Origin of the sequence: Streptomyces sp. NPDC020917 (genome assembly GCF_044333795.1) — a bacterium.
Lineage (GTDB): Bacteria > Actinomycetota > Actinomycetes > Streptomycetales > Streptomycetaceae > Actinacidiphila.
The window spans coordinates 57672-115342 of the sequence record NZ_JBIRRR010000024.1 but is presented as its reverse complement, the minus strand read 5'-3'; the positions used below and the strand labels follow the sequence as shown (position 1 = coordinate 115342).

Annotated in this window: 42 protein-coding genes and 1 pseudogene (2 of these 43 cut by a window edge); 27 read left to right on the top strand and 16 right to left on the bottom strand. The window is 73.2% G+C overall.

Translation table 11 applies throughout. The annotated features are described in order from the left end of the window. Positions 1–61: the start of a ribosomal protection-like ABC-F family protein gene (abc-f, locus tag ACH4TG_RS35425; protein WP_398246769.1), read on the bottom strand. Its footprint begins 1574 nt before the window's first position; only the first 61 of its 1635 coding nucleotides appear in the window; the start codon lies at positions 59–61; its stop codon lies off the left edge, out of view. A gap of 603 nt (positions 62–664) precedes the next feature. Here abc-f and ACH4TG_RS35420 point away from each other — a divergent pair. Both ACH4TG_RS35420 and ACH4TG_RS35415 read left to right on the top strand, forming a co-directional pair. After that, positions 665–2284, top strand: coding sequence for a DUF6351 family protein (locus ACH4TG_RS35420; protein WP_398246768.1), 1620 nt, complete (start codon positions 665–667; stop codon positions 2282–2284). Positions 2285–2503: 219 nt separating this feature from the next. After that, positions 2504–2698 carry a hypothetical protein gene (locus ACH4TG_RS35415; protein WP_398246767.1) on the top strand — a complete coding sequence of 65 codons (195 nt, stop codon included), beginning with the start codon at positions 2504–2506 and terminating at the stop codon, positions 2696–2698. A gap of 203 nt (positions 2699–2901) precedes the next feature. Here the strand turns inward: ACH4TG_RS35415 and ACH4TG_RS35410 are convergent, their stop codons facing one another. From ACH4TG_RS35410 to ACH4TG_RS35395, 4 genes are all read right to left on the bottom strand, one after another. Next, positions 2902–3330, bottom strand: a complete 429-nt coding sequence (locus ACH4TG_RS35410) for a hypothetical protein (RefSeq protein WP_398246766.1) — start codon at positions 3328–3330, stop codon at positions 2902–2904. A 93-nt stretch (positions 3331–3423) separates the two neighbouring features. Continuing rightward, positions 3424–4398: a magnesium transporter CorA family protein gene (locus ACH4TG_RS35405; protein WP_398246765.1), complete on the bottom strand. Its 975-nt coding sequence runs from the start codon at positions 4396–4398 to the stop codon at positions 3424–3426. Between the two features lie 199 nt (positions 4399–4597). Further along, positions 4598–5401, bottom strand: coding sequence for an SDR family oxidoreductase (locus ACH4TG_RS35400; RefSeq protein WP_398246764.1), 804 nt, complete (start codon positions 5399–5401; stop codon positions 4598–4600). 193 nt (positions 5402–5594) lie between these two features. Further along, positions 5595–6641, bottom strand: a complete 1047-nt coding sequence (locus ACH4TG_RS35395; RefSeq protein WP_398246763.1) for a LacI family DNA-binding transcriptional regulator — start codon at positions 6639–6641, stop codon at positions 5595–5597. A 148-nt stretch (positions 6642–6789) separates the two neighbouring features. Here ACH4TG_RS35395 and ACH4TG_RS35390 point away from each other — a divergent pair, with 148 nt between their 5' ends. Then, on the top strand, positions 6790–7878 hold the full coding sequence (locus ACH4TG_RS35390) for a Gfo/Idh/MocA family protein (RefSeq protein WP_398246762.1): 1089 nt from the start codon (positions 6790–6792) through the stop codon (positions 7876–7878). A gap of 52 nt (positions 7879–7930) precedes the next feature. Here ACH4TG_RS35390 and ACH4TG_RS35385 read toward each other — a convergent pair whose 3' ends face one another. Continuing rightward, positions 7931–8539: a TetR/AcrR family transcriptional regulator gene (locus tag ACH4TG_RS35385; protein WP_398246761.1), complete on the bottom strand. Its 609-nt coding sequence runs from the start codon at positions 8537–8539 to the stop codon at positions 7931–7933. Positions 8540–8715: 176 nt separating this feature from the next. Here ACH4TG_RS35385 and ACH4TG_RS35380 point away from each other — a divergent pair, with 176 nt between their 5' ends. After that, positions 8716–9435 (top strand): SDR family oxidoreductase, encoded by a 720-nt coding sequence (locus ACH4TG_RS35380; RefSeq protein WP_398246760.1) that lies wholly within the window; start codon positions 8716–8718, stop codon positions 9433–9435. Between the two features lie 81 nt (positions 9436–9516). Here the strand turns inward: ACH4TG_RS35380 and ACH4TG_RS35375 are convergent, their stop codons facing one another. The 3 genes from ACH4TG_RS35375 to ACH4TG_RS35365 form a co-directional block, all read right to left on the bottom strand. Further along, positions 9517–10266: a copper homeostasis protein CutC gene (locus ACH4TG_RS35375; RefSeq protein WP_398246815.1), complete on the bottom strand. Its 750-nt coding sequence runs from the start codon at positions 10264–10266 to the stop codon at positions 9517–9519. Between the two features lie 89 nt (positions 10267–10355). Further along, positions 10356–11879: a M81 family metallopeptidase gene (locus tag ACH4TG_RS35370; RefSeq protein ID WP_398246759.1), complete on the bottom strand. Its 1524-nt coding sequence runs from the start codon at positions 11877–11879 to the stop codon at positions 10356–10358. 52 nt (positions 11880–11931) lie between these two features. After that, complete coding sequence (locus ACH4TG_RS35365) at positions 11932–13185, bottom strand: ROK family protein (RefSeq protein WP_398246758.1); 1254 nt, start codon at positions 13183–13185, stop codon at positions 11932–11934. Between the two features lie 308 nt (positions 13186–13493). On the opposite strand from ACH4TG_RS35365, the gene ACH4TG_RS35360 reads away from it, so the two are divergent. The 5 genes from ACH4TG_RS35360 (at position 13494) to ACH4TG_RS35340 (ending at position 20239) form a co-directional block, all read left to right on the top strand. Beyond that, the gene (locus tag ACH4TG_RS35360; protein WP_398246757.1) at positions 13494–15305 is read left to right on the top strand and encodes a peptide ABC transporter substrate-binding protein; all 1812 of its coding nucleotides are present in this window, start codon (positions 13494–13496) and stop codon (positions 15303–15305) included. A 68-nt stretch (positions 15306–15373) separates the two neighbouring features. Continuing rightward, positions 15374–16333 carry an ABC transporter permease gene (locus tag ACH4TG_RS35355; RefSeq protein ID WP_398246756.1) on the top strand — a complete coding sequence of 320 codons (960 nt, stop codon included), beginning with the start codon at positions 15374–15376 and terminating at the stop codon, positions 16331–16333. Further along, positions 16330–17250, top strand: a complete 921-nt coding sequence (locus ACH4TG_RS35350; protein WP_398246755.1) for an ABC transporter permease — start codon at positions 16330–16332, stop codon at positions 17248–17250. The genes ACH4TG_RS35355 and ACH4TG_RS35350 overlap by 4 nt, the downstream gene beginning before the upstream one ends. Further along, positions 17247–19079, top strand: a complete 1833-nt coding sequence (locus tag ACH4TG_RS35345; protein WP_398246754.1) for a dipeptide ABC transporter ATP-binding protein — start codon at positions 17247–17249, stop codon at positions 19077–19079. Before ACH4TG_RS35350 ends, ACH4TG_RS35345 begins: the two co-directional genes overlap by 4 nt. Positions 19080–19327: 248 nt before the next feature. Next, complete coding sequence (locus ACH4TG_RS35340) at positions 19328–20239, top strand: ROK family protein (RefSeq protein ID WP_398246814.1); 912 nt, start codon at positions 19328–19330, stop codon at positions 20237–20239. A 111-nt stretch (positions 20240–20350) separates the two neighbouring features. Here the strand turns inward: ACH4TG_RS35340 and ACH4TG_RS35335 are convergent, their stop codons facing one another. After that, the gene (locus ACH4TG_RS35335) at positions 20351–22093 is read right to left on the bottom strand and encodes a stealth family protein (protein ID WP_398246753.1); all 1743 of its coding nucleotides are present in this window, start codon (positions 22091–22093) and stop codon (positions 20351–20353) included. Between the two features lie 384 nt (positions 22094–22477). On the opposite strand from ACH4TG_RS35335, the gene ACH4TG_RS35330 reads away from it, so the two are divergent. After that, positions 22478–22687 (top strand): hypothetical protein, encoded by a 210-nt coding sequence (locus tag ACH4TG_RS35330; protein ID WP_398246752.1) that lies wholly within the window; start codon positions 22478–22480, stop codon positions 22685–22687. A 7-nt stretch (positions 22688–22694) separates the two neighbouring features. Here the strand turns inward: ACH4TG_RS35330 and ACH4TG_RS35325 are convergent, their stop codons facing one another. Together ACH4TG_RS35325 and ACH4TG_RS35320 are read right to left on the bottom strand one after the other, a co-directional pair. Next, the gene (locus ACH4TG_RS35325) at positions 22695–24731 is read right to left on the bottom strand and encodes a helix-turn-helix domain-containing protein (RefSeq protein WP_398246751.1); all 2037 of its coding nucleotides are present in this window, start codon (positions 24729–24731) and stop codon (positions 22695–22697) included. A gap of 500 nt (positions 24732–25231) precedes the next feature. Beyond that, the gene (locus tag ACH4TG_RS35320) at positions 25232–27424 is read right to left on the bottom strand and encodes a PIG-L family deacetylase (RefSeq protein WP_398246750.1); all 2193 of its coding nucleotides are present in this window, start codon (positions 27422–27424) and stop codon (positions 25232–25234) included. 360 nt (positions 27425–27784) lie between these two features. Between ACH4TG_RS35320 and ACH4TG_RS35315 the strand changes: the two genes are divergently transcribed. Both ACH4TG_RS35315 and ACH4TG_RS35310 read left to right on the top strand, forming a co-directional pair. Further along, complete coding sequence (locus ACH4TG_RS35315; protein WP_398246749.1) at positions 27785–28798, top strand: hypothetical protein; 1014 nt, start codon at positions 27785–27787, stop codon at positions 28796–28798. Then, on the top strand, positions 28795–31602 hold the full coding sequence (locus ACH4TG_RS35310; protein ID WP_398246748.1) for a stealth conserved region 3 domain-containing protein: 2808 nt from the start codon (positions 28795–28797) through the stop codon (positions 31600–31602). Before ACH4TG_RS35315 ends, ACH4TG_RS35310 begins: the two co-directional genes overlap by 4 nt. Before the next feature lie 191 nt (positions 31603–31793). Here the strand turns inward: ACH4TG_RS35310 and ACH4TG_RS35305 are convergent, their stop codons facing one another. Beyond that, on the bottom strand, positions 31794–32309 hold the full coding sequence (locus tag ACH4TG_RS35305; protein WP_398246747.1) for an RrF2 family transcriptional regulator: 516 nt from the start codon (positions 32307–32309) through the stop codon (positions 31794–31796). A gap of 203 nt (positions 32310–32512) precedes the next feature. Between ACH4TG_RS35305 and ACH4TG_RS35300 the strand changes: the two genes are divergently transcribed. The 6 genes and pseudogenes from ACH4TG_RS35300 (at position 32513) to ACH4TG_RS35275 (ending at position 41228) form a co-directional block, all read left to right on the top strand. Continuing rightward, a complete protein-coding gene (locus tag ACH4TG_RS35300) occupies positions 32513–33253 on the top strand; it encodes an SDR family oxidoreductase (RefSeq protein WP_398246746.1) in 741 nt (246 codons plus the stop codon). A gap of 402 nt (positions 33254–33655) precedes the next feature. Further along, positions 33656–34567 carry a lamin tail domain-containing protein gene (locus ACH4TG_RS35295; RefSeq protein WP_398246745.1) on the top strand — a complete coding sequence of 304 codons (912 nt, stop codon included), beginning with the start codon at positions 33656–33658 and terminating at the stop codon, positions 34565–34567. A gap of 301 nt (positions 34568–34868) precedes the next feature. Further along, positions 34869–35309 carry a hypothetical protein gene (locus tag ACH4TG_RS35290; protein ID WP_398246744.1) on the top strand — a complete coding sequence of 147 codons (441 nt, stop codon included), beginning with the start codon at positions 34869–34871 and terminating at the stop codon, positions 35307–35309. Between the two features lie 523 nt (positions 35310–35832). After that, a complete protein-coding gene (locus ACH4TG_RS35285) occupies positions 35833–37830 on the top strand; it encodes a SpoIIE family protein phosphatase (protein ID WP_398246813.1) in 1998 nt (665 codons plus the stop codon). Between the two features lie 45 nt (positions 37831–37875). Then, positions 37876–38337 (top strand): annotated as a pseudogene (locus ACH4TG_RS35280) (2OG-Fe(II) oxygenase); the annotation flags it as partial. 230 nt (positions 38338–38567) lie between these two features. Further along, complete coding sequence (locus tag ACH4TG_RS35275) at positions 38568–41228, top strand: fibronectin type III domain-containing protein (protein ID WP_398246743.1); 2661 nt, start codon at positions 38568–38570, stop codon at positions 41226–41228. 148 nt (positions 41229–41376) lie between these two features. Here ACH4TG_RS35275 and ACH4TG_RS35270 read toward each other — a convergent pair whose 3' ends face one another. Then, positions 41377–43758: a glycosyl hydrolase family 95 catalytic domain-containing protein gene (locus ACH4TG_RS35270; RefSeq protein WP_398246742.1), complete on the bottom strand. Its 2382-nt coding sequence runs from the start codon at positions 43756–43758 to the stop codon at positions 41377–41379. A 486-nt stretch (positions 43759–44244) separates the two neighbouring features. Beyond that, on the bottom strand, positions 44245–44613 hold the full coding sequence (locus ACH4TG_RS35265) for a VOC family protein (RefSeq protein WP_398246741.1): 369 nt from the start codon (positions 44611–44613) through the stop codon (positions 44245–44247). Between the two features lie 291 nt (positions 44614–44904). Between ACH4TG_RS35265 and ACH4TG_RS35260 the strand changes: the two genes are divergently transcribed. Beyond that, entirely contained in the window at positions 44905–45690 is a 786-nt protein-coding gene (locus tag ACH4TG_RS35260; RefSeq protein WP_398246740.1) for a DeoR/GlpR family DNA-binding transcription regulator, read from the top strand. A 397-nt stretch (positions 45691–46087) separates the two neighbouring features. After that, positions 46088–48259: an NEW3 domain-containing protein gene (locus ACH4TG_RS35255; protein ID WP_398246739.1), complete on the top strand. Its 2172-nt coding sequence runs from the start codon at positions 46088–46090 to the stop codon at positions 48257–48259. A gap of 86 nt (positions 48260–48345) precedes the next feature. Here the strand turns inward: ACH4TG_RS35255 and ACH4TG_RS35250 are convergent, their stop codons facing one another. Then, positions 48346–48900: a DUF1697 domain-containing protein gene (locus tag ACH4TG_RS35250; RefSeq protein WP_398246738.1), complete on the bottom strand. Its 555-nt coding sequence runs from the start codon at positions 48898–48900 to the stop codon at positions 48346–48348. A 137-nt stretch (positions 48901–49037) separates the two neighbouring features. Between ACH4TG_RS35250 and ACH4TG_RS35245 the strand changes: the two genes are divergently transcribed. The 7 genes from ACH4TG_RS35245 to ACH4TG_RS35215 form a co-directional block, all read left to right on the top strand. Next, complete coding sequence (locus ACH4TG_RS35245) at positions 49038–50252, top strand: ATP-binding protein (RefSeq protein WP_398246737.1); 1215 nt, start codon at positions 49038–49040, stop codon at positions 50250–50252. 176 nt (positions 50253–50428) lie between these two features. Next, a complete protein-coding gene (locus tag ACH4TG_RS35240) occupies positions 50429–50830 on the top strand; it encodes a nucleotide pyrophosphohydrolase (RefSeq protein ID WP_398246736.1) in 402 nt (133 codons plus the stop codon). A gap of 146 nt (positions 50831–50976) precedes the next feature. Next, positions 50977–51597 (top strand): DUF6099 family protein, encoded by a 621-nt coding sequence (locus ACH4TG_RS35235; RefSeq protein ID WP_398246735.1) that lies wholly within the window; start codon positions 50977–50979, stop codon positions 51595–51597. A 137-nt stretch (positions 51598–51734) separates the two neighbouring features. Beyond that, positions 51735–52658, top strand: coding sequence for an LLM class F420-dependent oxidoreductase (locus ACH4TG_RS35230; RefSeq protein ID WP_398246734.1), 924 nt, complete (start codon positions 51735–51737; stop codon positions 52656–52658). Positions 52659–52665: 7 nt separating this feature from the next. After that, positions 52666–53568, top strand: coding sequence for a homocysteine S-methyltransferase (gene mmuM, locus ACH4TG_RS35225; RefSeq protein ID WP_398246733.1), 903 nt, complete (start codon positions 52666–52668; stop codon positions 53566–53568). A 77-nt stretch (positions 53569–53645) separates the two neighbouring features. Further along, positions 53646–55139: a 3' terminal RNA ribose 2'-O-methyltransferase Hen1 gene (locus tag ACH4TG_RS35220; RefSeq protein ID WP_398246732.1), complete on the top strand. Its 1494-nt coding sequence runs from the start codon at positions 53646–53648 to the stop codon at positions 55137–55139. Continuing rightward, positions 55136–57671: the 5' portion of a polynucleotide kinase-phosphatase gene (locus tag ACH4TG_RS35215; RefSeq protein ID WP_398246731.1), read on the top strand. It continues 17 nt past the right edge of the window; only the first 2536 of its 2553 coding nucleotides appear in the window; it begins with the start codon at positions 55136–55138; the stop codon falls past the right edge of the window. Before ACH4TG_RS35220 ends, ACH4TG_RS35215 begins: the two co-directional genes overlap by 4 nt.

Here is a 57671-nt window from a genome sequence, read left to right as displayed (position 1 = left end):
CCGGGGTGTCGTCGGGCCAGGAGAAGGACAGGTTCGAGCAGACGATGGCGACGTCGGACATGGAGGCGACCCCGAACGGGTTGCGGGCAGAGCGAGACCTCTGCCCTGGGCAGACGTGGGAAAAGGGGTACGACAAACCGGCCACGTCAGCGCCTGTGCGCGTCCCATGGCCGTCAGATCCGGGTCTCACCCGGAGATGTCGTCGTCACCCGCCACGTCTGCGACTCCTCGATAGACGATCTACGTCCCTGCCAGGGTAACAGCCCTCCTCCTGACGGCGGCGCGCGTCGTGCCGCGCTCGGCCGTCCCTGCCCTCCCCGGTGCGTGTTGACAGCCCGAAGATCAACGTGCCACGATCGTCACCAGTTAAGCCGGTGACGCACCGCGGCGGGGATCCACATCGCTCACACCCGTGGGCAGGTCCGGCCGGGTGCCGTCCCGTGCGGCACGCGTCGCCGTGCACCGCCACGCGCAGTGGCGGTCCGGGGCGGTCGGGCGTGGTCCGAGGAGTCCGCGGACGGCGTGCCGGGGGGATCGGGAGTCACCAGGCGGCCGGGCGCCGCGGCGCGCTCGGCAGCGCGCCGCGACCCGGGCGACCCGCTTCGCATCGTGCTGTTCACGCGTGCCGCCGCCAACGGGCGCACGCATATGTCCTGGAGGGGAAATGATGAAACGCGTTCTGACCATGCTCGCGGCCGGTGTGCCGCTGGCCGCCGCGGCGGTCTGCGTCCCGACCGCATGGGCCGACCCCCGCAGCGGCCCGGCCGCGGCCCCGTTCAGCTGCGCCGCGCCGTCGGTGCAGGCCCCGGCCGGCACCGCGGTCGAGTCCGTGACGGCGGTGAGCCGGGAGGGCGGCACCATCGACGGGACCGGGACGCTCGGCGGCACGGTCACCGGTGTCCCGGCCTTCTGCGAGGTGACGGTCACCCTCACCCACCCCGGTGACGGCGACCACGCCCAGATGCGGACCTGGCTGCCCGTCACCGGCTGGAACGGACGCTTCCAGGCGCTCGGCGGCAGCGCCTTCCAGGCCGGCGACAACGGTGTCGGCCTCGGTACCGCCGTGAAGAGCGGCTACGCCGTGACCACCACCGACGCCGGCGTCGGTGACGCCATCGACACCAGCTGGGCGCTGGACGGCGCGGGGAAGGTCGACTCCGCGCTGCTGGAGAACTTCGCGTCGCGTTCCCAGCACGAAGCGGCCGTCGTCGGCAAGGAGGTCGTGGACGCGGTCTACGGCAAGCGCCCCTCGTACTCCTACTTCACCGGCTGCTCCACCGGCGGGCGGCAGGGCTACATGGAGGCCCAGCGCTACCCGGGCGACTACGACGGGATCCTCGCCGACGCGCCCGCCGTCAACTGGGACGAGTTCGAAGTCGCCACCCTGTGGCCGCAGGTGGTCATGAACAACGAGAAGACCTACCCGACCGACTGCGAGTTCACCGCCTTCACCAACGCGGCCGTCCGCGCCTGCGACCCCCTCGACGGCGTCAAGGACGGCCTCGTCAACGACCCGGAGCGGTGCACGTTCGACCCCCGCAGCCTGATCGGCACCACCGTGGAGTGCCGGGGCAGGCAGCTGACCATCACCGCCGCCGACGCGGCCGTGGTGCGCAAGATATGGGACGGCCCGCGCACCCCGTCCGGGCAGAAGCTGTGGTCCGGCGTCCCGATCGGCGCCGACCTGCAGGGGCTGGCGAACACCAAGCCCGGCACCGACGGGAATCCGGTCGGCGACCCCTTCGTGGTGCCCGCCCGCTGGGTCGCGACCTGGCTGGAGAAGGACCCGTCCTTCGACGTGTCGACCGTCACCTACAGCCAGTTCACCCGGTTGTTCCGGCAGTCGGAGGCCGAGTACGACGCGGTCATCGGGACCGACGCCCCCGACCTGTCGGCCTTCCGCGCCTCCGGCGGCAAGCTCCTGAGCTGGCACGGCCAGGCCGACCAGTTCATCCCCGCCCAGGGCACCGTCGCCTACCGCAAGCAGGTCGAGGCGGCGATGGGCGGTGCCAAGCGCGTCGACGACTTCTACCGGCTCTTCCTCGCCCCGGGTACCAGCCACTGCGGCCTCAACGGCATCGGCTCGGCCGACGGACTCGCCGCTCTGACGGCCTGGGTCGAGCACGGCAAGGCCCCCGCGACCCTGCCCGCCACCCTGACCGGCGCCTCCGGCCAGAAGGTCACCCGCGACCTGTGCCGCTACCCGCAGGTGTCCCGCTACCAGGGCCACGGCGACCCGGCCGCCGCCGCCAGCTTCCGCTGCGCGGCCCCGTCCCAGGGCTGACCGGCCCACCCCATCGGCCGGACCTGGTCCGTGCCCGGCCCGCGCGGCGCGGTGTCTCCATGGCATCCGCCGCCCGGGCCGGGCGCGGTTCCGGTTCGGGTGAGGGGCCGGCGAACAGTTCCGTCACCGCCTTGACTGGTGACGCATGGTGGTGCAGTCTTGGATCAGTCGGGGAGACCGGTAGGACGGGACCCGCGATCCGCAAAGGGGAGAGTCGTCATGAACAAGGAACTCGCGAAGGATGCCGGCGCGGCGATACGGCATGCGCGATGGGGCCGGCTTCCCGAGCGCATCCGCTTCGAGGAGATGACCGAGGAGGTCGAGGCGGAGCCGAGCGGCGGGGTGAACGCCGCGTACGACCCCGCGGGTTCGTGGAAGTACTACTCGTGCCTGGCTCTCGACCTGGGGCTGTAGGACGAAGGATCCTGCCTGCGCGCGCCGACGACGAGACGTCGGCGCGCGCAGGCGTTCTCGCGCCTCCGGGGGCGGGGCGCAGGGGCAAGCTCCGCGGCGCCGCGCCTGCGGACGTCGTGCAACGGCACATCGCCCCCGACCGCAACGAGCGGTCGGGGGCGATGTGTTGGGTTGAAGCGCCGGCGGGGCGTCTGACCGGTGGGTCACCCGGCCTGGAGCGGTACCGCGAAGGACTTGCGCAGGGAGGCGGGGGCGGCGACCGGCAGCAGTGCCGCCAGCATCCTGCCCTTGAGGGTGCTCGGCTGCCGGGTCAGTTCGACGTCGACCCGGGTGCCGTCGCCCTCGGGTGTCATCCGGAATATCCAGCCGCCGCCCGCGCCGAACAGCTTGGAGTCCAGCGTGGTGATGGTGACCGTGTCCCCGCCGGGCTGCCACTCGTACCGCGTGCGCTCCCATGCCGCCGAGGTCCCCTCGGTCACCTCGGCCCAGGTGGCGCCGCGCCCGTGCACCTCGAAGTGCGCGGCGTCGATCGTGGGCCAGGACTCGGGGCGCGAAGGACCGAAGTCGGTCAGGACCTCCAGCACGCCCTCGGGGCTGAGCTTGGAGACGAGGTGGAAGCGGACGACTGCCATGGTGATCCCTCAACAAGAAGTAACTGGTTCAACCGGTGACGAAAGAATTCCATGCAGTTGCGTCACCTGTCAAGGTGGTTACTTTTGCCGGGGCTAGATCCAGTCGCGGAGTTTGAACGCCGCGTAGAGCACGACGGAGCAGCCGATCATCACGCCGGTCGACGTCCAGAAGCCGGCGTGGGTGCTGAAGCCGGGGTAGGGGACGTTCTGGCCGTAGAAGCCGGTGACGGCGGTGGGGACGGCGATGATCGCCGCCCAGCTGGTGACCTTCTTCATGATCAGGTTCATGCGGTTGCCCTGGACCGTCAGGTTGGTCTCCATGACCGTGGTGATCAGGTCGCGCAGCGACTCGGTCCACTCCGTGGCGCGCAGCACGTGGTCGTAGACGTCCTGGAAGTAGGGCCGCATCGGCTCGCTGACCACGTGCAGATCGCGGCGCAGCAGCGCGTTGACGACCTCGCGCATGGGCAGGACCACCCGGCGCAGCCGCACCAGGCTCTTGCGCAGCTCGAAGGAGCGGTGCTGCACGGCCCGGATGTCGGCGGGGTTGTCCTCGAAGAGGAGGTCCTCCAACTGCTCGATCCGGTCGTCGAGGTCCTGGACGGCGGCGAAGTGGCCGTCGACCAGGTAGTCGATGAGGCCGTGCACCAGGAACCCCACGCCGAACTTGGCCAGTTCGGCGGAGTCGTCCCAGCGCTCGACGACCGGCTCCATCCGGAAGTGCTCGCCCTTGCGCACGGTGATCAGCGCGTTGGCGGTGATGAACGCGGACACCTCACTGGTCCGGACGGCGCCGGTCGCCGGCTCGATGCTCACCGCGTAGGCGCTCAGGAACAGATGGGTGCGGTAGGTGTCGAGCTTGGGACGCTGGTGTTCGTACGTCGCGTCCTCCACCGCCAGGGCGTGCAGCCCGAACTCCTCGGTGATCATGTCGAAGTCCGAGGAGGCGGGGTCGCGCACGTCCAGCCACACCGTGCAGGACGGGTCGGTGACGTACTCCGCGATGTCCTGGACGGGGAAGTTCTCGCGTTCCAGGGTGCCGTTCCGGTACAGCCGGGTACGCGTCATCCGTGGCGCACCGTCGTCACCGGAGGCCGTGCTGCCGCGGCGTTCCGCGCCCGGGTCCGTCCCACAGCGCTGGAGCGTAGCCAGGCGGGCCGGCCCGGCCGCGCGCGCCGCACCGCGGATCACCGGATCGGACGATGCGCGGGGCCGATCGCTCTGCGCACGCGGTGTCCGGCGGAGCCGTCGACGCCAGGCCGGCGGGCTAGGCGAATCCGCCGTTGCTCAGCAGGAGTTGGCCGTTGATCCACTGGCCCTGCGGTGAGCAGAGGAAGTCCACGAGGTGGGCGGTGTCCTGCGGGGTGCCGAGGCGGCCGAGCGGCGTCAGGCCGAGCGCCTGCTCGCGCACGTCGCCGGTCATCCATCCGGTGTCCACCGGGCCGGGGTTGAGGGCGTTGGCGGTGATGCCGAGGTGGGCGAGTTCGCGCGCGGCGGCCAGGGTGATGCGGTCCAGGGCGCCCTTGCTCGCGCCGTACGGGAGGTTGCCCACCGTGTGGTCGCTGGTGAGGGCGATGATGCGGCCGCTGCCCGGGGCTGCCGTGAAGCGCAGGCCGAACTCGCGGATCAGCAGCCAGGTGGCGCGCGCGTTGACGGCGAAGTGGCGGTCGAAGCTGTCGACGGTGGTGTCGAGCAGGCCGGAGGCGACCGACTCGCAGTGGCACATCACCAAGGCCGTGACGCCGCCCAGCCTCCGTTCGACCTCGTCGAAGATCCGGGCCGGGGCGTCCGGATCGCTGAGGTCCGCCTCGACGGCCGCGGTGGCGGCACCGCACCCGGCGAGGGCGTCGCTGATCGCCCCGGCCGCACCGGGTTCGCTGCCCCAGGCCATGCGCTCGTCATAGGGAGTCCAGTAGCTGAAGCCGATGTCCCAGCCCGAGGCCGCCAGCCGGCGGGCGATACCCGCGCCGATACCGACGCTGCGCCCCACCCCGGTGACCAGGGCGACGGGCCGGCCGGCGGGAGGGATCCGACCGTGGTCGGAGGAGTCTGGGTCGCGGCTCGTCGTCACGGCCGAAAGCGTGCACGATCAACGCCGGTGCGGCAACCGCCTTTCCGCCAGCGGGTGGGCGGGGGCCAAGGCCCGTGCCTCCCAGGGGCTTTGACGCGCGACGGCTATCCGTCGCCACCGCCCAGCCGTGGCCACCGGTCCGGTCGGGTGCGTGAACGGTCACAGGAGTACGCCGGACGTGAGCGGTCACGGGTCAGCGGGGGCGGGCGGGGGCGGTGGAGCCGCGGACGACGAGCTGGCTGGGCAGGACCACGGGGGCGCCGGGGCGCGTCATGCCGCGCAGGATGCCGATGAGGGTGCGGGCGGCGCGCTCGCCCTGCTCGGCGCTGAAGACCCGGACGCTGGTCAGCGGCGGGGTGAGCAGCGGCGCTGGCGGGGTGTCGTCGAATCCGGCGACCGAGACCTCGCGGGGCACGTCGATGCCGCGCTCGCGCAGCAGTTGGAGCACGCCGATGGCCATGCTGTCGTTGAAGCAGAAGTACGCCGTGGGCGGCTGCTCGCGGTCCAGCAGCCGTCCCGCCGCGGCCCGGCCGGACGCGATCGACCAGTCCCCGGTCGCCACCAGCGCCTTGTCGAGGGTCAACCCCGCGTCGGCCAGGGCCCGTTCGCAGCCTGCCATCCGGGCCCGCACCGCCAGCCCCCGGCCCTCGCCGCTGGTCACGACGGCGATCCGCCGGTGGCCGAGGGCGAGCAGGTGCTGCACGGCCACATAGGCGCCGGACTCGTCGTCGGGGTGGACCGACGGCACGTCGAGCGCCGTGTGGCCGATGACCGTCACCGGGTACCCGGCCTCGACCAGCAGTTCCACGCCCTCCTCGCCCATGCTCGCCTCGACCAGGACGCCGTCCACCGTGCGCTGGCGGATCAGCCGGCGGAACGCGGACAGCTCGGTCTCGGACTCCTTGGGGCTGGACAGCAGCGTGGAGTAGTCGTTGTCGCTCACCCCGCGGTCCACCCCGCCGACGACCTGCAGCAGGTGCGCGCTGGCGAAGCCGGCGTCCACCGAACTGGGCAGCACCAGGCCGACGATCTCGCTGCGGTTCCTGGCCAGCGAGCGGGCCGCGAGGCTCGGCCGGTAGCCGAGTTCGCGCATGGCGGCGAGCACCCGGGTCCGGGTCTCGGGAGCGACCCCCGCGGCGTCGTTGATGACGCGGGAGACGGTCTGGTACGAGACGCCGGCCCGCTGGGCGACGGTCCGCATCGTGATCGACGGGTCCTTCTGCTTCATGGCACCGGTCACGATAACGCACACCCTTCCCCGTGCACCCCGGCCTGGACGGGCGAACGAAGGAGTGATGCGGTGCTGTTGACGTGGCGCCCGGGCGCTCCCTAGGGTCGGGACCCACTGATGTGACCGTTCACGAGCCAGCGAGAGGACCGTGTCGACCATGAGCAGAATCCGGGTCGCCCTCGTGGGCACCGGGCACATCGCGGAGGCCGCGCACCTGCCGGCCTTCGCGGCCGAGGCCGCACGCACCGAGCTGGTGGCCGCGGTGGACGTCGACCGCGGGCGCGCCGAGGACTTCGCCGCCCGGCACGGCATCCCCGCCGCGTACGGCGACCTGGAGTCGATGCTCGACCGCGAGCGGCCCGACCTGGTCGTGCTGTGCTCCCCGCCGGCCGCCCACCTGGACGCGGTGCTGAGCAGCCTGGCCGCCGGGGCGTGGGTGTGGCTGGAGAAGCCGCCGGTGCTGTCGCTGGCCGAGTTCGACCGGATCGAGGAGGCCGAACGGGCCGGCGGCCCCTACGTGTCGGTGATCTTCCAGCACCGCTTCGGGTCCGCGGTCCGGCGGCTGGTCCGCCAGGTGCGCGCCGGCGACCTGGGGCAGCCGCTGGTCGCCCAGTCGGTGACGGCCTGGTACCGGCCCGACGCGTACTACGCCGTTCCGTGGCGGGGCCGGTGGGACACCGAGGGCGGCGGCACCACGCTCGGGCACGGCATCCACCAGATGGACCTGATGCTCGCGGTGCTCGGGCCGTGGGCCGAAGTGCAGGCGATGGCCGGGCGGTTGCAGCGCGACATCGAGGTCGAGGACGTGTCCACCGCGCTGGTCCGCTTCGAGAACGGGGCGCTGGCCACCGTCGTCAACTCCGCGCTGTCGCTGCGCGAGGAGAGCTACCTGCGGTTCGACTTCGCCGACGCCACCGTGGAGTTGCGCCACCTGTACGGCTACGGGGACGCGGACTGGACGTACACCCCGCCGCGGCCCGTGCCGCCGGGGGAGGCGGACGTCCCCAGCTCGCACTCCGCCCAACTCCCTTACCTGCTCGACGCGATGGAGCGCGGGGAGCGCCCGCCGCTGTCCGGGCCCGCCGGGCGGGAGTCGCTCGAACTGGTCACCGCGCTGTACCGGGCGGCCTTCACCGGCACGCCCACCCGCCGCGCCGACCTCACCCCCGCCGACCCCTTCTACCACCGCCTGCACGGCGACGTACCCGGCTGGGCGCCCGCCCCCGCCGCACCGCGAGAGAGCTGATACCCGGCCAGTACCCGACGGCCGCCCGGGATCGGGGCCCAGGGACGCAGGGTCAGCCGCGGACCGCGGCCAGGCACTCGTCGTACAGGTCCATGAGGTCGCCCCGGCCGTCGTTGCCGACCCACGTCATCGATGCGGCGTCCAGGCAGGCGAAGACCGTCGCGACCACCGCGCGGGCCCTGGGGTCCGCGGGGCCGGCCGCGGCGCCCATCCGTGCCTGGACCAGCGGCAGCAGGCCCTCCTGGAACCGCAGCCGCTTCTCGAGCCAGCCGGCGCGCAGCGAGGCGGTGTCGTGCAGCAGCCGGAACCGCTCCAGGGCCTGGGCGCGGCTTTCGTGCAGGGCCAGCACGGCGGCGACGCCCGCGCGCAGGGCCTCCCAGACGCCGGCTTCCGCGGGCTGCTCGCCGACCGTGTCCGCCAGCACCTGCCAGAACCGGTCCTGGTCGCCGCCGAGCAGGTCCTCCTTGGTGCCGAAGTAGCGGAAGAGGGTGCGCTGGGAGACGCCGGCCTCGCGGGCGATCTGGGCGATGGTCGTCTCGTCGTAGCCCTGCTCGGTGAACAGGCGCAGCGCCGTGTCGAGGATCTCCCGGGAGGCCATCTGCCGTGTCCGGTCCCACAGGGTGGCCGGTGTGCCCGTCGCCGTCTCGGCTGCCCGCTTCATGCGCCCAGGTTAGCCGAGTACTGCCAGGGTGGCACTCACCAGCAGTTTGGCAGTCACTGCCAGGTAGTCGTACGCTGTCATGCGGTGACCGTCGCGGCACCCGCACGCCGTCCGGTGGAACGGAGCCGCTCACCGATCGCCCTCCTGCCTCCGAGAAGCACGCAAAGGAACGCGTCATGCCCGCACCCGCAGCTCTGATCACCGGTGGCACCAGCGGCATCGGCAGGGCGACCGCCGAACTGCTCCACTCCCGCGGCCACCGCGTCATGGTCACCGGCGTCAGCGACCCCGCCGGCGCCGGCGCCGGACTCCCGGACGACGTCGCGGTCGTCCGGGCCGACGCGCGGTCCCTGCCGGACCTGGATCACGCGGTGGAACAGGCACGCCGCCGGTTCGGCTCCCTCGACCTGCTCTTCCTCAACGCGGGCATCTCCCGCCCCGGACCGATCGAGTCGACCGACGAAGCCGCCTTCGACGACCTGTTCGCCGTCAACGTCAAGGGCACCTTCTTCACGTTGCAGAAGGCGCTGCCGCTGCTCAACGAGGGCGCCTCGGTCGTGATCACCGTGGGCGCCGGAGAGGGGGTGGGGGCCGCCATGACCGCGGCGAAGGGCGCGCTGCTGCCCCTCGTGCGGTCCCTCGCGCTCGAACTCGCGCCCCGCCGCATCCGTGTCAACGCCGTCAGCCCGGGACTGATCGACACCCCCGCCTACGGCAGGATGGGCGTCACCCGGGACATGCTCGACGCCTGGGCCCGGGACGTCCCGCTCGGCCGCGTCGGCACCCCCGCCGACGTCGCCGAGGCCGTGGCCTTCCTCGCGTCGGACGCCGCGAGCTACGTCACCGGCGACGACCTCGTGGTCTCCGGCGGCATCGGCGTCCACGCCCGCCCCTGACGGGCCGTCCGCCCGCGGCTCCGCCGCGGACGCCGGCCCGGGGCGAACGGATCCGCCCGGGACGGGCCCGCGAGCCCGGGGTCAGGCCAGGGCGTCGACGGCGCGGCGGGCGGCGGCGACGACCTCGGGGGAGGTGACGAAGTGCCGGTCCGCGTCGGCCGCGGTGGCGGCGACGCCCATGGGCACCCAGGTGCCGGCGTGCCGTGCGGGGGCGGGGCGCTTGGCCGAGAGGTGGACGGCGCCGATGCCGGTGGCGGCCAGGGCCGCGACTTCGTCGGGGCTGACGCCGCCGCCGGCCATCACCTCGACGCCGGGCACGGCGGCCGCGATCGCCCGGAGCGTCGCCGCGCCGCCGGCGGCGCTGGGCGCGCCGCCCGAGGTGAGGATGCGGGTGACGCCCAGCGAGGCGGCCAGCACCGCCGCGGCCACGGGGTCGGCGGCCTGGTCGATCGCCCGGTGCAGGGTGATCTCGACCGGGCGGCCCGCGGCGGCCCCCGCCTCGCGCGCCGCGCCGATCAGCCGGCGCATCGCCCCGGCGTGCAGGGCGCCGTCCGCGTCGAGCACGCCGACGACGACACCCGCGGCGCCCGCGCCGACCGCGGCCCGCACCTCGGCCGTCATCAGGGCGACTTCCTCGTCGTCGTGGACGAAGTCGCCGGGACGGCAGCGGACCAGGACCTGCACGGGCAGGCCGACCGCGGCGGTGGCCGCGACGGCCGACTCCGACGGCGTGACGCCGCCGAGTTCGAGGGCGGAGCACAGTTCGACCCGGTCGGCGCCCCCGTCCCTGGCCACCCGGGCGCCGGCCGCGCCGGTCACCGCGATCTCCAGGCCGAGCGGCGTGCGGGGCGCGGCCGCGGAGTCCGCGGCCCGCGCGACCGCGTCCGCGACACCCGGCAGCCCCCCGCCGGCGCCGCCGCTCACTCGTCGTCCCCGGTCAGCGCCTCGTTCGAGGGCGCGATGAGGCGGGCGGCGAGGTTCGGGTCGGCCATGTCGGCGTCGAAGGGGAACATCGGGCGGCTGATGCGGTGGTGGCCCAGCCGCACCAGGTCCTGGTCGACGCCGCCGGGGGTCAGCGCCATCTTCCAGTCCGCGGCCATGGCGTACAGCTCGGGCTCCAGGTAGCCGATCTTGACCAGGACCACGTCCGCGTCGCGGGGGGCGAGGTCGAGGTCGGTGAAGTCGTGCTCGTGGTGGTACGGCTTGCGCAGCGCGGTGATGATGACGTGGACGCTGCCGACGCGCAGCACGACCTCGGTCTCGGCGTCCCGGTCGCCGTGGCGGACGGCGTGCACCACGCCGGTCATGGTCAGCGGGCCGGCGTGCCGGTCGTCGACCTCGGCGCCCGCGGTGACGGTGACGGTCGCCCCGACACCCGCCTCGACCGCGGTCCGCACGGCCGAGGGGCCGGGCACGGAGGCGTAGATGACGGTCGGCCCGTCCGCGGTGCGGAACTCCGGCCGGGCGAGCACCTGGGTGAGCCCCCACGTCACGTCGCCGGCGCCGCCGGCGGTGGGGTTGTCGCCGGTGTCGCTGATGAAGTACGGGCGGGCGGCGGACGCCAGCGCCTCGTCCAGGCACTCCTCGAGCGTGCCGGTGGGGGCGACGAAGGCGAAGTCCCGCCGGGCGTCCCAGAATCCGCGGGCCAGCCGCTCCGCGCCCTGGGCGACGGCGCCGGCGTCGGTACCGGTGACGACCACGGTGGCCCGGTTGCGCGGCTCGTCGGCCCAGGCGTAGCCGACCCAGATCGCGGCGTCGATCACGCCGTCCAGCGCCTCGACCTCGGCGACGGCCGCGTAGACGCTCTTCGCGGGCTCGATCCGGGTGGAGGTCTGCTCGCCGGCCAGCAGCACCGGCACCGGCACCCACGCCTTGACCGGCCGCGGCGCGCCGGAGGCCAGCAGGTCCACCAGATTGAGGGCGGCGCGCTCCTTGGTCTCCATGTGGTCCTCGTGCGGCGCCATCCGGTAGCAGGTGATGAGGTCGCTGCCGTGCACGAGGTCGCGGGAGACGTTGCCGTGCAGGTCCATGGAGGTCGACACGATGACGTCCGGGCCGACGGTCTCGCGGATCCGCCGCAGCAGCACGGCCTCCGCGTCGTCCAGGCCCTCGACGGTCATGGCGCCGTGGATGTCGTACCAGAGGCCGTCGAGCCGGGGAAGCGCGGCGAGCCGGTCGATCAGCTCGTCGGCCAGCTCGGCGAACGCCTCGGCGGTGACCATGCCGCCGGGCAGCGACTTGCCGACGAGCGCGCCGTGCCAGTCAGCGGCCTCGCGCAGCGGCGCGCCCTTGTCGAGGAACGGGTACCGGGCCAGCACCTCGTCGCCGCGCGACGGGTGGAAGGCCGGGGCCTGCGTGCGGGCGGGCGAGAACGTCGACGACTCGATGCCGAGGCCGGCGATGGCGATCACCGGACGGGCGAGGGGAGTGCGGGGTTGCGACATGGCTCCTCCAACAAGGGGGTCGGGTGGGGCGGGTGGCGGACCCGCGGATCGGTCAGGCGCCGGACGCCGCACCGCGCCGGGCGGCCGGTCCGGTGGCGGGCAGCGCCACGGCGCCGGCAGCGGGGTCGGCCGCGTCGTGCAGGGCCCGCGCCATGGCGCGCTCGAGCGCGAAGAGCCCGGCTCCGAAGAGTCCGGCGTCGGCGCCGAGGCTGGCCCGCTCGATGGTCAGATGCTCGGTGACGAGGGGGTGGCAGCTCTCGTAGAGCTGGCTGCGGACGGCGGCCACGAAGGGCTCCAGCGTCGACAGCATGCCCCCGAGGTAGACGGCGTCGGGGTTGAAGAAGTTGATGTTCGCGGCGAGGACCGTCCCCAGGTGGCTGCCGGCCTGCCGGACGGCCCGGGTGGCCAGCGGATCGCCGTCGGAGACCAGGCGGATCACGTCGCCCAGCTCCTCCACCGGCACGCCGTCGGCCCGCAGGTTGCGGACCAGCGAGGCGCCGGAGGCGACGGTCTCCAGGCAGCCGGTGTTGCCGCAGGAGCAGGGGGTGTCGCCGGCCGCGGCGATCCTGACGTGCGTGATGTCGCCGGCCGCGCCGGTGGCACCCCGGTAGAGCTTGCCGTCGGCGATGATCCCGGTGCCGATCGCGGACCCGATCTTCACCATGATCGACTGCCGGCGCTCGGCCGGCTGTACGGCGTGCTCGCCGACCGCCATGCAGTTGGCGTCGTTGTCGACGGCGGCCGGTACGCCGAACCGCTCGCCCAGCCAGCTCGCCACCGGGAAACGGTGCCAGCCGGGCATCCGGGACGGCAGGGTGACCGCGCCGGCCTGCACGTCGACCGGGCCGGGCAGCGAACACCCGACACCGCGCAGCAGGTCCCGGCCGTGGCGCTCGGCCAGCTCCTCCAGCGTCTGGGCGAGCCGCGGCAGTGCTTCCTCCGGGCCCTCGGCGATGACCAGGGGCACGGTCGTGACATCGGTCAGCTCGCCGCCGGGCAGGACGACGCCGATCCGGGCGTGCTTGCTGCCGAGGTCGGCGGCGACGGCGAACTCGTTGCGCGCGCCGATCCGCAGCACCTTGCGCGGGCGGCCACCGGTGGACGCTCTCGTGCCCTGCTCGGTGACCAGGCCCCGCTCGACCAGCTGGCCGACGGTGAGCGAGATCGTCGAGGGCGAGGCACCCAGCATCTCGGCGAGTTCGGTGCGCGTGGTCCCCTGCCCGGAGGCGATGAGTGCCAGCACGCGCTCGGCGAGTGACGCCGGGCCTTTGGCGCCGTTCCGCTGCGCAGAACTTACGTCGGGCATGGGCGGACTTACTTCCGAAAGAACGGGTGGACGGCGCTGACACTACGCCCGGCAAAGCGCGATCCGAAAGTGGCGCACACCACATTCCCGTTCGGCATCAGGCCGTAAATCCGGGCAATCCCCGTGGTTTCAGGGCGGTTTCGGATCCCGGCCGGACTTTCTGCATTCTCGCAGAAACATAGTTGTTATCGGCAGAGGTTTGTTTTTTCCGAGCCGGACACCTTTGACTGTCGGCACACACCGCGACGCCCCCCAGTGTTCACCGGGTCCCAGCGATCATCCGCGGTCGTCCATCCCGAGGAGAATCCATGTTCCCTGTCCGTACGGCGGAACGCCGCCGCTGGGTCCTTACCGCAGGAGCCGCCCTCACCGCGGGTGCCCTGCTCACGGCCTGCAACGGAGCCGGCGGCTCGGCCTCGGCCTCCCACGACTCGATCAACTACGCGCTGCCGGCGAACTTCACCCCGAACTGGATCCTCCCGATCGGGACGCCCGCGCACCTGAACACCAACAACGTGTCCATCGCGGCATCGTTGTGGGAGCCACTCATCGCGTACGACGGTTCCACCGGAACGATGGGATGGAACAAGGCCGCGTCGATAGCCTCCGCGGCCGACTTCGCCGCCGACGGCAAGAGCGTCGCCATCACCCTCGGAAAGCGGCACTGGAGCGACGGAAAGCCGATCACCTCGCGCGACGTCCAGTTCTGGTTCAACCTGATCAAGGCGAACAAGGCCCAATGGGCCGGCTACAGCGAGGGCAAGGCGCCCGACAACTGGACGTCGTTCAAGGTGACCGACGACCAGCACTTCACGATCACCTTCGACCGCGCCTACAACCCGCAGTGGATGCTGGCCAACCAGCTCAGCCTGATCACCCCGCTGCCGCAGCACCTGTGGGACAAGGAGAGCGGCTCGGCCGCCGTGTCGGACGCCGACTCCACCCCCGCCGGCGCCCAGAAGGTGTGGACGTACCTCAACACGGCCGCCAAGAGCATCGCCAAGTACGCGAGCGACCCGCTGTGGAAGACCGTCAGCGGCCCCTACACCGTCAAGTCGTTCTCGACCGCGGGCAAGGTCGTGCTCTCCGCCAACTCCACGTACGACGGCGGCGAGAAGGCGCACATCAAGACGGTGAACCTGCTGCCGTTCACCACGACCGACGCCGAGGAGAACGCGCTGCGCGCCGGCCAGGTCGACTACGGCTACATCAACTCCACCGACCTGGACCAGAAGTCGTCGTTCACCGGGCAGGGCTACACCGTCAAGCCGTGGACCGGCTGGGCGATCACCTACATGCCCTACAACTTCAACAACCCGTCCATGGGCGCGGTGTTCAAGCAGCTGTACGCCCGGCAGGCCGTGCAGGAGTCGATCGACCAGGACAGCCTGGTCAAGGTGATCTTCAACGGCACCGCGGTGCCCGGCTACGGCCCGATCCCGACTGCGCAGGCCTCCGACTTCGTCTCCCAGGTGCAGAAGTCCAACCCGTACCCGTTCTCCACCAGCAACGCCAGGGCGCTGCTCACCGGGCACGGCTGGACCGACCAGGGCGGCACCATGGTCTGCACCCAGCCCGGCACCGGAGCCGCGCAGTGCGGTGAAGGGGTGGCCAAGGGCACCAAGTTCGAGATGCAGGTGCTGTCGCAGTCCGGCTCCACCGTCACGGACAACATGATGAGCGCCATCCAGTCCCAGCTGGGCAAGAGCGGCATCAACTTCTCCATCAAGACCGCCCCGGTCAACTCCGTGCTGTCGCAGACCCCGCAGTGCACCTCGGACCAGTCCATCTGCAAGTGGCAGCTGTCCTACTTCGGCACCGCCGGCAGCTGGTACTTCCCGGCCTTCCCGACCGGTGACTCGCTCTTCCAGTCCAAGGGCGGCTCGAACTTCGGCAACTACTCCAACCCGGACGTCGACAAGCTGATCAACGACACGACCACCTCGTCGTCCACCGAGGCCGTGCAGAAGTACAGCGAGGCGCTCGCCAAGGACCTGCCGGTGGTCTGGCTGCCCGAGCCGGACTACCAGATCTCGGTGATCAAGAACGGCCTGGGCGGCTTCTCCCAGGACTCGCTCGCCAACTTCCACCCCGCCCAGTGGCAGTGGACCGGTAAGTGAGCCCGGCCCGGGGAGCCGTGCGGCACGCACCGATCCGAACCGACTGATCCGAACCGTTCGGAAAGCAGATGAACACCTTCCTGTACCTGACCAGGCGCGTCCTGCAGGCGATCGCGGTGATCTTCATCGTGACCGTGGCGACGTTCTGCCTGCTGCACGCGCTCCCCGGGGGTCCCGCTCGCGGGATCCTCGGGCCCCAGGCCACCGCCCAGCAGATCGCGCAGTTCAACCACGAGCAGAGCCTCGACCAGCCGCTGCCGGTGCAGTACTTCGCCTACCTCGGGCGGCTGCTGCACGGCAACCTCGGGACCTCCTACACGCTCAACGAGCCGGTCTCGCAGCTCATCACCGAGCGGCTGCCCAAGACGCTGGTGCTCACCGTGCTGTCCGCGGCGGTCGGCCTGCTGCTCGCCATCCCGCTCGGGATGTGGCAGGCCGTCCGGCGCAACAAGCCGGTCGACTACGTCATCACCACCCTGAGCTTCGTCGCCTACTCCACCCCGGTGTACTTCCTCGGCCTGATGCTGGTGCTGGTCTTCAGCCACATCCTGCCGTGGTTCCCGGCGCAGGCACCCCAGGGCGACACCCTCGGCCAGGTCTTCGCCGACCCCGCCGCCCTGGTGCTGCCGGTCGTCGCCGGCGCCGCGTCCGTCGTCGCCGTCTTCAGCCGCTACATGCGCGGCGCGACCCTGGAGAACCTGTCCGAGGACTACGTCAGGACCGCCCGCGCCGGCGGTTCGCGGCGCGCGGCGATCCTGCGCCGGCACGTGTTCCGCAACTCCCTCACCCCGGTCGTGGCGATGCTCGGCTACTACGTGCCCGTGCTGTTCGGCGGCGCGCTGGTGGTCGAGCAACTCTTCAACTACCCGGGCATGGGGCTGCTGTTCTGGACCGCCGCGCAGTCCTCCGACTACCCGGTGCTGCTCGGCTGCGTGCTGGTGATCTCGGTCGCCACCGTGATCGGCACGCTCGCCGCGGACGTCATCCAGCGGTTCATCGACCCCCGAGTGAAGGAGGGCCGCGCATGAGCGCCGTCGTCCAGCCCGGCCAGCTCCCCGGCGGTCCCGGACCGTCGGCCGGCGCGGGCACCGAAGGCCCCGGCCTGTCCGGACTGCGCCTGGCGGTGCGGCGGTTCCGCCGCAACCGGCTCGCGGTCATCGGCCTCGCCGTCGTCGTCCTCTTCTTCCTCTTCTGCTTCGTCGGCCCGCTGCTGTACTCCACCGACCAGACGCACACCGCGCTCGACCACGCGAACCTGGGCCCCAGTGCCGCGCACCTGCTCGGCACCGACGCCGTCGGCCACGACGAACTCGGCCGGCTGATGTACGGCGGCAAGGTCTCGCTCGTCGTGGGCCTGGCCGCAGGCGTCCTGGCGACCGTGATCGGCACCCTGTGGGGCGCCGCGGCCGGCTACGCCGGCGGCTGGATCGACGCGGTCATGATGCGCGTCGTCGACGCCGGCATCGCCATCCCCGCGCTGTTCATCCTGCTGGTCATCTCGGCCATCACCACCCCGGGCGTGGGCGGGCTGATCCTCATCCTCGGCCTGGTGTCGTGGCTGGTCCCCTCCCGCCTGGTGCGGGCCGAGACGCTGACCCTGAAGAACCGCGACTACGTGCACACCCTGCGGGCCATCGGCGGCAGCCACACCCGGGCGATCGGCCGGCACATCCTGCCCAACTCGGTGTCCACGGTGGTGGTCGCGGCGACCTTCCAGGTGGCCGACGCCATCCTGCTCGTCGCCTACGTCTCCTACCTCGGGCTCGGCCTCCAGCCGCCCAAGACCGACTGGGGCGGCATGCTCTCGGCCGGCCTCAGCGCCACCTACTCGGGGCGCTGGTGGCTGATCGTGCCGCCCGGCCTCGCCGTCATCCTCGTCGTCTGCGCGTTCAACGCCATCGGCGACGGGCTCCGTGACGCATTCGACGTGAGGGGACGGGGATGACCGCCACCGACCGCAGCACCACCGCAGCCGCCGGCAGCACCGAGCCCGTCCTCCGGCTGGAGGACCTCGGCGTGACGTTCTCCTCGGAGACCGGCGACGTGCCGGCCGTCCAGGGAGTGTCCCTGTACGTCCGGCCGGGCGAGACGCTCGCCCTCGTCGGCGAGTCCGGTTCCGGCAAGTCCACCGTCGCCCTGGCGTCGATCGGCCTGCTCCCGGACAACGCCCGCGCCACCGGCAGCGCGCTGCTCGGCAGCACCGACGTCGTCGCGTCCTCCGAGCGGGACCTGGCGGGCCTGCGCGGCCGTACCGTCTCCATGGTCTTCCAGGAGCCGGCGACCGCCCTGGACCCGCTCACCAGGATCGGCGCGCAGATCGCCGAAGTGGTGCGCAACCACCGCCGGATCCCGGCCAAGGAGGCCGACGCGCTCGCCGTCGACCTGCTGCGCCGCGTCGGCATCCCCGACCCCGAACGGCGCGCCCGCGCCTTCCCGTTCGAGCTCTCCGGCGGCCAGCGCCAGCGCGTCGTGATCGCGATGGCCATCGCCAACGACCCCGGGCTGCTCATCGCCGACGAGCCCACCACCGCACTCGACGTCACCGTGCAGGCCGAGATCCTCGACCTGCTGCGCCGGCTCGCCGTCGAGTCGGGCACCGGCGTCCTGCTCGTCACCCACAACATGGGCGTCGTCGCCGACTTCGCCGACCGCGTCGCGGTGATGCTCCAGGGCCGGATCGTCGAGACCGGTCCAGTCGAGGACGTGCTGCTGCGGCCGGAGCACGAGTACACCAAGCGGCTGCTGGCCGCGGTGCCGCGCCTGGCCGTGGCGGATGCCGGGCAGGGGACTGCGGCCGCGTCCGGACCCGGGTCCGCGGCCGGCCCGTCCGCCGCCGCCGACGTGCCGCGGCCGCGCTACGGGACCCGCGCCAAGACCGCCAGGCCGGCGGGGGACCCCGCCGAGGGCGAGCGCGTGGTCGACCTGCAGGACGTGTCCGTCGTGTACGGCCGCCGCACCAACGCGGTACGCGCCCTGGACGGCGTCTCCCTGCACGTCCGCCCCGGCGAGACGGTCGGGCTGGTGGGCGAGTCGGGATCCGGCAAGTCCACCGCGGCCCGGGTCGCGCTCGGCCTCATCCGCCCCACCTCGGGATCGGTCACCCTCTTCGGCTCCGACCTGCGGCGCACCCGTGCCCGCGCCCGGCGCTCGCTGCGCTCCGGCATCGGTGTCGTCCTGCAGGACCCGGTCGCCTCGCTCGATGCGCGGATGACCGTGCAGGAGTGCATCGCTGAGCCGCTGCGGGTGCACCGGCGCGGGATGTCTGCGAAGGAGCGGCAGGACCGCGTCGCCGAACTGCTGGAACGGGTGCGGCTGCCGCGGGCGTTCGCGCAGCGCGCGCCGCGCGAGCTGTCCGGCGGCCAGCGCCAGCGGGTCAGCCTCGCCCGGGCCCTGGCCCTCGCACCGAAGCTGCTGGTCGCCGACGAGCCGACGAGCGCGCTCGACGTCAGCGTGCAGGAGGCGGTGCTGGAGGTGATCACCGAGCTGCAGGAGGAACTCGGCTTCGCCTGCCTGTTCGTCTCCCACGACCTCGCGGTCGTGCAGCACTTCGCCGAACGCGTCGTCGTGATGCGCGCCGGCCGGATCGAGGAGCAGGGCGGCACCATGGCCACGCTGCTGCACCCCGGCACCGAGTACACCCGGCGCCTGCTGGCGGCCGTCCCCGTGCCGGACCCGGTGCTCCAGCGGCAGCGGCGGGCGGCCAGACAGGCCGCGGCCGCGTCGGCCGCCGGGACCGCGGGGTCCGCCGCGGGCGGAGCGGGGGCGACGGCGTGACCTCGACGCTCGAACCGTCCGGGGCCGCTCCCGCCCCGGACGGGCAGGCCGGCACGTCCGGCGCGGCCCGCTCACCCGGGGCCGGCAGCCCGAACGGCGGCCCGTCCGGGCCCGGTTCCACCCGCTCGACCGGCTCCATTAGTTCCCACGGCTTCACCGGCTCCACCGGCTCCACCGGCTTCACCGGTTCCAGCGGGCCCGACAGCTCGGCCGTCTCCGACAGGGCGACCGGCTCCGGGCCGGCGGTCCTGGCCGGCGTGGACATCGGCGGCACCACCACCCAGGTCGTGCTCTGCTCCACCGCCCTCGACGTCCTGGATCGCGTCGAATTTCCCACCCCCGCCGCCGAAGGCGGCCGGGCGATGATCGGCATCGTGCTCGACGGGCTGCGGCAGCTGCTCGGCCGCCACCCGGCCCGGCTGGCCGGCGTCGGCGTCGGCGCGGCCGGAGTGGTCGACGCCGGGACCGGCCGGATCCTGGTGGCGAGCGACTCGTTCACCGACTGGGCCGGATTCGCGGTGACCGGCACCCTGGAGGCGAGCCTCGGTGTGCCCGCCTTCCTCGACAACGACGTCAACGCCTTCCTGCGCGGCGAGGTCGCCAAGGGCGCCGTCGCGGGGGAGCGGCACGTCCTCGGGATGACCCTCGGCACCGGTGTCGGGGGAGCGCTGTGGATGGACGGGGCGCTCCACGACGGGCCGCACGGCGCCGCCGGCGAGATCGGCCACATCCCCGGCTTCGGTGACATCCCGTGCACCTGCGGAGGCCGCGGCCACCTCGAAACCCTCGCCGCGGGACGGTCGTTGGCCGCCCGCTACGCCGAGCGCACCGGCCGCGGCACCGACGCCCTGGGCGTCGCGCGCGCCGCCCAGGACGGCGACCCCGACGCTCTCGCCGTCTTCACCACGGCCGGTGCGGGGATCGCCCGCGCCCTGCTCATCACCGCGGGCCTGGTCGACGTCACCACCGTCGTCATCGGCGGCGGGGTCAGCCGGGCCTGGCCGCTGCTGGAGCCGGCCGTGCAGGCCGCCCTGGCCGCAGAGCCGCCGGTGAGCGGCCAGCCGATCCGGCTCGTCCCGTCGCTGCTGGGCAGCGACGCGGTCGCCGTCGGCGCGGCCTCCCGCGCCCGCACCGCCCTCACCGCCGCCGGCCTCGGCTGACGGCGCCGGCGCCGGTCACGGCGCCCGCGCGGATATCCCGGCGACACGAGGCGGGGCCCCGGACTCGGAAGTCCGGGGCCCCGCCTCTTCGTCACGCGTCCGCTCGAACGGTCACTTCTTCTCAAACGGCCCCGGGACCGGGAAGTACGCCTCCAGGAACGGGGTGATCAGGTCCTTCTGCTCGCCGACGTCCTGGCCGGTGGACACCGTGTCGTTGACGCAGAACACCGTCTTGTCCCGGGAGGCCAGCAGCCGGCCCAGCCGCACCTCGGTCCACGGGTGGGACAGGTCGATGTAGACGTAGGGCAACTCGCCCGGGATGGCCCGCCGGGTGGTGAACGCGTAGTAGTGGTGCAGCGAGGACGCGATGGAGATGTCCTCCATGCTGCGGAACCGGCTGGCCTCGGTGCGCCGGTACTCCGCCGCGAACGTGCTCTCGATCTCCTCCAGCACGCTGCGGCGCAGCGCGTGCGGCATGTGCTTCATCTTCTGCACGATGACGCCGCCGTGGCGGTCCTCGATCAGCCGGCGGTTGTTCTTGCCGGCCGCGGCGACCGGCGGGTCCTCCGGCGACTTGGCGCCCAGCGGCACCAGGGCCGGCGACGGGAAGAACTTGGTGGTGCCGTTGGACAGGAAGAAGTCCTGCGGGACCGTCTCGCTGCCGAGCATCACGTCGTCGTTGAAGTACAGGAAGTGCTCGGACAGGCCCTCGATGTGGTGCAACTGGCTCTCGATGGCGTGCGAGTTGAACGTCGGCAGGCTGTCGGCGGACCGGAAGACCTCCCGGTGGCTGATGACCCGGACGCCGGGCACCGAGGTGTCCAGCCACTCCGGCACCTGGTCGTCGGTGACGATGTAGACGTTGCGGACCCAGGGCGCGTACATGTGCAACGACCGCAGCGAGTAGCGCAGTTCGTCCCGGCTGAGGTAGCGGGCGGCGTTCGCCGACTCCTCGTGGTAGACCGTGCCGGCGTGCTTCGCGCGCCGGGCCAGCCACGCCGGGTCCGCGCCGTCGACCCAGGTGTAGACGACGTCGACCGGGAAGCGCACCTGGTCCACCGGGCGGATGGCGAAGTGCTCGCGGGTCGGCACCTCGACGACGTCGAGGGCCGTGTCGTCGGCGGGCGCGAGGTCGGTGAGGTACGACTCGGCGACCCGGACCGGCCGCGAGTCCGCCGGTATCTCCTCGGTGAACCGGCCGGGACGCGGCGCGACCAGCCGGCCGTCCTCCTTGGTCCAGAACTCCACGTCGCAGCCGTAGCGGGTACCCAGCCCCAACCGCCCGGTCCCGTCGGTGCGGTACCAGGTCATGCGCAGGACGTCGGCGCCCGCCATCCGCCGCCAGGTCGCGGACTCGAAGCCGGGCCACGACTCCTCGGGCACCGGGCGGTTCCCCTTGACCGGCGTCACGTAGCCGGGTTCCTGCCCGCACAGCGCCTCCAGCGTCGCGAGCACCTGGGCCCGGTCCTCGGCGTGGACGGCGACGGCGGAGGCGGTGTCGGACCGGCCGCGCACGCAGAAGTGCTCCAGGCCGGCCGCCGCCAGGGCGTCGAGCACCGCCTGCAGGTTGGCCCGCCGGGCGGTCAGCGGGGTCGCGTCCGCATGGACCAGGGCGACCTTCGGCTCCTTGCCCGCGGCCAGCACGGTCCGTCCCGGCTGGTCGACGATGGCGTTGAGGCGCTTGCCCAGGCGCTGCGCACGAGCGCGCTCCGCGGCGTCGGACGCCCCGGCGATCCGCATCTTGACCTGCTTGCGCAAGTCCGCGTGGACCCGGCCCGCGATGATCTTGCGGGCGCTTTCCGGCATCGCGCGCCGGTAGACACCGACCAGGCGGGGCGCCTCAGGATTGCGCATCGTTGACAGCTCCTCATAAAAAAACTGGCGTGGGGTGAAACGCCGCCCTCGGTGTCAGCCGTGAACAGCCCTCGGATCGCCAGATAGGGGCCAAGGATACAACTGACGAACTGTGGGGATGTTCGTTTCTTGGTAGGCATGGGAAGGGAAATGTGAGATCTGGGGTGGCCGCTGACCACGGAAGAAGTCCGTTTTCGCCGGCCTCTTCGGTGATTCCGGGTCACCGGGCCGCGGGGCTTGGTATTTCTGCTACCCCGGCTGGTGAGAGCGGTCCGAAAGCGTTTACTTGGGGACTGTTTTCCTGACTGTTTTCCTGGTAATTTGCCCTCTACAGGCGTCGGGGGGGACCCGGTAGCCGCTCTGTGATCTCTGCTGGGAGTTCCTGTGTCTTTCCGCATCCTTTGCGGCGCGATTGTCTGCGTCGCGGTGTTCGTCGCCGTGGACGCCGTGGTCGCCGCGGCGCGGCTCGCCTCGTCGGATCCCGACGAACCGGAATTCGACGGCAGCTGCAACGGCGCGCTCCAGGACCGGTGGTATTCCGGGTCGAGCCGGCCCGGCACGCACGGCGTGCCCGGCGCCGCGGTGTGCCGCTGAGTCCCCCTCACACGGCACCTGCCGGGTGGAGGATCTCCATCGCGTTGACCACGTCGTAGGCCCCGCCGCTGGTGCCGACCAGCCGCCGGCCCAACGCCGCCTCGCAGGCGGCGAGATGGTTCCGCACCGTGTTGGCGTGCACTTTCAGCTGCTCCGCGCAGGACTCGACCCGCCCGTTGCAGGTGATCCACGCCTGGACGGTCTCCATCAGCGGCCGGGAGTCGCGCCGCAGCGGCGCCAGCAGGTCCAGCGCCCAGGCCCGTGCGGCCGGCGCCCGCAGCAGGTCGGCGAGCTGCGGCGGGGCGGCGGCCGGCAGCGATGATGCGGCGGGCGCCGGGGGAGGCGCGGCCGGCGGATGCTGCGGCGCCCTGAGAGCGATGTGGAGGGCGAGGTCGAGGGCCGCGCGGGCCCGCAGATCCGTCAGATCGAAGCCCAGCGCCGTCCCCACCCGGCGGCAACGCAGCGCGATGGTCTTGCGGTTGACCCCGATCAGCCGGGCGGCCCCGCTGTTCCCGTGCTGGAGCGCCTGCTGCACCGTCGAGGTCAGCATCTCCCGGTCGGGCAGCGGGTCCAGCCTGCGCAGCACCCAGCGCGCCCACCCCGCGGCCTCCGGTCCCAGGAGCAGCGCCAGCGGCTTCTCGCCCTGATGCGTCACCGCCCGGTGGGGCAGCCGCCGGGCGACGGCCAGGGCGTGCGCGGCCATCTGGTGCGCGTCCCGGGTGTTGCGGCAACTCACCGGCCTGCTCTGCCCGATCGAGCAGCCGAAGGGCTCGACCACGGCCTCCAGCGTCTGCCGCAGCCGGGTGGACCCGTCGCCGGCGCGGGCCGGGGTGATCACGGCGACCCTGGTCGCGGACCCGGGATGCGCGACCACCAGGGCCCCGGTGCCGGCCGCCGCCATGACGGCGTCGACGACCTCGCCCCGCCGCGCGGCGGGGCACTCCAGCAGGCACACCTGGATCTGGCCGGTGGCCAGCAGCCCGGGGGTGTAGGCGTCGGCGAGCTTCCTGCAGTTGTCGACGTCGCCGTTCATCAGGTGCGTGTAGAGGGCGAGGAGCGCGGCCGGAACGGTCTCGGCGAACTCCCGGTCGAGCCGGTCCGCGCGCACGATCCGCTCTTTGAGTGCGAGCGTGTCGGCGGTCCTGCGGATCAGGTCGGTCACCCGAGGCGAGTGGGGGCGGCTGCGGGCCACGGCCAGGACCGGGCGCGGCGCCGGGACGTCGATGCCCAGGAGCTGGACGAAGCAGCCGCTCTCACCGGACGCGGTGACCCCCGGGCCGCCCGCCCGCACCTGCGAGACCGGGGCGGCCAGGATGCTGCGGCTGAGCCGGGGCGCGTACCCGCCGCTCTGGACGATCGTCCCGTCCGGGGCGATGACCGCGGCCTGACCGTCGACGGCCCGGGCGGTCTGGTCCAGCAGCCGCTCCAGGTCGCCGGTGCCGGCCGGGCCGGGGGAGCGCAGCAGGTCGGCGAGCGCCTTGAGCAGGTGCACCTCCGAGGCGGCGTGCGCGGCCTCCACCGCGGCGGTGACCGACTGCACCACCTCCGCGCAGGTGCGCTCGTCGTGCTCCATGACCAGCAGCGGCAGGCCCACCCGTTGCGCGGTGGCGGCCACCGTCTCCCGCGTGCGCGCGGCGTCGCCGGGGTCCGCGCCGGGGGCGGCCACCAGGAGCAGCGCCGCCGCCTCGTTGTGCATGAGCGCGCGTACGGCCTGCCGGGCGCGGATGACGTCCTGCCAGAGCGGCGCGTCGAGCGGGCCCACCACGACACGGGCGGTCAGCAGCCCGAGCCGGTCGGCACGGCCGGGTATTCGATCGTCGGCTGCGCTCGCCGCGAGGCCGCCTTCGGCGGGGCTCCCCGCACCGGCAGGGTCCTCCGTGGGGACACCCCCGGCGTGCGCGCCCTCCGTGTGCGCGCCGCCGGCGGGGACCTCGTCGACGGTGGCCGCGCCCATGATCCCGCGGGACCGTACACCGGGGTCGGCGTCCTCCCCCACGACGTGCACGGTCCGCATCTGCGCGAGCAGCGCGGCCAGCGTCAGCATGGTTGCCCGAGGAAACGAAGTCGGGGGCTGGGCGCGGTGTGCCCGGATCGGTTGGTCACGACGAGAGTCCGTTCGAGGTCGAGCGCGGGGGACGCGTGCGTCCCCCGGGGCGGGTCGGCTGCCGCACGCCGGGCCCGTCGCACCCTGGGCGCCGTCCCTGGAGCGGGCGGCGGGAGGTGCGGGTGTACGGCGTCGGGCGGCGGAGGTGTGCGGAACCTCACGCCGGCGGCGAGACGGTCGTCCCGAGAAAGGGCCTGTGAAAGTGGTGGCGTAGACCTTCCGACTCCATCAGGCCCCCCTGCTTTGTCGACTGTTAACCCCGTGGCAACCTCATGCCCCGATTTTTTTACCACATTTCACACGGACGAAGGAACCTAAGAGGCGCGTGGGGACTCAGGGGGCTGGTCCCCACGCGCGCTGCGTGGTCCTATTTGTGACGGTTTGCCATATGGCTGCAGAACCCTGCCGGATGACCGGGGAGCCGGAGGAGAGGCGGCCGGCTACGCGAACGTCGGCGTGGGCTGGGCCTTCGGGCGCTCCGGTGAACGAGGTGACACCACGCGTCCGTCGGCGGCCCACCGGGTCACCAGGGGACGGCCGTTGGGGCCGATCGTGACCAAGGCCACAGTGCCGGCCTCCGGCTCCACCAGGGCCGGCCGGCCGACGGCGACCGACGGCCGCAGGACGTCCTGGCCGGCCCGGAGACCGGTCACCGCCACGGTGTCCGGGCCGGTGCGCGTGGCCAGGACCGGGGCGCGCCCCAGCGACTGGCCCGGGAGCAGACTCACCGCGCCGAAGCCGGCGTCGGGCAGCCGGTACACGGCGTTCCATCGGGCGGTGGTGGCGCCGGACAGCTGCTCGACCACCAGGCCCGCGCTGTGCGGCATGTGGTAGGCGAGGAGCAGCGAGCCGTCCCGGGCGGCCACGGCGTGCGGCGCGTCCCCGGGCGGCGCGGCCAGCCACAGCGGGCGGGCCCGCACATCGCCGGCGGGGGAGTTCTGCACCCAGTGGTGGACGGAGGAGAAGCCCGCCGCGAACACATGGATGCACCCGTACTGGTCGAGCGCGGCGGTCAGGCCCTCCTGCACCGGGCCGCCGGCGAGCATCTGCCAGTCCGACCAGTTCCCCGAGGCGTCGCGGACCCGGGTGCTGAGCCCCTTGGAGGCGTTGCGGACGAACAGGTGCACCCGGCCGTCCTTGCCGGCGATCGCCGTGGGCGGCCCGACCCGGCGGCCGCGGACCGGCTCGCCCTCCGGGTTGCCCAGGCTCCGCCAGGCCAGGCTCGCCGGGGACCCCGCGGAGGCCGCGGGCTCCTCCAGCACCACGACCTCCCGCGTGTTGCCCGCGGTCGTCCCGTCCAGGCCGGTGAACCGCAGCGCGAACAGCAGCGATCCGCCGTCGGACGTGGTCACCGCGCTCAGCGCGGGCGACAGCGGGCCGCCGCCGAGGTCCTCGGGGTCGCCCCACCTGCCGCTGCCGGGCTCCGTCTCGATCCACCGCACGCACCGGGTGCCCAGCACGCTGTGGACCACCAGCCGGCCGTCGCGGCCGGCGGCGGCCAGCGGGCCGGCCGTGGGGTAGCGGGGCTGGGTGCTGCGGACCCAGCCCTTCTTGGACGTCAGCGTGCGGCCCTCGCCGATGCCGTAGTCCCCGCACCCGGCCGCGTTCCCGCAGGCCCAGTCGGGGTTGCCGCCATAGGCGTTGAGGTAGGTCGCCTTGAGGTCGACGACGGCCGGCGGCAGGTTGTACGGCCAGCGCTGGTTGTAGTAGCCGCGGTAGCTGTCGGTGACGAACGCCGGTGCCTGGCCCTCGCGTTCGGTGCTGCTGCGCACCCACTGCGCCATGGCGGCCCAGGTGAACAGGGCCGTGGCGGTGTGGTCGGGGTGGTCGGAGTAGCCGGGCTGGTCGCTGTCCCGCGGGTGGTGCTTGTCGTGGACCTGCTCGTCCGGGTCGGGGTCCAGGGTGCGGATCACCGTGGGCCGGTAGGTGCGGAACAGGAACTCCAGGGTGTCGGTCAACTGCTGCGCGGTGTAGGCGCGGGAGCCGCGGACCGGGGAGTCGCCGAGCGGGACGGTGCGCACCACGGTCTCGGGCCTGCTCCACAGGGTGGTCAGGCCGGCGTAGCCGCGGGAGGTCCTGTTGTGCATGTTGATGTCGAGGAAGACCAGGTGGGCGCTGCGGCCCTGGTGCTCCAGCGAGTCCACCTCGGCGTGGCCGCCGCCGGGCAGCGGCAGCGCGCTCCGCACCCACCGCGTGAACGCACCGAGCCCGAGCATCCTCGCGTATCCCTGGCGCAGCCCCTGCTGGCGCGAGGAGACGTAGGCCGGGACGTCGGCCCGCGGCGCCGGCCGGCCCGGGACCTGGTTCACGCCGAACGACCCGCCGCCGGTGACGTACACCGAGACCACCGGGACCCCGGCGTCCAGCGTGCCGACGGTGTCCGGGTTCATGAAGAACAGGTCGTCGTCCGGGTGCGCGAGGACCTGCATCGCCAGCGGCCTGGCCGCCTCCGCGAACGCCACCCTGCGGGACACCGGCAGCGGGCCCCCGGTCGGGCCGTTGCTGATCTTCGGCGCGCCCAATGTGGTCGAGGGCGACCCCGAGCAGCCCCCGACCACCACCGCGCCGGCGACCCCCGCCAGCGCACCCAGGACGGCCCGGCGCGAGCTGCCGTCCCCCCTCACCACCGACACCCGTTCCACCCCTGAGCTCCGCTCCCCGTGTGCAGCCATTTCGCTACCCCCGGCAAGCAAGAGGGGGGAGTCGGGCTCCGGGTTGCGCGGAGGACCGCGCGTCCGGGTCACGAAGTGATCTCTGTACGGTTGCGTGCGGGACGTGGCCGAGTGGGCGGTCACCTTTTGTGAGTCTTGACCGCAACCGAACGGCTGGTGAACGCGTGGGTTATGCTGACGCTCTCCCCTGGCGATGCCCCGACGGTCCGCCCATGCGTGTCGGGTAAGACCATTGGTGTGATCCTCTTCACAGGGGGACCTCCTTCGCAGGTGGCGAGAAGCGCGTTTTTGCCCAGCGAAAGAAACGGGGGTCCGGCCGCGGTGAGCGATTCGCTTCTGCCCTACGCGGTGAAGACGGCCAAGCAGGCGAAGAAGGCGGCGGTCCGGGTCCGGCGCCGCGTCCAGCGGATCAACACCGTTCCCACCCTGGGGACCACGGTGCGCCCGCGGCCGATGCTCGTCCCGGTGCACCTGTCGATCCTCGGCGGCCGCACCCTGAACGTCGCCGTCCCGCTGCCGGACGGCGAGGAGGACGTCGCCACGGCGCGCCTCGAACTCGTCCGCAACGCCGAGCGCTCGTCCGTCCCGCTGGTGCGCGAAACGACGGGCGGGGCGGTGCTGCTCACCGCGACGGTGGCGCTGCGCCATGCCACGGCCCCTGCGGCCGCACCGGCCGCGCGCGACGACGGCCGCCCCGGCGCGCTCGCCCTCGGCAGCGGTGTCTGGCGGTTCTCGGCGGTGCTGGTCCACAGCGACGGCCGCGAGACCCGGGCCGACCTGGCCGCCCCCGACCAGCGCGCGGACGACGGCCCGACCGTCCCCAGCCCGCCCTGCCCGGCCACCGGCGCGGTGTTCCGCCCGATGCGCTCGGTGAACGGGCGCGCCCTGCTCAAGGTCTCCGGCCCGGCCCGCCAGGCCGAACTCGTCGACCTCGACCTGCGCTGGGACCGGGTGACCGTGCACGGCCGGCTGCTCGGCCGCCGGCTGCCCGCCGACCAGTACACCGCCGAGGCCGTGCGGCGCGGCACCGGCAAGACCGCCGCCGCCCGGATCGACTGGGACGGCGACACCTTCACCTTCGATCTGCCGCTGGCCGCGATGACCAGGCGCCAGCGCACCGAGCGCACCTGGGACGTCCACCTCAAGGCGGGCAGGACCCGGCTCAAGGTGGCCCGCCGGCTGACCGACGTGCGCAACCCCAAGCAGGTCTTCCGCACCCCCTACCGGATCATCGCCCTGGACGGCGGTTCCGTGGTGCGGGTGCACGCCTATGTCACACCGGCCGGAGCCCTCGCTGTCGCCTGTGCCGAATTCACTGCCGATGAGGACGCATGAGGATCACATTTCTGCTCACCTGGGGCGACGAGATGGGCGGCACGGAGATGGCCGCCTACACCCAGGCGGTGCATCTCGCGCCGCGGCACGACGTCGAGGTGCTGAGCGTCTTCAAGACCCAGTCCCAGCCGTTCTTCTCCATAGCCCAGCAGGTCAAGCGCCGCTACCTGGTGGACAGGACCGGCGCGTACGGCCGTCCGGTGCGCCGCACCACGCTCGACGAGTCGGCCTGCCGGACGCTGGAGTCGCTGCCCAGTGAGCTGATCAAGCCGGTGTGGGAGGGCACTTTCGACCGGCTGTCGGACATCGAGATGACCGCCGCGCTCGGCTCCCTCGACTGCGACGTCCTGATCACCACCACGCCGGCGCTGATGGCCGCGGCCGCCGAACTCGTGCCCTCACGCGTCATCACCGTGCACGAGGAGCACCGGGCGTCGCAGCTGCGCGGCGTGCCCGGCGAGCCGCTGCTCGTCTACGGACCGCAGATCGACGCGCTGGTCTCGCTGACCGAGCGCACCAACGACTGGTTCGCCGACTCGCTTGGGGCGTCGGCGCCCGAACTCGCGGTGATCGCCAACGCCGTTCCGGACGGCTACCGTCCGCGCGCCGACCTGGAGAGCAAGACCCTGGTCCTGGCGGCCCGGATGACCCCGGAGAAGCAGCTCGACCACGCGATCCAGGCGTTCCACCAGATTGCCGAGCAGTTCCCCGACTGGCGGCTGCGGATCTTCGGCGACGGCCCGCAGGAGGTGCGGCTGCGCCACCTGATCGAGGGCCTCGGCCTGCATCTGCGGGTCGAACTCGTCGGCAGGTCGCAGGCGATGGAGGACGAGTGGGCCAAGGCCGGCCTGTGCCTGCTGCCGTCGCGCAACGAGGCGTTCCCGCTCGTCCTGCTGGAGATGTTCGCCGCCGGTGTGCCGGTCGTCGCGTACGACATCGTCACCGGCCCCGCCGAGATCATCCGCCACGACGTGGACGGCCTGCTGGTGCCCCCGGGCGACGTGCAGTCGCTGGCCGACGCGATGGCCCGGCTGATGGGCGACGACACGTTGCGCCGCACCATGGGCGAGGCCGCCCGCAAGGGCGTGTACGAGCGGTTCGGCAGCCAGGAGATCACCGCGCAGTGGGAGGAGCTGTTCGGGCGCCTCGTCGCACGGCGCGACGACCCGGCGCGGCTGGCCGACCGGGCCGACCGCACCGCGCGGCGGCTCGCGATGGGCGGCACCCGCAACTTCAGCGTCGCCGCGCCCGTCTCGCACCTGGCCAACTCCGCCGACGAGCAGAAGGCCCGCGAGGTCCTGATCCAGGCGCAGAACCGGTCGCTGATCCGGTCCGCCGGACGGCTCGCCGAGGAGCGGGACGACATCACCAGCCCGCGCATGGCGCAGACCAACCTGGAGGTCGCCTCCAAGGTCCTGGAGGACGCCGGGATCCCGTTCATCCTGCTGCGCGCCGACGGCGCGGCGTACCGCCTCGCGGTCGCCGTCGAGGAGCGCAGCAGGGTGCTGGAGGCCCTGTCCACCGCCCTGTACGGCGAGCCCGTGTACGCCGAGCTGGTCACCCCGCGCGGTGCCGCCCCGGGCGCGGTGCTGGCCGAACGGCTGGGCCGCGTCGGCGAGATCGCGGGCCTGCGCGTCTTCAAGCCGGTGACCACCAGCAGCCGGACCCTGCGCTACGGACCCGCCTACGGGTGCACCATCGAGTTCTGGGCGCAGGACGACGACGGCTGGCGGGTGGCCCCGCGGGCCGCGACGCTGCTCGGCGACCGGCTGCCGTCGCTGGCGCCCACCGCCAAGCTCCGCGTCGCCGGCCGGGACTACCCGACGCTGGCGCAGTTCACCAAGCAGCTGATGTGGGACGTCGACTTCCCGGTCGACGCCGTCTACACCTGGGTCGACGACACCGACCCGGCCTGGCGCGAGCGCCGCCAGGGCGCGCGCGCCCGGCTGGGCATGGCGGCCCAGGAGGCCGACGCCGGCGACGTGCGCTTCCGCAACCGCGACGAACTGCGGTACTCGCTGCGGTCGTTGGAGATGTTCGCGCCGTGGGTGCGGAACATCTACCTGGTCACCGACGACCAGACCCCGGCGTGGCTGGACACCGACCAGCCCGGCATCACCGTGGTCAGCCACCGCGAGATATTCGAGGACCAGGCCTGGCTGCCGACCTTCAACTCGCATGCCATCGAGAGCCAGTTGCACCGCATCGACGGGCTGGCCGAGCACTTCCTGTACCTCAACGACGACGTGTTCTTCGGGCGCCCGCTGACCGCGCAGGTGTTCTTCCAGAGCAACGGCGTGGCCAAGTTCTTCCGCTCGCCGACCCCGGTCCCGCCGACCGAGCGCACCGCGGACGACGAGGGCTACTTCGCCGCCGCCAAGAACAACCGCGAGCTGCTGGAGGAGGCGTTCGGCCGGACCGCCACGCACGGCTTCCTGCACGCGCCGCACCCGCTGCGCCGCAGCGTCCTGGCCGACATCGCCGAGCGGTTCCCCGAGGAGGTGGCGCGCACCGCGGCCAACCCGTTCCGCGGCCACTCGGACTTCTCGATCGTCTCCTCGCTGCACCACCACTTCGGCTACCTGACCGCCCGTTCGGCGCCCGGCTCCGTCTCGTGCCGCTACGTGAACGCGGGCAACTACGAGCACCACTCGGTGCTGAGCCGCCTGCTGGCCACCCGCAGCAACGACACCTTCTGCATCGGCGAGTCGCCCGACGCCGAGGTGCCGGCCGCCGAGCAGGACCGCGTCCTGAAGGCGTTCCTCAGCGGGTACTTCCCGGTGCCCTCCCGCTTCGAGAAGTGAGCCCCGCCGCAGCCTGCTTCGCCCAGCGGGGCGTGTGAGGTGACCCCCGCGAAGTGACCTTCGCGGGGCGAACCTCGACGAGGTGACACGACGCCCGGCCGTTCCACGGCCGGGCGTTCGCCGTCAGCGGCCGGGGGCGCCGCCCTCGCCTGCGGCGGGTGCCGGGTCGGCGCCGAGCCAGTCACTCGCCGTCAGCGGCCGGGGGCGCCGCCCTCGCCTGCGGCGGGTGCCGGGTCGGCGCCGAGCCAGTCGCGGATGCCGGTGAGCGCGGTGGGGCCGTAGTCCTCGTCGACGCCGCGGGCCAGGTCGGCGACGGACACGTCCCGCAGGGCCGCCCGCCATGCCGCGTCCGCCGCGGCCATCGCGCGGGTGATCGCACACGGCCGGGTGCACGCCTCCGGGGCCGCCGCCAGCGGGCCGCGCTGCCGGATCTCGGTGCAGACGAACGCGGGCTGCGCGCCGTCGACGGCGGTGACCACGTCGAGGACGGTGATCTGCTCGGGTGGCCGGGTCAGCACGTAGCCGCCCGCCTTGCCCTGCACGGACGTCACCAGGCCGGCACGCGACAGCGCCTGCAACTGCTTGGCCAGATAGCTGCCGGAGACGTCGTGCAGCTCCGCCAGCCGTACGGCGGGCACCGGCTCCGCCGTGGTGGTCAGCACCACGCAGCAGTGCAGCGCCCACTCGACCCCGCCTGACAGTTTCATCCCCGCGCCTTCGTTCCCGTGTCCGCGGCGCCGTGCGCCCGCGTGCGTGCCACGCGCAGCGTGCCGTGCCGCTCCCGGTTGACTCGGACAAAGACTATCCGACTATGATCTCGGACAAGAAGTATCCGAGTTTCAGGGTGTGCACCGAGGGCCGCCGTGTGCCCGCGCGGGCGCGCGCCCGCGCACCGTGAGAGGTGAGGACAGTGAAGGTCACAGTCATCGGCGGCACCGGGCTGATCGGCTCGCAGGTGGTGCGGAACCTGACCGGGGACGGGCACGAGGCGGTGCCCGCGGCCCCGTCCACGGGGGTCGACCTGCTCACCGGCAAGGGTCTGGACCAGGCGCTGGAGGGCGCCGACGCGGTGGTCAACGTGGCGAACTCGCCCACGTTCGACGAGGCGTCCCTGGACTTCTTCCGGACGACCATGGGCAACCTGCTGGCCGCCGGACAGCGGGCCGGCGTCCGGCACCAGGTGATCCTGTCGATCGTCGGTGTGGACCAGGTGCCCGAGCTGGACTACTACCGGGCCAAGGCCCTCCAGGAGCAGCTCCTCGCCCAGGGCCCGACGCCGTACTCGATCGTGCGCGCCACCCAGTTCTTCGAGTTCATGGACGCGGTGCTCTCCTGGACCTCCGACGGCAGTACCGTCCGGCTGCCGGCCACCCGCATCCAGCCGATGGCCGCCGCCGACGTCGCCGCCGCGGTCGCCGAGGCCGCCGTGGGCGCCCCGCTCGGCGGTATCCGGAACGTCGCGGGCCCTGACGTGTTCCGGCTGGACGAGCTGGGCAAGATCACCCTCGCCGCGCACCACGACGACCGCGCCGTGGTCACGGACGGCACCGCCGGGATGTTCGCGGCCGTCCGCGGTGACGTCCTGATCGGCGGCGCCGACGCCCGCCTGGCGGGGACCCGCTACCAGGACTGGCTCGACGCGCGCGGCTGACGAACGCCCGCCGCTGACGAACGTCCGCGGCTGAGAAACGTGCCGCCACGCTCCGCCACGCCCCGCAAATGGTGCTCTGTAACAGGAATCGAGTCCGTGGACCGGACGGTGGCGTACGGGTGTTCAGGGTGGCCCGGGGTGGCGCACCGCGCCCGCCGGCGACAGCGACCGTGGTCGGCGCGGTGGTGTGCGATTGCGGGGCGAGGCGCCACGCCCGGGCCGGAACTGGTTGCGGCAGGCAACCGAGCATCACGAGGATGTCTTCATTTTGTAACAGAGTGTGTCCGAACCGTGACTCTTAGTTTGGTCGGGTCACATTGGGGCCCTCTTCGGCGCACGTGCCGAAGAGGGGTACCAATGGCACAACCGGAACGGTCGTGCCCTGTCTGAAAGGGGACAGGAGTGTCCCGTCTCGTTTCCCGTCTGACCGCGACCACGCTGGCCGCCGGTGCGCTCGTCGCCGCCGCCGCGCTGCCGGCCGCCGCCGCGGACCACGGCCGGCAGCACGGCGACCCCGTCGCGCTGCCGGTCGCCTCCCAGGACCACGGCCGGTACGACAACGGCGCCCCCGGCGACCAGGGCCGGCCCCAGCAGGGTGCTTCCGACGACCACGGCCGCAATGACGACCACGGCCGCAATGACGACCACGGCCGTAACGACGACCATGGCCGTAACGACGACCACGGCCGGCAGCAGGGCGGCCCCGTCCTGGTCCCGATCGCCTCCCAGGACCACGGCCGTAACGACGACCACGGGCGCAATGACGACCACGGCCGCAACGACGACCACGGCCGTAACGACGACCACGGTCGCAATGACGACCACGGTCGCAATGACGACCACGGCCGTAACGACGACCACGGCCGTAACGACGACCACGGTCGCAATGACGACCACGGTCGCAATGACGACCACGGCCGCAATGACGACCACGGCCGGTCCCACGGTCAGGTGCGTTACCAGGTGGTTCTGGGCGACGTCCACCAGGGCAGCGTCTACGGCCGGGACAACCGCCGCGGCTCCTCGCTGAACGACGAGTGGATCACCGTCGTCAACAACGGCCGCAACGGCGTGGACCTGTCGGGCTGGACCCTTTCCGACCAGGACCGCAGCAGCTACCGGTTCGGCCACCTGTGGCTGGGTGCGCACGACTCGGTGCGGGTCCACACGGGATACGGGCACAACACCCGCACCGACGTCTACCAGGACCGCCGCAGCTCCGAGTGGCGCAACGGCGAGACCGCGACCCTGCGCGACGACCGCGGCCGCATCGTCGACACCGAGTCCACCGGTCACCGCAACCACCGCTTCTGACCATCTCCCCAGGTGACGGACGCTGCCCCGTCACCGGCCCCGCCGCCCCCCTTGCCCCGAGGGGGGAGGCGGGGCCCCTTCGCGTCCTGTGCGTGCCCCGCCGGGACCTGGTCCGCAATCCGAGTCCGCCCCTCGCAGATGCGCGCCATCCATGCTCAATTCCCTTGCGATTAGGGGGCGTTATGGCGATGGGGGTCGCAACTGCGTTTGCACGGCGGGCCGGTGCGGGTACCGTCACCGGGGGGAGGTGGGTGCGTTGGGATGGAGGCCCGCTGCTGCCGGTGGAGCAACCGCCGGGGCTGTGGCGGAGGTCGTGTTCACCGGGGACCTCGCGCGGCCGGGGCGGCTGACCGTGTCCGGCCTGCTCGGCTGGCCCCAGCACCTGGCGCGGGTGGGCTTCGAGTGCGCCACCAGCGGCGTGCAGCGGCACACCTTCACCGGACCCCTGCTGCACGAGGTCCTGCTGGACGCCGGGCCCGCGTTCGACCCCGCGCGCCGCAAGGACCGGCTGCGTTTCCTGATCGCCGTCAGCGGGGCGGACGGCCACCGCGCGGTGCTCTCCTGGGCGGAGATCGACCCCGACTTCGGCCGCGCCCCCGTCCTGCTCGCGGTCACCGTGGACGGCAGCCCGCTGGACCGCCCCGGCCCCCAGCTGGTCCTGCCGCAGGACCGCTGCGGCGCCCGGTACGTCAGCGGCATCCAGGCCATCCACGTGGACGGCCGCTACGCCGCCCGGGCCTGAGCGCCGTCCGCGCGGCGGCTGGCGCGGGCAGCCCCGTGGCGCTCGCCGGGGGCGGCCGCCTCAGCCGGTGAACGTGGAGTGCGGGGTGGTGTTCCGGTAGGGACCGGGTCCGTCGTCGGCCCGGCCTGGCGCGGTGATCCGGGGGGACGCGGGTCACCAGGCTCCCCGCAGGGCCGATCACCGTCTGCGACCGTCCGTGCGCCAGATGTGCCGCACGTCCTTGTGCTCTGCTTCCCCGGTTTCCCCGGTGCCGTGCGCCGAGGCCGCCGCCGTACGGCACAATGGGCCCCTTCGGCGGCCGGGGAAGGACGCGGCCCGGGTTCCCGGGCTGCCGCCGCGGTGGGGCAGAGAGACCATGGGACATGCGTGCAGCTTGGTGTCCCGGCTCACCGCGGCCCGCCGCGCGCGACGGGGTGCGCGGTGCGGTGACCTGGGGGAAGGAGGCCGCGGGGTGACTACCTCCGAAGGTCTGCGGGTGGTGACGGCACCCGCGGGCGTCGTCACGTCCGAGCCCGGTGGGCTGATGGACGTGCTCGGCGTCGCCGCGGTGGTGCTGGATGCCCAGGGGCGGATCGTGCTGTGGAGCCCGCAGGCGGAGGAGATCTTCGGCTGGACCGCGAAGGAGGCCCTCGGCCGCAAGGCGGTCAGCCTCATGGTCGCCGAGGAGCACGTCGACCTGGTGCTGGAGCTGTTCGGCAGGGTCATGGACGGCGGCGAGGCATGGGCCGGGGTCTTCCCGATCCGCCACAAGGACGGCAGCTCGCGTCCGGTCGAGTTCCGCAACATGCGGCTGCAGGACGAGCGCGGCCAGTACTTCGCGCTGGGGCTCGCAACCGACGAGACCACGCTGCGCGAGCTGGAACGGGACGTCGCGCTCACCGTCGGCCTGGTGTCGCACTCGCCGATAGGGCTGGCCGTCCTCGACGCCGACCTGCGCTTCGTGCTGGTCAACCCGGTCATGGAGCACATCACCGGGGTGCGCGCCCCGGACCACATAGGCCACCGGGTCCAGGACATCATCCCCCTGCTGGACACCGACGCCATCGAGACCGACATGCGGCACGTGCTGGCCACCGGCCAACCCGTCATGGACCGGATCCGTACCGGCAGGACCGCGGCCGACCCCGCGAACGACCACACCTGGAACGTGTCCTACTACCGGCTGGAGGACCCGTCCGACCGGATCATCGGGGTGGCGGTCTCGGTCGTGGACATCTCCGAGCAGTACCGGGCGGCGACCGAGGCCGCCGAGGCCCGCCGCCGGCTGGCCGTGATCGCCAACGCCTCGGTCCGCATCGGCACCACCCTCGACCTGGAGGCCACCGCCCGCGAGCTCGCCGACGTCGTCGTGACCGACCTGGCCGACCTGGCCGCGGTGGACGTCCTGGACTCCGTGCTGCGCGACGACGACCCCGCCGACCCCGGCCACGGCCCCGCGCACTTCCGGGCCCTCGCGGTCGCCTCGGCCTACGCCACGGACGCCCTGGCCGCGGCGGACCCGGCGGGGGAGATCGCCTCCTACGGCGCCCAGCGGCTGGTCACCCAGGCCGCCCGCACCCGGCGCCCGATCCTCGTCGCCCGGGTCCAGCCGGAGGACCTGCGGCGCATCGCCCGCGACGAGGAGTCCGCGGCCGTCTGGGAACGGGCCGGGCTGCACTCGTACCTCATCGTGCCGCTGATCGCCCGCGGGCAGGTCCTCGGCGTGCTCGACCTCGCGCGGACCCGCAACCCGCACCCGTTCACCGAGGACGACGTGGTGCTGGCGGGCGAGCTGGCCGCCCGGGCCGCCGTCTGCATCGACAACGCCCGCTGGTACCAGCGGCAGCGCCATGCGGCGGTGGCCCTCCAGCGGCATCTGCTGCCGCAGCGCCCGCCGCGCCTGCCCGGGCTGGAGGTCGCCTACCGCTACCAGCCGGCCGGGACCGCGCAGGAGGCCGGCGGCGACTGGTTCGACACCATCCCGCTGCGCGGCGACAAGACCGCGCTGGTGGTCGGCGACGTCATGGGGCACGGCATCAACGCGGCCGCCACCATGGGCCAGTTGCGCACGGTGACCCGCACCCTGGCCCGGCTCGACCTGGACCCGGCCGAGATACTGCAGCACCTCGACGAGGCCACGCGCGAGCTCGAGGAGATCATCGCGACCTGCGTCTACGCGGTGTACGACCCGCACCGACGGCAGATCCGGATCGCGCGGGCCGGCCACCCGCCGCCGGTCCTGGCCGGCGCCGGCCGCCCGCCCGGGCTGCTCGACCTGCCGACCGGGGTGCCGCTGGGCGTCGGCGGCGTGCCGTTCAGGACCACCAGTGTCGACCTGGAGCCCGAGGACCGCCTGGTGCTCTACACCGACGGCCTGGTGGAGAGCCGCCGCCAGCCGATCGGGGACCGGCTGCGAGTGCTGCTCGACCTGCTCACCCAGCCGCGGATCCCCCTGCAGGACACCTGCGACCGGCTGCTCGCCGCGCTCCCCCCGCCGGACCACCCCGACGACATCGCCCTGCTCGTGGCCGAGGTGTGCTGAGGGTCCCGGCTCCCCCCTCAGATGCTCGGGCCGTTCGCCGCTCCCTCGCCTCCGCGGCTGCTGCCCGTCGCGCGCGACTGGGCCGCCCGGCTCGACCGGCCCGTGCCCTGGCCGGAGCGGCTCGACGAGTGGATCGCCCGCTGCCCCGAGGCCGGGCGGGCCAGGCCGGCCCAGATCCTGCTGCGGTACGGCCCCGGCGACTGGAACGCGCTGCACCGCGACCTGTTCGGCGAGATGCTCTTCCCCGCTCCAGGTGGTCATCGGGCTCGACGTGCCCGGCGCGGACTTCACCGGCGGCGAGTTCCTGACGACCGAACAGCGGCCGCGCGCCCAGTCGCGCGGCTCGGCGACCGTCCTGCCGAGGGTCACCGACCGGTGTTCACCACCCGCGACCGCCCGGTGTCCTCCCGTCGCGGCTGGTCGAGCGCGCCGATGCGGCACGGCGTCAGCACCGTGCGGTCCGGCCGCCGGCACACCCTCGGGCGGGTCTTCCATGACGCGTCCTGAGTTCGGGTCGCGGCCGGTTCCGGGTGCTCCCCGGGCCGCTCGGCTGCTCCCGGCGCCGCTGGTCGTCCCGGGAAGCCGCCTCCTTGACCGCGTATGCGGGCCCGTCTCCGCCCTGTCATCGGAGGAATCATGGACAACTCCCATGATCGGTTGGGGATTTCCTGCTGTTTTTCTTGACCGCCCCTCGGAGAGGTCGTATGTTTCCCGCGATTCCCGACCTCTGGAGGACGATGACCGTGTCCCGACATCCACTGGTACCGGCGCTTGCCGCCGTCGCCCTCGCCGCCGGGGCACTGGTCGCGGCGGCGCCCGCGGGCGCCGCACCGCCGCCGGCCGCCGACGCGAGCACGACGTCCGACGTCTATGTCGCGCCGAGCGGCGACGACGACGCGAGCGGCGACGCGCGGCACCCGGTACGCACCCTGCAGCGGGCCCAGAGCCTGGTGCGCGAGCGCGACGGCAACCTGTCCGGCGACCTCACCGTGCACCTGGCCTCCGGCACCTACCGGCAGTCGGCGCCGCTGACCCTCGACGCCCGCGACTCCGGCTCGAACGGCCACAAGGTGGTGTGGCAGGGCACCGGCAGCACCGTCGTCAGCGGCGGCCGCCAGGTCACCGGCTGGCACCAGGTCCCCGGCCAGCCGGGCCTGTGGTCCGCGCGGGCGCCCCACGACCTCACCGACACGCGGCAGTTGTACGTCGACGGGGTGCGCGCCGACCGGGCAGCGGGCGAGGTCCCGGTCACCCTGACCAAGACCGCCACCGGTTACACCGCCTCCAGCGACACCCTCGCGCGCTGGCCCGACATCGCCGGCGCCGAGTTCGTCTACACCAGCGGCGAGGCGCTCTGGAACATCCAGCGCGACGGCCTCGGCCAGTGGACGCAGCCCCGCTGCGACATCGCCTCGGCGTCCGGCACCGCCATCACCATGGTCCAGCCGTGCTGGGACAACTCCAACAAGCGGGTGGAGTTCCCGGACATCCCCGGGCGCACCGTCAGCATGGTCGGCCCCGGTGCGCTGACGAACGGCGGCCACGCCACGTACATCGAGAACGCCCGCGAACTCCTCGACACCCCGGGCGAGTGGTACCTGGACCGCGCCGCCCACACCGTCTACTACATGCCGCGCAAGGGCGAGGACCTGCACCACGCCGACGTGGAGGCGCCGGTACTGGAGAAGCTGGTCGACGGCCGCGGCACGACCGCCGCCCCCGTGCACGACATCGCCTTCCGCGGGATGCAGTTCAGCTACGCCACCTGGCTCACGCCGTCCTCGCCCGAGGGCTTCTCGGAGATCCAGGCGGGCTACACCATCTCCGGCGCGACCGGTTACGCCACCGAGGGACTGTGCGGGTTCGTCGAGGGCGGCGCCTGCCCGTTCGGCGCGTGGACGAAGGAGCCTGGCAACGTGGCCGTCTCGCACGGCAGGAACCTCGAGTTCTCCGGTGACGCCTTCGTCCATCTCGGCGCAGCCGGGCTGGAGTTGGGCGACGGCACGCAGGACACGCAGGTGCGCGGCAACGTCTTCACCGACATCTCCGGCAACGGCGTGGAGGTCGGCGGCGTCGGCAACGCGCTGCCCACCGACGACGCCGACGTCACCCGCGGCGTGCAGGTGACGGACAACCACCTCTACGCCCTGCCAAGGGAGTTCACCGGCGGTGTCCCCATCGTCAACGGCTACACCCAGCACGACCTGATCTCCCACAACCAGATCGACCACGTCGGCTACTCGGGGATCTCCATGGGCTGGGGCGGCTGGCCCGACAAGATCGGCTCCCCGGCCACCCCCAACGACAGCCACGACAACACCGTCAGCGACAACCTGATCACCGACTACATGCAGGGCCTGGACGACGGCGGCGGCATCTACACCCAGGGCCTGACGGGCACCTCGATGGCCGACGGCGAGAAGGTCACCGGCAACGTCATCCACAGCCAGTTCGGCCTCGGCAAGAGCGTCTACACCGACAACGGCTGCACCTACGAGACGGTCTCCGGCAACGTCCTGTACGGCGCGTCGTACTCCAACGTGGCGAGCCGCCACACCGACTACCGGGACGACCTCGGCAACAACGACCCGACGCTGGTGTCCGGCAACTGGTGGGAGCAGGGCGACGCCGACAGCGACAACAAGGGCCTGGTGACCCAGGGCAACCACATCATCGCCTCGCCGGCCGACGCGCCCGCCGACGTCGTGGCCGCGGCCGGGCTGGAACCGGCCTACCGGGGGCTGCTGGACGAGCGTTTCGGCGCGGTGTCCGTACCCACGGCGCCCACCCGGGTCGGCACCTCGACCGGCGCCGGCGGCACGCTGCTCGTCACCTTCAACCCGGTCTGGGCGGACGGCGGTTCGCCGGTCACCGGGTACCAGGTGCAGGCCGTGGACGCGGCAGGGCACATCGCGGCGACCACCACCGTGCCGGCGGCGGACTTCAGCGCCTCGGCGCTGGCCACGCTGACCGGGCTGACCGACGGCGTCCCGTACCGGGTCACCGTCACCGCACTCAACGCCCATGGCAGCAGCGCACCTTCCCTTCCCTCCGTCGCTCTGGCGCCGATCGCCGGATCCGTCCTGCCGGCGGCACCCACCGGCGTGAAGCTGCGCGCCCAGGCGACCGCCGCCACGGTGGCGTGGACCCCGCCGACCGCGTTGGGCGACTCGCACGTCATCGGCTACCGGATCGTGCTGACCGACGCGGCCGGCACGTCCCGGACCGTCGAGGTCGCCGGACGGGACGCGCTGGTGACCCAGCCGTCGGCCAAGGGCATGTTCCGGGTCGTCGGCGGGCTGACGCCCGGCACCGCGTACACGGTCTCGGTCGCCGCGGTCACCGGCTCCGGGACCGGGCCCGCGGCCACCGGCAAGGGCACGACCCCGGCCGCGTGACCCCGCGTGCGGGCGGCGGTCCCGCCGCCCGCACGCACCGCGTTCCGCACCCTCGGGTCCCGCACCCCGTGTGCGCCTCACGCCCCGTGCCCGGCGCCGGTCTCGAACCGGCGCCGGGCACGGCACCATGAGCGGGGTCGTCCCCGGGTCAGACGGCCGGCAGACCCCAGCGCGCGGCAGGGCCGTTGGGGGTGACCGGGGCCAGGTCGGCGGGCGGCGGGCCGCCCTGCGGGCGCACCCACACCTCCTGCCCGCGGCGCACGTCGATGCGGAGCGTGCCGCCGCCCAGATCGGTGTACGCGACCGGCCGGCCCGCCGCGTCCGTGACGTCCAGCGGTCCCGCCATGTCCGTGCGCAGCACGCATGGTGCTCCCGCCTCGCTGAACAGCCGGGCCCAGCGGGTGGCGCCGCCCTGCCGTGCCGCGCTCAGCAGGAACGCGCCCTGCGTCCTGAAGTCGTGCACCACCAGGTCCTGCCAGGCGGCCGGGACCGCCGGGAACAGCCGGATGACCCCGCCCCAGCTCTGGCAGACCATGTCGTGCAGCGACTGCGCGGCCGACAGCGGCGTCTCGATGACCGGCCCGGACTCCCGGTACAGGGTGTTGGGCTGCACGTAGAGCCGCAGCAGGTCCGACAGGTAGCCGGCGGCCGCGTCGCCGTCGAGCATCTGCGCGGCGAAGGAGGCGGCACCGGTGTAGCTGTAGCCCTGGAGGGCGCCGGTGAAGCTGATCCAGTGCTTCAGCGACGTCCTGATCAGGTCGCGGTTCTCCGGCTGCTCCCAGTTGACCAGGTACAGCGGGTACACCGACAGCATGTGCGAGTAGTGGCGGTGGGACTTCGCGAAGGACTGGCCCGCGCCGATCATGAAGCCATTGGCGTCGACGGGGGCGGGCACCAGCCGCAGCAGCACGTCACGCCAGCGCGGTGCCAGCGGGTCGTCGACGCCCAGGGTCCCGGCCGAGTCCAGCAGGGTCTGGCAGCCCCAGCGGATCAGCGCCAGGTCGTAGTTGGTGTCGGGGGTGTCGACGCCGTACTCCGGGGAGAACGTCTTGGGCAGGTGCAGCCGGCCGTCGCTGCCCGGCTCCAGGAAGTGCAGGTAGTAGTTGATCGACTGCCGCAGCAGCGGGAAGACGACGTCCCGCAGCACCGACTCGTCCATGGTGTGCCGGTAGGACAGCCACACGTTGTGCAGCGCCCACGTCAGGTTGCCGATCTCGGGGGTCGGCGGGTCCTGGCCGGGGATGCCGCCGCCGGTGCCGCCAGGCCCGGCGTCCACGCCGTGGCTCAGGGTGGTGTCGTTGGAGCGGGCCATGACCAGCGAGTCCGCGCGGTACGCGGGCGCGGTCTGCCCCTTGATGTTCTCCCGGAACTCGCTCAACGACCTGGTGAGACCGTCGAGTTCGAGGTGGTTGGAGCCGTGGATCAGCCAGTACTCCAGCTGCACGTTGAGGTTCCACCAGGAGGCCGGCCACGGGGTCGGCTCCAGCCACGTCCCGGTGGTGGCCATCACCGGGGCGTCCCGGCGGGCCGCGGACGCCACCTTGTACAGCTGGATCCAGTAGAAGCTCTGCAGCCGCGCGTCCGGCACGGACAGGAAGCTCTTGCGGTAGTACGCGTGCCACCAGGAACGGTGGTCCACCGCCAGCGCGGTGAGCGGCCGCACCGCGGCCGACTCCAGGGTGCGCAGTGCCGCCGCCGTCGCCCCGTCGTCGGGGAAGGAGTGGGCGACCGCGGCGTACAGGGTGCGGGCCCGGCCGCGGCCGGTCTCCTGCCAGGCCGTGACGTGCTGCCCGCCGGACAGCAGCGGCTGCACGGCGGTGCTCGCGTCGCCGTGAGTGCCGAGCACCGCGGGCGGGTTGCCGGTGTAGCCGTCCGGCAGCGGCTTGAACGCGGCCCGCGGGCTGATGGCCTCGGCCGGGTGGAAGACCCACCGGAAGTCGCGCTCGCCGTCGGTCGGCGTGATCTCCACGGCCAGCACCTGGCGGGAGGTGTGCACGATCGCGCGCAGCGCCAGGCTGCCGGCATCGGTGGTGATCGTGCCCGTCAGCTCGGCGTTCCACAGGTCCAGCCGCCAGTCCACGGCGGTGATCGCGCCCACCGGCTCCAGCGTGAAGTACCCGATGGGCAGCCGCGCCAGGCCGAAGATCGAGCCGAACTCCGGCCGGTGGTCCTGGACTTCGCTGTGCTGGACGTTGAACCGCACGGCGTTGGCGCCCGGTTCCTTGTAGATCCCGGAACCGAGGAAGCCGTTGCCGAGGTAGGGTCCCTCCTCCCACTTGACCGGCATGCGCTGCCAGACCAGGTCGCTGTCCGCGAGGACCCGGGTCCACGCCGCGTCTCCCGCGGTGTGCACCGACAGCGCCGGGGTGTTGGCGCCGGCGTCGCTGCCGGGTGCGACGGTGCCGGGCGCGCCCTCCTGCGGGGGTGGGCTCGCCGCCGCGGCGGTGCCGGCCAGCCCGGCCCCGGCCGCCGCCCCCGCGAGGGCGCCGCCGAGTACGGTGCGCCGCGGTACGTGGTTCCTGCCGCCCATCTCGCCTCCTGAACATGTCGGTGGCGCGTGGCCGAGGGGCGGGGGTGCGGACCTGCGCGCCGGGGCCGTGTCGCCGGGCGCGACGTGCGGCCCCGGCCACCCCCTCGCGTGCAGATGCGTGTTCAGCCCCGTGCCCCGTCCGGTGTTCAGCCACGTGTCCACTCATCCGATGTATCGGCAGCCGGACGCTATGACGGCCCGCCAGGGCCGTCAAGGAGGCGGGCATGATCTGCTCATAGATCGGATCACTATGTTGACGCCGGAAAGAAAGTGGTGTACACCTCCGTTGTCACGTTCATGATGCTGACCATCCTTCAGCCCCCCGAACGGCGAAAGGCCCGCACGGCGCCGCTTCACCTTGCCGTCGGAGCCTGATCCGCGTGATGCAGGCGGTGGGCCGTCACCGCCGCGCCGCCAGCGCTGGGCGCGGACCTCGCCGGGCCCGACCCGGACGATCTGAAGAGGTGTGCGCCGGCCCTCGGAGGATCAGCCGTGGGCGGTGTCGATGACGCAGAAGCGGTTGCCCTCGGGGTCGGCGAGCACGACGAAGTCGGCGTCGTCGGGGTACAGCTCCCAGTCGACCCGGGTCGCGCCCAGTGCCAGCAGGCGCTCCACCTCGGCCGCCTGGTCCGCCGCGTCGCCGGCGTACAGGTCCAGGTGGACCCGGGGGTGGTCCTGGACCGGCGTCTCGCTCAGGCCCAGGGAGAGCTGCGGGCCCGCCCCCTGCGCCGGGACCAGCACCACCCAGTCGTCGGTCATCTCCTCGCGGGGGACGTATCCGAGCGCCGCCGTCCAGAAGGCCGCGGCCCGCTCCATGTCCGCGACGCCCATCACCACAGAACCGATCCTCAGCATCCGTCCATCGTGGCACCCGCCACCGACAACGCCCCCGCACCGGACCGGACGGCGGGGCGCACAGCAGCCCTGCCGCATCCGGCCCGGCGCTGCGCGGTTCCCGGCGGCCGACCGCGCATCCCCCTCCCGGGCGGCCACCTGCGCGGGAGTGCGAGAGGATGAGCGAAAGTGCCGTGACGCTGCGCAATGCGTCACGAACGAGCAGGTGCCGGCAGAACGGGCGCTCAGCGGGCGCCTGCGCGATACCCTCGGCCTTCCGAGGGACGGGCGCAGACGGAGAGTGGGGCAGCGATGGGGACGCACGAGCGGTGGACGCGGCTGCTGGAGATCCTCGGCGACAAGGGCCGCATCCAGGTCGCCGAGGCGGCCGAGATGCTGGACGTCTCCACGGCCACCGTCCGGCGTGACATGGAGGAGCTGGCCCGCCAGCAGCTGCTGACCCGCACCCGCGGCGGCGCCGTGCTCAGCGGTGTCGCCTACGACCTGCCGCTGCGTTACAAGGCCGCCCGCCAGGCCGACGAGAAGCACCGGATCGCCAAGGCGGCCGCCGGCCTGGTGCCGCCCGGCGCGGTGGTCGGCGTCAACGGCGGTACGACCGCCTCCGACGTGGCCCGGGAGCTGGCGATCCGCGCGGACATCGCCGACCGCGGCACCGCCACCGCGCTGACCATCGTCACCAACGCCATCAACATCGCCAACGAGCTGGCGGTGCGCCCGTACGTCAAGACCGTGGTCACCGGCGGCGTGGCCCGGCCCAACTCCTACGAGCTGACCGGTCCGCTGGCCACCATGGTGCTCCAGGCCATCTCCCTGGACTACGCCATCATCGGCGTGAACGCCGTCGACCCCCGGTTCGGCGCCGCCACCCACGACGAGGGCGAGGCCAGCGCCAACCGCGCGATGGCCGAGCGGGCCGAGAAGGTCATCGTGGTCGCCGACTCCACCAAGCTCGGCAAGCGGGCGTTCGCCCAGGTCTGCGACGTCAGCGCGATCGCCGTGCTGATCACCGACAAGGACGCACCCGAGGAACTGGTCGAGCGGTTCACCGCCCAGGGCGTCGAGGTGCAGTGCGTCTGACGCACCGTCCGCTCGTCCTGCCCTGAGCGCCCGGTTCGGGGGCGTCCCGTCCGGCTTCTGGGCCGATGCCGCCATGGGCAGCCCGCCCGGCGTCCCGCCTGGTGCCGCCTCGGGCAGCCCTCCCGGTGTCCGGCCCGACACCCTCGGGTGCGTCTCCGTCGCGACGCCCGCCTGACGGGGTGTCCGGTGTGCCCGTGCGCCGCGCGAGCGCTGCCGTTGACGCCCCGTCGGCGGCCGCGCGGCCGCGACCCGTCGTGCGCGCAGCGTGTCTGTGACTGCGTGGTTCTGCGTGTTCCGGCAATGCTCTTGTCATGTCTGCGCATTACTGCCTAGATATACCTCGCACGGTTCTGGATCAGCCGCCCCGGCGGCCCGACCGATCAGTGAGGTTGCCCCCGTGACACCACCCCTCGCCCGGCGGCTGCGCACCGTCGCCGCAGGCTGCGGCTCGCTCGCCCTCGCCCTCGCCGGACTCGTGGCCGCGGCCCCCGCCGGGTCCGCGGCCGCCCCCGCGGACAGCGTCGCCCAGTACCCCAACTACGCGCCCACCCCGCCGATGGGGTGGAACGACTGGTCGTACTACCAGTGCAACATCGACGAGGACACCATCCTCGGCAACGCCCGCGCCCTGGTCGACACCGGCCTCGCCGCCAAGGGCTACGACACGGTCACCACCGACGACTGCTGGATGACGCACTCCCGCGACAGCGCGGGCAACCTCGTCTCCGACCCGGTGAAGTTCCCGCACGGCATGGACTGGGTCGGCGCCCAACTGCACGCCATGGGACTGAAGTTCGGCATCTACGAGGACGCCGGCACGGCGACCTGCGGCGGCTACCCCGGCTCCCTCAACCACTGGCAGCAGGACGCCGACCTGTTCGCGAAGTGGGGCGTCGACTACGTCAAGCTCGACGGCTGCAACGTGCCCACCAAGGCGGGCGAGACGTCGGAGCAGAGCTACCACGACACCTACGCGGCCTGGAGCCAGGCCATGCTCAACACCGGCCGCCCGATGGTGTTCTCGGTGTCGGCGCCGGCGTACTTCCAGGACGGCCCCGACTGGAACAAGGTCATCGGCTGGTCCGCGCAGGTCGGCAACCTGTGGCGGGAGGGCGCCGACGTCGCCCTCGGCCAGGAGAGCGCCGCCGCCAAGTGGAGCTCCCTGAAGTACAACTACGGCTACAACGTGGGCCTGGCGGACCTGCAGAGCCCGGGCCGCTGGAACGACCCGGACTTCCTGCTCGCCGGCGACTCGGGGCTGACCCGTGACGAGATCCAGAGCCAGATGTCGCTGTGGTCGGTGATGGCCGCCCCGCTGATCTCCAGCACCGACCTCACCCACCTGTCCGCCGACGCGCTCGACGTCCTCGGCAACCGCGACGTCATCGCGGTCGACCAGGACCCCAAGGGCCTGCAGGGCCGCATCGTCCAGCAGGGCAACGGCTACGACGTGCTGTCCAAGCCGCTCGCCAACGGGGACCGCGCGGTCGCGCTGTTCAACAAGTCCGACTCCGCGCAGACCATCAGCACCACCGCCGCGGCCGCCGGCTTCGGCCCCGGCTCCTCGTTCCTGCTGAAGGACCTGGTGACCAAGCACGTCACCCGGACCACCGGCACCATCGCCGCGGACGTCCCGCCGCACGCCACCGTGCTCTACCGGGTCAGCGCCGGCGGCGACCGCACCGCGGCGCCCGCGACCGTCGTCACCTGGCACGACGCCGGCACCGCCGACCACCCCGGCACGTACAGCGTCGGCGTGACCGACCTCGGCCCGACGGGTCTGGCCGACACCACCGTGGCGCTGACCGCGCCGGAGGGCTGGACCGTCACCCCCGCCTCGGTCCGCCTCAACCGCATCGCCCCGGGCCAGACCGCCACCGCGAAGGTCACCCTGACCGCGCCCAAGGCCAAGCCCGGTACGACCGTGAACACCATCACCGCCACCGCGCGCTACCTCACGGGAGCGGCCGGCGCGGACTCGGTCAGCGGCCCGCTGACGATCACCACGACGGTGCCGTACCCGGCGCTCGCCGACGCCTTCAACAACGTGGGCACCACGCTGGAGAGCAACACCGCGCCGGGCAACCTCGACGGCGGCGGCGACAGCTACTCCGCCGACGCCCTCGCGGCCCTCGGCGCCACCCCCGGCGCCACCGTCACCGCCAACGGGGCGACGTTCACCTGGCCGAGCGCCGCACCCGGCACCCCCGACAACGTGGCGACCGGCGGCCAGGCCATCGAACTGACCGGCCAGGGAAGCGCGTTGGCCTTCCTCGGCACCGAGACCGGCTTCACCTCCGGCCCGGTCGTGGTGACCTACACCGACGGCACGACCAGCACCGGCACGCTCGGCTTCCCGAACTGGTGCTGCTCGACGACCACCGACTACGGCGCGCAGACCGCGCTGACCATGGACCACCGCAACACCCAGGCGGGCCCGGCCAACTTCGGTGTCAGCTACCGGGTGTTCACCAACACCGTCCCGCTCACCGCCGGCAAGACCGTGCAGAGCGTGACCCTGCCCAACCAGCCCGCGATCCACGTCTTCGCCCTGGCGGTCAAGCCGTGACGGCGAGCCGCTAGCGAGATGCTCCGGGCCGTGGCCGGCGTGATCCGCCGGCCGCGGCCCGGCCCCTGCTGCTTCTGCTCCTGCTGCTACTGCTCGACGAGCTCCAGCAGCTTCGTCACCGTGTTCCAGTTCCGTGCCGTCGCCCTCACCCCGAGCCAGCGGTCGTTCAGCTTCGCGCCGAGCTTGGAGTCCCGGATCGAGTCCGGGAAGTGCGCGTAGATCTCCCGCTCGCCCGGCTGAACCGTGTCCGGCGCGTACGCGCTCTGGTCGATGCCGGCGAGCTTGTCCCGCGGCGCCGGCCCGGACAGGAACACCACCAGGAAACGCGAGCCGTTGACCCCCTCCATCGGGTACGGGTTCGCCTCGACGACCCGGCGCAGGTCCGCGTCGCTGCGCACCATGCAGGTGATGGACAGCCCCAGCTCGTCGGCGATGGCCCCCTCCAACTCGGCGGCCAGCGCATCCGGATCGCTCTGCTCGTGGGTGAACACCGCGTTGCCGCTCTGCAGATGGGTGCGCACGTCGGTGCCGCCGATCCGCGCCAGCAGCTCGCGCAGGGTCTGCATGGGCACCTTGTTCTTGCCCCCGACGTTGATGCCGCGCAGCAGCGCGACATAGCGGGAAGTCGTCCTGGTCGTCACCCTGCCACGCTACTCGGCAGCGCCGGGCGGGGCCCCTATCCAGCGGGCGCCCGAATCATGCGTGTTGTCCTTCTTTCGAAGGAACGTACGCCCGCTGGAACGGTTCGGCGGCCCCAGGGATCGTTACGTTCCCGCCCATGAGCACCAGGCACCACCGGCCCGTCGTCTCCGAACTGCGGCTGTCGGCCTTCAAATCGCACCGGGGATCGTCGTTCACCTTCGGGCCGCTGTCCCTGCTCACCGGCGGCAGCGGGACGGGCAAGTCCAGCGTGCTCGAAGGGCTCGCGGCACTCGGCCGGCTGGCGTGCGGCGGCTCGCTGCAGGAGGTCTTCGACACCGTGGTGCGCGGCGGTGCGGCCGCGTGCGTGCCGCAGGAGGCACAGCCCGACGCGCAGGGCCGGCGCGGCTTCCGGATCGGCTGCACCGTCACCGGCCCGATCGGCCCGGTCCGGCTCGACGTGGCCGTCCAGGCCGAGCCGACCCTGCGGATCGTCGGCGAACGGCTCACCGGCGCGGGGGAGACCCTGCTGTCCACGGCGCTGCGCGACCCGGCCCGGCCGACGGTGCAGGCCGCCTGGCACACCGCCGGCGTCGTGCCCGTCACCCGCGCGCCGCTGCCCGACGACCTGCTCGCCACCGCCCTGCTGCCGCTGCGCGTCGCCGGCCGCACCGACGGGCAGCGGCTCGTGCTGGCCGCGGCCGAGCAGGTGGTGGTGGCGCTGCGCGGGGTGTTCCCGGTCGCCCCGCGGCCGGAGTTGATGCGGGCCGCCGTGCCACTCGGCGACGGGCGGCTGCGCGCCGCGTGCGACAACCTCTCCGCGGTACTGGCCAGGACCGAGGGGGAGTGCACCACGCGGCACGCCGCCCTGGTCCACGCGATGCGCGGGGTGTGCACCGGGCCGGTCGAGGGGCTCACCACGCTGCCGGCCGTCCTGCCCGGCGACGGGCACGGCCCCGCCGCGGACGCGGTCATCGCGGCCGTCGACCGCGGCCCGCTGGGCACCCTGCCGATCGACCGCCTCGGGGACGGCGAACTGCGCTTCCTCGCCCAAGCATTGGTACTCCTCACCGGACCCGGCGTGCTCGACGTCGACACCAGCACCGAGCACCTGCCGGCCGGCCAGGTGCTGACCGTGCTCGCCGACGGCCTCGACCTGGGACTGGACCGCCGGCAGGTCCGCGAACTGCTGCGCCTGGCCGGCCTGGCCGCAGCCCGCGGGCACATCCGCCTCCTGGGCACGGTCCAGGACGCGGGCTGCGTCGAGGGCGTCGGCGGGGTGTCCGTGCGGGCCCTGGGCGGGGAGCCGGGCGGTGCGCCCGGCCGCCAGGATGAGGTAGACCAGTCCGGGTGACGGAACGACCCCCGCAGGACGGGCAGCAGGGCGCGCAGGCGCGGCAGGGCGGATCGGGGCCGGCTGGGCCTGGGAGGACTCCCGGGCCCGGAAGCGGCGGATCGGGGCAGGCCGGGCCTGGGGGGACCGGGCCCGGACCTGGGCCTGGGCAGGGAGGTGCGGAGCCTGCCGGGCCCATGGAGGGCGGATCGGGGCCGGCCGATCCCGGGCACGTTCGGCCGGAGCGGGCCGAGCCGGTGGCGGACCTGGCTGCACTCCAGGAGCGCCTCGCCGAGTTCGCCGCGGCCCGGCGCTGGCAGCCGTTCCACACTCCGAAGAACCTCGCCGTCGCACTCAGCGTCGAGGCGTCCGAACTGCTGGAGATCTTCCAGTGGTTGACGCCCGAGCAGGCCGCCGCGGTGATGGACGACGACGCGTCGGCCTACCGGGTGCGGGACGAGGTGGCCGACGTGCTGGCGTACCTGCTGCAGTTCTGCGAGGTCCTGGGCATCGACCCGCTGGCCGCGCTCGCGGCGAAGATCGACCGCAACGAGCTGCGGTTTCCCCGGCCGGAGGACGACGGTCACTCGCAGGGGTGACGGAGTTGTCCACAAGCGCGAGGTTGTCCACAGATCCGCTGTCCGCCCGCCGACGGCCGCGCCCGCTCTGTCACGCTGAGTGACATGAGGAGGGCGGGGTGGCGCAGGGGCCGTCCCGCGGCGAACGGGAAAGCGGGGACCGGGACATGGACGCGGCACGGCTAGTGGCGGAGGCGGAGCGGACGATGCGGGGCTGCCCGCAACCCGAGGACGTCATCGCGGAGGCATGGCAGGCGTACGAGCTGACCGAGGCGGTCGGGGCGGTGCTGGCGCACGCGGCGCGAGCCGAAGGCGAGCGGGCTGAGGACGAGGGGGCGCGGGGGTCGGGGCGGCGGCCGTCGGGTTCCGGGTGGCCGGCCGGACCGGGGTCGCCGTCGGGATCGGGCGCGCCGCCGGGTCCACGGCGCCGGCAGGACAGCGTGCCGGGGCAGGGACCAGGGCAGGGACCAGGGCCGGAATCGGGCTCGGCTGCCGGCTCCTGGAGCGGCTCCTCGACTGGGCCCGGATACGCGCGCGGAGGTGGATCGCCGGCCGGGGTGTCCACCGGCGCGGGTCCGCCACGGGCCGCCCGCCTGACGGGGGTGCGCGACGCGCCCGGCACGCTGCGGGCCCTGCGCGTGCTGCTCGGCGAGATCGGCCGTGCCCTGGTCGGCCTGACGGGCAGCGCCGAGGACGAGACCGCCTACTGGCAGTGCATCGAGGCGCTGGACGCGGTGGACGAGGCGAAGGACCGGGTCGGGGCGCTGGCGCGGGACGCGCCCGGCTGACGTGGTCGGTGAGACGCCGCAGGCGCGTGCGCGGACCGGCCGCGGGCGCCGTTTCCGCAGCGTTCCGGTCGGTCGATCCGCGGCGAGCACCGCAGGCCGCTGCCGCGCGGCACCGGTCAGGGAGGCAGGATGGAGGAATGGATCTGCGAATCTTCACCGAGCCCCAGCAGGGGGCGAGCTACGACACGCTGCTGGCCGTCGCCAAGGCAACCGAGGACCTCGGCTTCGACGCCTTCTTCCGCTCCGACCACTACCTGGTGATGGGGGACGGGGACGGCTACCCCGGCCCCACGGACGCGTGGATCACCCTGGCCGGTCTGGCGCGGGAGACCAGCAGGATCAGGCTCGGCACGCTGATGACCGCGGGCACCTTCCGGCTGCCCGGTGTCCTGGCCATCCAGGTGGCGCAGGTCGACCAGATGTCCGGCGGGCGCATCGAGTTCGGTCTGGGCGCCGGATGGTACGAGGCCGAGCACACCGCCTACGGCATCCCGTTCCCGAAGGAGAAGTTCGGCCGGCTGGAGGAGCAACTGGCCATCGTCACCGGGCTGTGGGGCACGCCGGCCGGCGAGACGTTCAGCTACGACGGGCAGTTCTACCAGCTGAAGGACTCGCCCGGGCTGCCCAAGCCCGCGCAGAGCAGGATCCCGGTCCTGGTGGGCGGCATGGGCGCCCGCCGCACCCCGGAGCTGGCCGCGCGGTACGCCGACGAGTTCAACGTCCCGTTCGCGTCGGTGGCCGACACCGGCACGCAGTTCGCCCGGGTCCGCGAGGCCGCCCAGGCGGCCGGCCGGGACGCGAGCGACCTGGTGTACTCCAACGCTCTGGTCGCCGTCGTCGGACGGGACGACGCGGAGGTGGCCCGGCGGGCCGCGGCGATCGGCCGGGAGGTCGACGAGCTGAAGGCCAACGGCCTCGCCGGCTCGCCCGCCGAGGTGGTCGACAAGATCGGGCAGTACGCCGAGCAGGGCGCCACCCGCTTCTACCTCCAGATCCTGGACCTGCACGACCTGGACCACCTGGAACTGATCTCCTCGCAGGTCCAGACGCAACTGGGGTGACACCGCGATGAGCACTCCTGCGCCCCTGGGGGCGCTGCTGGCCTCGGGCACGACCCTGGTGCTGGACGGCGGGCTGTCCAACCAGCTGGCCGACCAGGGCTGCGACCTGACCGACCCGCTGTGGTCGGCCCGGCTGCTGGCCGACGCCCCCGGGCAGATCGAGGCCGCCCACACCGCCTACGTCCGGGCGGGGGCGCAGGTGCTCATCACGGCCAGCTACCAGGCGACGTTCGAGGGCTTCGCGCACCGCGGGGTCGGCCGGGCGGAGACCGCGCGGCTGCTGCGCGGCAGCGTGGAGCTGGCCCGCAGGGCGGCGGCCGGCGGCGACGGGGTACGGGTCGCCGCCTCGGTCGGGCCGTACGGGGCGATGCTCGCGGACGGCAGCGAGTACCGCGGGCGGTACGGGAAGTCCGTGCGCGAGCTGGCGGACTTCCACCGGCCGAGGATCGAGGCGCTCGCCGAGGCAGACCCCGACGTGCTCGCGCTGGAGACCGTGCCGGACGCCGACGAGGCCGAGGCGATGCTGCGCGCCGCGGAGGGCGCCGGGGTGCCGGTGTGGCTGTCGTACACCGTCGCCGGGGACGCCACCCGCGCCGGGCAGCCGCTGGAAGACGCGTTCGCCGTGGCCGCCGGACGGCCCGAGGTGGTCGCGGTGGGCGTCAACTGCTGCGCCCCCGCGGACGTGGCCGACGCGGTGGAGACGGCCGTCGCCGTCACCGGCAAACCCGTCGTCGCCTACCCCAACAGCGGTGAACGGTGGAACCCGACCACCCGCTCCTGGGCCGGTGGCCCCGCTTTCGACCCCGCCGCAGCCCTCACCTGGCAGGCCGCCGGCGCCCGCCTGATCGGCGGCTGCTGCCGCGTCGGCCCCCCGACCATCACCGCCCTCACCACCACCCTCCACCTCTGACCCCGGCACCCCCGGCGCAGGGCCCCGGGAGGAAAAGGGCTGGTCGGTGGAGCGGGCGGGCGGGGATACTCGGGCGGGTGTTCCTGACCATTTCCACCACTGGCAACGCGGCGGCACCGGCCACCGACCTCGGCTTCCTGCTGCACAAGCACCCGGACAAGGCGCAGGCCTTCTCCACGTCGTACGGCGACGCCCACGTGTTCTACCCCGAAGCCTCGGCGGAACGGACCACGGCGGCGCTGCTGCTGGAGGTCGATCCGCCCGCGCTGCTGCGGCGCGGCCGCGGCAAGGGCCGCGGCGGCGCGCCCGACGCGGCGCTCGCACAGTACGTCAACGACCGCCCGTACGCGGCGTCGTCGCTGCTCGCGGTCGCGCTGCGCACCGTGTTCTCCAGCGCGCTGAAGGGCGAGTGCCGCAGCCACCCCGAGCGGGCGGCGGTCGCGCTGCCGCTGCGCGTCGAGGTGCCGGCGCTGCCGGCCCGCGGCGGCGCTCCGCTGGTCGGCCGCCTCTTCGAGCCGCTCGGCTGGCAGGTGACCGCAGAACCGGTGGCGCTCGACGGCCGGTTCCCCGAGTGGGGCGACTCCCGCTACGTGGCGCTGACCCTGGAGGGCGAGCTGCGGCTGTCCGACGCGCTGCGGCACCTGTACGTGCTGCTGCCGGTGCTGGACGACGCCAAGCACTACTGGGTCTCGGAGGACGAGGTCGACAAGCTGCTGCGGTTCGGCGAGGGCTGGCTGCCGCACCACCCCGAGCAGCCGCTGATCACCAGCCGCTACCTGTCCCGCCGCTGGTCGCTGACCCGGCAGGCGAGGGAGCGCCTGGAGCTGGCCCGGCTGGCCGACGCCGACGACGTCGAGGTCGAGGAGCTGGACAACGCGGTCGAGCCCGAGGCGCCGGAGGAGGCCGAGGAGCGCCCCACCCCGCTGGCGGTGCAGCGCCGCGAGGCGATCCTGGCCTCGCTGCGCGACGCCGGTGCCGCCCGGGTGCTCGACCTCGGCTGCGGCCAGGGCCAGTTGGTGGCGGCGCTGCTGAAGGATCCGCGGTTCACCGAGATCACCGGCATGGACGTGTCGGCCCGTGCGCTGGACATGGCGGCGCGGCGGCTGCGCCTGGACCGGCTGGGGGAGCGCCAGTCGTCCCGGGTCTCCCTGATCCAGGGCTCGCTGACCTACACCGACCAGCGGCTGAAGGGCTATGACGCGGCGGTGCTGTGCGAGGTCGTCGAGCATGTCGACCCGCCCCGGCTGCCGGCGCTGGAGTACGCGGTGTTCGGCGCCGCACGGCCGCGCACCGTCGTGGTGACGACCCCGAACGCCGAGTACAACGTGCGCTGGGAGTCGCTGCCGCACGGCCACGTCCGGCACGCCGACCACCGCTTCGAGTGGAGCCGCGGTGAGTTCGCCGGCTGGGCGCACGCGGTGGCCGAACGGTACGGCTACACCGTGGCGTTCGTGCCCGTCGGCCCGGACGACCCCGAGGTCGGACCGCCGACCCAGATGACGGTGTTCACCCGCACCGACAACCCGAAGAACGCGAAGAACCCGAAGAACCAGAAGGAGGCAGCGGCATGACCGAGCCGTCCGCCACTCCGCGCACCCTGCCGGTCACCGACCTGTCCCTGGTGGTGCTGATCGGTGCCACCGGCTCCGGCAAGTCCACGTTCGCCGCGCGCCACTTCCGGCCCACCGAGGTCATCTCGTCCGACTTCTGCCGCGGCCTGGTCAGCGACGACGAGAACGACCAGAGCGCGACCACCGACGCGTTCGACGTGCTGCACTACATCGCGGGCAAGCGCCTGGCGGCCGGCCGCCGCACGGTCGTCGACGCCACCAGCGTGCAGCCCGAGTCCCGCCGGCAGCTGATCAGGCTGGCCCGCGAGCACGACGTGCTGCCCATCGCCATCGTGCTGGACGTGCCCGAGCAGGTGTGCGCCGAGCGCAACGCCGCCCGCCCCGACCGGGCCGCGCTGCCCCGCCACGTCGTCCAGCGGCACCAGCGCGAGCTGCGCCGCTCGCTGCGCGGCCTGGAGCGCGAGGGCTTCCGCAAGGTGCACGTGCTGCGCGGCACCGCGGAGATCGACGCGGCGCAGGTGGTCACCGAGCGCCGGTACAACGACCTGACCCATCTGACCGGCCCGTTCGACATCATCGGCGACGTGCACGGCTGCAGCGCGGAACTGGACTCGCTGCTCACCGCCCTCGGCTACCGCGACGGCGTGCACCCCGACGGCCGCACCGCCGTGTTCGTCGGCGACCTGGTGGACCGCGGCCCGGACAGCCCCGGCGTGCTGCGCCGCGTCATGTCCATGGTCGCGGCGGGAACCGCGCTGTGCGTCCCCGGCAACCACGAGAACAAGCTGGGCCGATGGCTCCGGGGCCGCCAGGTCCAGCACACCCACGGACTGGCCGAGACCATCGAGCAGTTCGAGCGCGAGGATGCCCGGGACCCGGGGTTCCGCGAGCGGGTGCGGGAGTTCGTCGACGGCCTGGTCAGCCACTACGTCCTGGACGGCGGTCGGCTGGTGGTCTGCCACGCCGGGCTGCCGGAGAAGTACCACGGCCGCACCTCGGGCCGGGTGCGCTCGCACGCCCTGTACGGCGACACCACCGGCGAGACCGACGAGTTCGGCCTGCCCGTGCGCTACCCGTGGGCGGAGGACTACCGCGGCCGCGCCGCCGTGGTCTACGGCCACACCCCGGTGCCGCGCACCTCGTGGATCAACAACACGCTGTGCGTGGACACCGGCGCGGTCTTCGGCGGCCGGCTGACCGCGCTGCGCTGGCCGGAGCGGGAGATCGTCGACGTGCCCGCCGAGCGGGTCTGGTACGAACCGGCCAAGCCGCTGCAGACCGAGGCGCCCGGCGGACGGGAGGGCCGCCCGCTGGACCTCGCCGACGTCACCGGCCGGCGCGTCGTCGAGACCGGGCAGATGGGCCGGCTCGCGGTGCGTGAGGAGAACGCGGCCGCGGCGCTGGAGGTGATGAGCCGCTTCGCCGTCGACCCGCGGCTGCTGGCCTACCTGCCGCCGACGATGGCGCCGTGCGCCACGTCCCAGCAGGACGGCTACCTCGAGCACCCGCTGGAGGCGTTCGCCGCCTACCGCGAGGACGGGGTGCGCCGGGTGGTGTGCGAGGAGAAGCACATGGGGTCGCGCGCGGTGGCCCTGGTCTGCCGCGACGAGGCCGTGGCCGCCGAGCGGTTCGGCATCGAAGGCGTGACCGGCGCGCTGCACACCCGCACCGGCCGGCCGTTCTTCGACGACCCGCGGGTCACCGAGGAGGTGCTGGCCCGGCTGCGTGCCGCGGTCACCGCGGCCGGCCTGTGGGAGGAGTTCGGCACCGGCTGGCTGCTGCTCGACGCCGAGCTGCTGCCCTGGTCGCTGAAGGCGTCCGGGCTGCTGCGCAAGCAGTACGCGGCGGTCGGCGCGGCCGCGGGCGCGGTGTTCCCGCCGGCGCTGGCCGCGCTGGAGTCGGCGGCGGGCCGCGGCACCGACGTGTCGGCGCTGCTGGCCCGGCAGCGGGAACGCGCCGCGGACGCGGGCGCCTTCACCGACGCCTACGGCCGCTACTGCTGGACGACCGACGGCCTTCAGGGCGTGCACCTGGCGCCGTTCCAGCTGCTCGCGGTCCAGGGCCGCAGCCTGGCCGCGCTGCCGCACGACCGCCAGCTCGCCCTGCTGGACCGCCTGGTGGAGGCCGATCCGTCCGGGCTGCTGCGCACCACCGGCAGGCTGGTGGTGGACACCGAGGACGAGGCGTCGGTGGCGGCCGGCGTCGCCTGGTGGCTGGAGCTGACCGGCGCGGGCGGCGAGGGCATGGTCGTCAAGCCGCTGGACGCGCTGGTCCGCACCCCGGGCGGTCGGCTGGTGCAGCCCGGCATCAAGTGCCGCGGCCGGGAGTACCTGCGGATCATCTACGGTCCCGAGTACACCCGGCCCGAGCACCTGGCGCGGCTGCGCGGCCGGTTCCTCGGCCACAAGCGGTCGCTGGCGCTGCGCGAGTACGCGCTGGGCCTGGAGGCGCTGGACCGGCTGGCCGGCGGCGAACCGCTGTGGCGGGTGCACGAGGCGGTGTTCGCCGTCCTCGCCCTGGAGTCCGAGCCGG

Coding starts and splice junctions, on each gene's coding strand:
- ACH4TG_RS35420 (WP_398246768.1), top strand. CDS start 665: ATGATGAAACGCGTTCTGACCATGCTCGCGGCCGGTGTGCCGCTGGCC.
- ACH4TG_RS35415 (WP_398246767.1), top strand. CDS start 2,504: ATGAACAAGGAACTCGCGAAGGATGCCGGCGCGGCGATACGGCATGCG.
- ACH4TG_RS35410 (WP_398246766.1), bottom strand. CDS start 3,330: ATGGCAGTCGTCCGCTTCCACCTCGTCTCCAAGCTCAGCCCCGAGGGC.
- ACH4TG_RS35405 (WP_398246765.1), bottom strand. CDS start 4,398: ATGACGCGTACCCGGCTGTACCGGAACGGCACCCTGGAACGCGAGAAC.
- ACH4TG_RS35390 (WP_398246762.1), top strand. CDS start 6,790: ATGAGCAGAATCCGGGTCGCCCTCGTGGGCACCGGGCACATCGCGGAG.
- ACH4TG_RS35385 (WP_398246761.1), bottom strand. CDS start 8,539: ATGAAGCGGGCAGCCGAGACGGCGACGGGCACACCGGCCACCCTGTGG.
- ACH4TG_RS35380 (WP_398246760.1), top strand. CDS start 8,716: ATGCCCGCACCCGCAGCTCTGATCACCGGTGGCACCAGCGGCATCGGC.
- ACH4TG_RS35370 (WP_398246759.1), bottom strand. CDS start 11,879: ATGTCGCAACCCCGCACTCCCCTCGCCCGTCCGGTGATCGCCATCGCC.
- ACH4TG_RS35365 (WP_398246758.1), bottom strand. CDS start 13,185: ATGCCCGACGTAAGTTCTGCGCAGCGGAACGGCGCCAAAGGCCCGGCG.
- ACH4TG_RS35360 (WP_398246757.1), top strand. CDS start 13,494: ATGTTCCCTGTCCGTACGGCGGAACGCCGCCGCTGGGTCCTTACCGCA.
- ACH4TG_RS35355 (WP_398246756.1), top strand. CDS start 15,374: ATGAACACCTTCCTGTACCTGACCAGGCGCGTCCTGCAGGCGATCGCG.
- ACH4TG_RS35350 (WP_398246755.1), top strand. CDS start 16,330: ATGAGCGCCGTCGTCCAGCCCGGCCAGCTCCCCGGCGGTCCCGGACCG.
- ACH4TG_RS35345 (WP_398246754.1), top strand. CDS start 17,247: ATGACCGCCACCGACCGCAGCACCACCGCAGCCGCCGGCAGCACCGAG.
- ACH4TG_RS35335 (WP_398246753.1), bottom strand. CDS start 22,093: ATGCGCAATCCTGAGGCGCCCCGCCTGGTCGGTGTCTACCGGCGCGCG.
- ACH4TG_RS35325 (WP_398246751.1), bottom strand. CDS start 24,731: ATGCTGACGCTGGCCGCGCTGCTCGCGCAGATGCGGACCGTGCACGTC.
- ACH4TG_RS35310 (WP_398246748.1), top strand. CDS start 28,795: ATGAGGATCACATTTCTGCTCACCTGGGGCGACGAGATGGGCGGCACG.
- ACH4TG_RS35305 (WP_398246747.1), bottom strand. CDS start 32,309: ATGAAACTGTCAGGCGGGGTCGAGTGGGCGCTGCACTGCTGCGTGGTG.
- ACH4TG_RS35285 (WP_398246813.1), top strand. CDS start 35,833: ATGGACGTGCTCGGCGTCGCCGCGGTGGTGCTGGATGCCCAGGGGCGG.
- ACH4TG_RS35275 (WP_398246743.1), top strand. CDS start 38,568: ATGACCGTGTCCCGACATCCACTGGTACCGGCGCTTGCCGCCGTCGCC.
- ACH4TG_RS35270 (WP_398246742.1), bottom strand. CDS start 43,758: ATGGGCGGCAGGAACCACGTACCGCGGCGCACCGTACTCGGCGGCGCC.
- ACH4TG_RS35265 (WP_398246741.1), bottom strand. CDS start 44,613: ATGCTGAGGATCGGTTCTGTGGTGATGGGCGTCGCGGACATGGAGCGG.
- ACH4TG_RS35260 (WP_398246740.1), top strand. CDS start 44,905: ATGGGGACGCACGAGCGGTGGACGCGGCTGCTGGAGATCCTCGGCGAC.
- ACH4TG_RS35245 (WP_398246737.1), top strand. CDS start 49,038: ATGAGCACCAGGCACCACCGGCCCGTCGTCTCCGAACTGCGGCTGTCG.
- ACH4TG_RS35240 (WP_398246736.1), top strand. CDS start 50,429: ATGGAGGGCGGATCGGGGCCGGCCGATCCCGGGCACGTTCGGCCGGAG.
- ACH4TG_RS35235 (WP_398246735.1), top strand. CDS start 50,977: ATGGACGCGGCACGGCTAGTGGCGGAGGCGGAGCGGACGATGCGGGGC.
- ACH4TG_RS35230 (WP_398246734.1), top strand. CDS start 51,735: ATGGATCTGCGAATCTTCACCGAGCCCCAGCAGGGGGCGAGCTACGAC.
- mmuM (WP_398246733.1), top strand. CDS start 52,666: ATGAGCACTCCTGCGCCCCTGGGGGCGCTGCTGGCCTCGGGCACGACC.